50 protein-coding genes, 2 tRNA genes and 1 pseudogene (2 of these 53 cut by a window edge) are annotated in these 56,171 nt (G+C 61.3%); 28 read left to right on the forward strand and 25 right to left on the reverse strand.

All coding sequences use genetic code 11. The features are described from left to right. The 6 genes from CHEJ32_RS28005 to CHEJ32_RS28015 all read left to right on the forward strand — a co-directional run. Positions 1–247: the 3' portion of a DNA adenine methylase gene (locus CHEJ32_RS28005; protein ID WP_028033162.1), read on the forward strand. It extends 869 nt beyond the left edge of the window; 247 of the gene's 1,116 nt are visible here — the last part of the coding sequence; its start codon lies beyond the left edge, outside the window; it ends in the stop codon at positions 245–247. A 1,244-nt stretch (positions 248–1,491) separates the two neighbouring features. Further along, positions 1,492–1,585 (forward strand) — tRNA-OTHER (locus tag CHEJ32_RS0106680). A 14-nt stretch (positions 1,586–1,599) separates the two neighbouring features. Next, on the forward strand, positions 1,600–2,523 hold the full coding sequence (locus tag CHEJ32_RS0106685; RefSeq protein WP_028033164.1) for a hypothetical protein: 924 nt from the start codon (positions 1,600–1,602) through the stop codon (positions 2,521–2,523). A gap of 38 nt (positions 2,524–2,561) precedes the next feature. Next, the gene (locus CHEJ32_RS0106690) at positions 2,562–3,422 is read left to right on the forward strand and encodes a hypothetical protein (protein WP_028033165.1); all 861 of its coding nucleotides are present in this window, start codon (positions 2,562–2,564) and stop codon (positions 3,420–3,422) included. Positions 3,423–4,070: 648 nt separating this feature from the next. Next, positions 4,071–4,295, forward strand: a complete 225-nt coding sequence (locus CHEJ32_RS28010) for a ribbon-helix-helix protein, CopG family (RefSeq protein ID WP_156936634.1) — start codon at positions 4,071–4,073, stop codon at positions 4,293–4,295. Continuing rightward, positions 4,292–4,648, forward strand: coding sequence for a helix-turn-helix domain-containing protein (locus CHEJ32_RS28015; protein ID WP_084032709.1), 357 nt, complete (start codon positions 4,292–4,294; stop codon positions 4,646–4,648). The genes CHEJ32_RS28010 and CHEJ32_RS28015 overlap by 4 nt, the downstream gene beginning before the upstream one ends. On the opposite strand, the gene CHEJ32_RS27370 is transcribed toward CHEJ32_RS28015, so the two are convergent. Next, positions 4,546–4,965: a hypothetical protein gene (locus CHEJ32_RS27370; protein WP_028033166.1), complete on the reverse strand. Its 420-nt coding sequence runs from the start codon at positions 4,963–4,965 to the stop codon at positions 4,546–4,548. The two genes, CHEJ32_RS28015 and CHEJ32_RS27370, sit on opposite strands and share 103 nt — an antisense overlap. Before the next feature lie 12 nt (positions 4,966–4,977). Between CHEJ32_RS27370 and CHEJ32_RS28020 the strand changes: the two genes are divergently transcribed. Beyond that, complete coding sequence (locus tag CHEJ32_RS28020; RefSeq protein WP_371179790.1) at positions 4,978–5,694, forward strand: site-specific integrase; 717 nt, start codon at positions 4,978–4,980, stop codon at positions 5,692–5,694. Here CHEJ32_RS28020 and CHEJ32_RS0106705 read toward each other — a convergent pair. Together CHEJ32_RS0106705 and cpdR are read right to left on the reverse strand one after the other, a co-directional pair. Further along, positions 5,645–5,719, reverse strand: a tRNA-Val gene (locus CHEJ32_RS0106705). The genes CHEJ32_RS28020 and CHEJ32_RS0106705 overlap by 50 nt on opposite strands. Before the next feature lie 74 nt (positions 5,720–5,793). After that, positions 5,794–6,156, reverse strand: a complete 363-nt coding sequence (gene cpdR, locus CHEJ32_RS0106710; protein WP_028033167.1) for a cell cycle two-component system response regulator CpdR — start codon at positions 6,154–6,156, stop codon at positions 5,794–5,796. Between the two features lie 190 nt (positions 6,157–6,346). Here cpdR and CHEJ32_RS0106715 point away from each other — a divergent pair, with 190 nt between their 5' ends. Both CHEJ32_RS0106715 and hisN read left to right on the forward strand, forming a co-directional pair. Then, on the forward strand, positions 6,347–7,237 hold the full coding sequence (locus CHEJ32_RS0106715; protein WP_028033168.1) for an N-formylglutamate amidohydrolase: 891 nt from the start codon (positions 6,347–6,349) through the stop codon (positions 7,235–7,237). Positions 7,238–7,472: 235 nt separating this feature from the next. Continuing rightward, on the forward strand, positions 7,473–8,252 hold the full coding sequence (hisN, locus tag CHEJ32_RS0106720) for a histidinol-phosphatase (RefSeq protein ID WP_028033169.1): 780 nt from the start codon (positions 7,473–7,475) through the stop codon (positions 8,250–8,252). Between the two features lie 114 nt (positions 8,253–8,366). Here hisN and CHEJ32_RS0106725 read toward each other — a convergent pair whose 3' ends face one another. Beyond that, positions 8,367–9,338: an alpha/beta hydrolase gene (locus CHEJ32_RS0106725; protein WP_028033170.1), complete on the reverse strand. Its 972-nt coding sequence runs from the start codon at positions 9,336–9,338 to the stop codon at positions 8,367–8,369. A 381-nt stretch (positions 9,339–9,719) separates the two neighbouring features. Between CHEJ32_RS0106725 and CHEJ32_RS0106730 the strand changes: the two genes are divergently transcribed. Then, positions 9,720–10,184: an Hsp20 family protein gene (locus CHEJ32_RS0106730; protein ID WP_028033171.1), complete on the forward strand. Its 465-nt coding sequence runs from the start codon at positions 9,720–9,722 to the stop codon at positions 10,182–10,184. A gap of 243 nt (positions 10,185–10,427) precedes the next feature. On the opposite strand, the gene CHEJ32_RS0106735 is transcribed toward CHEJ32_RS0106730, so the two are convergent. Continuing rightward, positions 10,428–11,480, reverse strand: coding sequence for a low specificity L-threonine aldolase (locus CHEJ32_RS0106735; RefSeq protein ID WP_028033172.1), 1,053 nt, complete (start codon positions 11,478–11,480; stop codon positions 10,428–10,430). Positions 11,481–11,944: 464 nt separating this feature from the next. On the opposite strand from CHEJ32_RS0106735, the gene gltB reads away from it, so the two are divergent. The 3 genes and pseudogenes from gltB to CHEJ32_RS28025 form a co-directional block, all read left to right on the forward strand. Further along, positions 11,945–16,660, forward strand: a complete 4,716-nt coding sequence (gene gltB / locus CHEJ32_RS0106740; RefSeq protein WP_028033173.1) for a glutamate synthase large subunit — start codon at positions 11,945–11,947, stop codon at positions 16,658–16,660. Positions 16,661–16,909: 249 nt separating this feature from the next. Next, positions 16,910–18,364 carry a glutamate synthase subunit beta gene (locus CHEJ32_RS0106745; protein ID WP_028033174.1) on the forward strand — a complete coding sequence of 485 codons (1,455 nt, stop codon included), beginning with the start codon at positions 16,910–16,912 and terminating at the stop codon, positions 18,362–18,364. 94 nt (positions 18,365–18,458) lie between these two features. Continuing rightward, positions 18,459–18,797 (forward strand): annotated as a pseudogene (locus CHEJ32_RS28025) (IS630 family transposase); the annotation flags it as partial. Here the strand turns inward: CHEJ32_RS28025 and CHEJ32_RS0106750 are convergent. From CHEJ32_RS0106750 to CHEJ32_RS0106760, 3 genes are all read right to left on the reverse strand, one after another. Beyond that, entirely contained in the window at positions 18,740–19,717 is a 978-nt protein-coding gene (locus tag CHEJ32_RS0106750) for a hypothetical protein (protein ID WP_028033175.1), read from the reverse strand. The pseudogene CHEJ32_RS28025 and the gene CHEJ32_RS0106750 overlap by 58 nt on opposite strands. 83 nt (positions 19,718–19,800) lie before the next feature. After that, positions 19,801–21,051: a DUF459 domain-containing protein gene (locus CHEJ32_RS0106755; RefSeq protein ID WP_051469530.1), complete on the reverse strand. Its 1,251-nt coding sequence runs from the start codon at positions 21,049–21,051 to the stop codon at positions 19,801–19,803. Positions 21,052–21,061: 10 nt separating this feature from the next. Further along, positions 21,062–22,285, reverse strand: a complete 1,224-nt coding sequence (locus tag CHEJ32_RS0106760; protein ID WP_028033177.1) for a lytic murein transglycosylase — start codon at positions 22,283–22,285, stop codon at positions 21,062–21,064. A gap of 198 nt (positions 22,286–22,483) precedes the next feature. On the opposite strand from CHEJ32_RS0106760, the gene galU reads away from it, so the two are divergent. Continuing rightward, entirely contained in the window at positions 22,484–23,368 is an 885-nt protein-coding gene (gene galU / locus CHEJ32_RS0106765) for a UTP--glucose-1-phosphate uridylyltransferase GalU (RefSeq protein WP_028033178.1), read from the forward strand. 109 nt (positions 23,369–23,477) lie between these two features. Here galU and CHEJ32_RS0106770 read toward each other — a convergent pair whose 3' ends face one another. Continuing rightward, on the reverse strand, positions 23,478–24,995 hold the full coding sequence (locus CHEJ32_RS0106770; RefSeq protein ID WP_245261004.1) for an outer membrane beta-barrel protein: 1,518 nt from the start codon (positions 24,993–24,995) through the stop codon (positions 23,478–23,480). A gap of 185 nt (positions 24,996–25,180) precedes the next feature. Here CHEJ32_RS0106770 and CHEJ32_RS0106775 point away from each other — a divergent pair, with 185 nt between their 5' ends. Then, positions 25,181–26,176 (forward strand): SIS domain-containing protein, encoded by a 996-nt coding sequence (locus tag CHEJ32_RS0106775; RefSeq protein ID WP_034657985.1) that lies wholly within the window; start codon positions 25,181–25,183, stop codon positions 26,174–26,176. A gap of 1 nt (position 26,177) precedes the next feature. On the opposite strand, the gene CHEJ32_RS0106780 is transcribed toward CHEJ32_RS0106775, so the two are convergent. The 9 genes from CHEJ32_RS0106780 to CHEJ32_RS0106820 all read right to left on the reverse strand — a co-directional run bounded on the left by CHEJ32_RS0106780 (position 26,178) and on the right by CHEJ32_RS0106820 (position 36,845). After that, positions 26,178–26,639 carry an NfeD family protein gene (locus CHEJ32_RS0106780; RefSeq protein ID WP_028033181.1) on the reverse strand — a complete coding sequence of 154 codons (462 nt, stop codon included), beginning with the start codon at positions 26,637–26,639 and terminating at the stop codon, positions 26,178–26,180. A gap of 12 nt (positions 26,640–26,651) precedes the next feature. Further along, positions 26,652–27,614 carry an SPFH domain-containing protein gene (locus CHEJ32_RS0106785; protein WP_028033182.1) on the reverse strand — a complete coding sequence of 321 codons (963 nt, stop codon included), beginning with the start codon at positions 27,612–27,614 and terminating at the stop codon, positions 26,652–26,654. Positions 27,615–27,864: 250 nt separating this feature from the next. Beyond that, positions 27,865–28,857, reverse strand: a complete 993-nt coding sequence (hemH, locus tag CHEJ32_RS0106790) for a ferrochelatase (protein WP_371179791.1) — start codon at positions 28,855–28,857, stop codon at positions 27,865–27,867. 264 nt (positions 28,858–29,121) lie between these two features. Further along, complete coding sequence (locus CHEJ32_RS0106795; RefSeq protein WP_028033184.1) at positions 29,122–29,520, reverse strand: DUF2306 domain-containing protein; 399 nt, start codon at positions 29,518–29,520, stop codon at positions 29,122–29,124. Between the two features lie 77 nt (positions 29,521–29,597). Continuing rightward, on the reverse strand, positions 29,598–31,640 hold the full coding sequence (locus CHEJ32_RS0106800; protein ID WP_028033185.1) for a 5'-nucleotidase C-terminal domain-containing protein: 2,043 nt from the start codon (positions 31,638–31,640) through the stop codon (positions 29,598–29,600). A gap of 213 nt (positions 31,641–31,853) precedes the next feature. Continuing rightward, positions 31,854–32,210: a hypothetical protein gene (locus CHEJ32_RS0106805; protein WP_028033186.1), complete on the reverse strand. Its 357-nt coding sequence runs from the start codon at positions 32,208–32,210 to the stop codon at positions 31,854–31,856. A gap of 79 nt (positions 32,211–32,289) precedes the next feature. After that, complete coding sequence (locus tag CHEJ32_RS0106810; protein ID WP_028033187.1) at positions 32,290–33,735, reverse strand: homospermidine synthase; 1,446 nt, start codon at positions 33,733–33,735, stop codon at positions 32,290–32,292. A 104-nt stretch (positions 33,736–33,839) separates the two neighbouring features. Next, positions 33,840–34,979 carry an aminodeoxychorismate synthase component I gene (locus tag CHEJ32_RS0106815; protein ID WP_028033188.1) on the reverse strand — a complete coding sequence of 380 codons (1,140 nt, stop codon included), beginning with the start codon at positions 34,977–34,979 and terminating at the stop codon, positions 33,840–33,842. A gap of 15 nt (positions 34,980–34,994) precedes the next feature. Then, on the reverse strand, positions 34,995–36,845 hold the full coding sequence (locus tag CHEJ32_RS0106820; protein WP_028033189.1) for a M3 family oligoendopeptidase: 1,851 nt from the start codon (positions 36,843–36,845) through the stop codon (positions 34,995–34,997). Between the two features lie 145 nt (positions 36,846–36,990). Here CHEJ32_RS0106820 and CHEJ32_RS0106825 point away from each other — a divergent pair, with 145 nt between their 5' ends. Both CHEJ32_RS0106825 and CHEJ32_RS0106830 read left to right on the forward strand, forming a co-directional pair. Further along, positions 36,991–38,472, forward strand: a complete 1,482-nt coding sequence (locus tag CHEJ32_RS0106825) for a sigma-54 dependent transcriptional regulator (protein WP_028033190.1) — start codon at positions 36,991–36,993, stop codon at positions 38,470–38,472. A gap of 298 nt (positions 38,473–38,770) precedes the next feature. Further along, a complete protein-coding gene (locus CHEJ32_RS0106830) occupies positions 38,771–40,552 on the forward strand; it encodes a DUF882 domain-containing protein (RefSeq protein ID WP_034657988.1) in 1,782 nt (593 codons plus the stop codon). A 52-nt stretch (positions 40,553–40,604) separates the two neighbouring features. Here CHEJ32_RS0106830 and CHEJ32_RS0106835 read toward each other — a convergent pair whose 3' ends face one another. Then, positions 40,605–41,246, reverse strand: coding sequence for a 2-dehydro-3-deoxy-phosphogluconate aldolase (locus tag CHEJ32_RS0106835; protein WP_028033192.1), 642 nt, complete (start codon positions 41,244–41,246; stop codon positions 40,605–40,607). A 162-nt stretch (positions 41,247–41,408) separates the two neighbouring features. Between CHEJ32_RS0106835 and CHEJ32_RS0106840 the strand changes: the two genes are divergently transcribed. Beyond that, positions 41,409–42,299, forward strand: a complete 891-nt coding sequence (locus CHEJ32_RS0106840; protein WP_028033193.1) for a DMT family transporter — start codon at positions 41,409–41,411, stop codon at positions 42,297–42,299. A gap of 8 nt (positions 42,300–42,307) precedes the next feature. Here the strand turns inward: CHEJ32_RS0106840 and CHEJ32_RS0106845 are convergent, their stop codons facing one another. Further along, on the reverse strand, positions 42,308–43,201 hold the full coding sequence (locus CHEJ32_RS0106845) for an N-acetylmuramidase domain-containing protein (RefSeq protein ID WP_028033194.1): 894 nt from the start codon (positions 43,199–43,201) through the stop codon (positions 42,308–42,310). Positions 43,202–43,460: 259 nt separating this feature from the next. Here CHEJ32_RS0106845 and CHEJ32_RS0106850 point away from each other — a divergent pair, with 259 nt between their 5' ends. The 4 genes from CHEJ32_RS0106850 to modC all read left to right on the forward strand — a co-directional run bounded on the left by CHEJ32_RS0106850 (position 43,461) and on the right by modC (position 47,036). Continuing rightward, positions 43,461–44,159 carry a tellurite resistance TerB family protein gene (locus CHEJ32_RS0106850; RefSeq protein WP_028033195.1) on the forward strand — a complete coding sequence of 233 codons (699 nt, stop codon included), beginning with the start codon at positions 43,461–43,463 and terminating at the stop codon, positions 44,157–44,159. A gap of 194 nt (positions 44,160–44,353) precedes the next feature. Next, on the forward strand, positions 44,354–45,100 hold the full coding sequence (gene modA, locus CHEJ32_RS0106855; protein WP_028033196.1) for a molybdate ABC transporter substrate-binding protein: 747 nt from the start codon (positions 44,354–44,356) through the stop codon (positions 45,098–45,100). A 174-nt stretch (positions 45,101–45,274) separates the two neighbouring features. Continuing rightward, positions 45,275–45,967 carry a molybdate ABC transporter permease subunit gene (modB, locus tag CHEJ32_RS0106860; RefSeq protein WP_034657990.1) on the forward strand — a complete coding sequence of 231 codons (693 nt, stop codon included), beginning with the start codon at positions 45,275–45,277 and terminating at the stop codon, positions 45,965–45,967. Further along, positions 45,954–47,036: a molybdenum ABC transporter ATP-binding protein gene (gene modC, locus CHEJ32_RS0106865; RefSeq protein ID WP_028033198.1), complete on the forward strand. Its 1,083-nt coding sequence runs from the start codon at positions 45,954–45,956 to the stop codon at positions 47,034–47,036. The genes modB and modC overlap by 14 nt, the downstream gene beginning before the upstream one ends. A gap of 159 nt (positions 47,037–47,195) precedes the next feature. Here modC and CHEJ32_RS0106870 read toward each other — a convergent pair whose 3' ends face one another. Next, on the reverse strand, positions 47,196–48,374 hold the full coding sequence (locus CHEJ32_RS0106870) for a pyridoxal phosphate-dependent aminotransferase (RefSeq protein ID WP_028033199.1): 1,179 nt from the start codon (positions 48,372–48,374) through the stop codon (positions 47,196–47,198). A gap of 81 nt (positions 48,375–48,455) precedes the next feature. On the opposite strand from CHEJ32_RS0106870, the gene CHEJ32_RS0106875 reads away from it, so the two are divergent. Together CHEJ32_RS0106875 and CHEJ32_RS0106880 are read left to right on the forward strand one after the other, a co-directional pair. After that, positions 48,456–49,148, forward strand: coding sequence for a GNAT family N-acetyltransferase (locus tag CHEJ32_RS0106875; protein ID WP_028033200.1), 693 nt, complete (start codon positions 48,456–48,458; stop codon positions 49,146–49,148). Between the two features lie 54 nt (positions 49,149–49,202). Beyond that, positions 49,203–49,406, forward strand: a complete 204-nt coding sequence (locus tag CHEJ32_RS0106880; protein WP_028033201.1) for a hypothetical protein — start codon at positions 49,203–49,205, stop codon at positions 49,404–49,406. Positions 49,407–49,440: 34 nt separating this feature from the next. On the opposite strand, the gene CHEJ32_RS0106885 is transcribed toward CHEJ32_RS0106880, so the two are convergent. Next, on the reverse strand, positions 49,441–50,019 hold the full coding sequence (locus CHEJ32_RS0106885) for a GNAT family N-acetyltransferase (RefSeq protein ID WP_051469532.1): 579 nt from the start codon (positions 50,017–50,019) through the stop codon (positions 49,441–49,443). Between the two features lie 99 nt (positions 50,020–50,118). Further along, on the reverse strand, positions 50,119–51,252 hold the full coding sequence (gene odc2, locus CHEJ32_RS0106890; protein WP_028033203.1) for an ornithine/lysine decarboxylase: 1,134 nt from the start codon (positions 51,250–51,252) through the stop codon (positions 50,119–50,121). 535 nt (positions 51,253–51,787) lie between these two features. Here odc2 and CHEJ32_RS0106895 point away from each other — a divergent pair. From CHEJ32_RS0106895 to CHEJ32_RS0106910, 4 genes are all read left to right on the forward strand, one after another. Next, on the forward strand, positions 51,788–52,969 hold the full coding sequence (locus CHEJ32_RS0106895) for an amidase (RefSeq protein ID WP_028033204.1): 1,182 nt from the start codon (positions 51,788–51,790) through the stop codon (positions 52,967–52,969). Between the two features lie 2 nt (positions 52,970–52,971). After that, entirely contained in the window at positions 52,972–53,880 is a 909-nt protein-coding gene (locus CHEJ32_RS0106900) for a LysR family transcriptional regulator (RefSeq protein ID WP_028033205.1), read from the forward strand. Between the two features lie 65 nt (positions 53,881–53,945). After that, complete coding sequence (locus CHEJ32_RS0106905) at positions 53,946–54,602, forward strand: DUF1007 family protein (RefSeq protein ID WP_028033206.1); 657 nt, start codon at positions 53,946–53,948, stop codon at positions 54,600–54,602. Between the two features lie 2 nt (positions 54,603–54,604). Then, positions 54,605–55,663, forward strand: a complete 1,059-nt coding sequence (locus tag CHEJ32_RS0106910; protein ID WP_028033207.1) for a nickel/cobalt transporter — start codon at positions 54,605–54,607, stop codon at positions 55,661–55,663. A gap of 4 nt (positions 55,664–55,667) precedes the next feature. Here the strand turns inward: CHEJ32_RS0106910 and CHEJ32_RS0106915 are convergent, their stop codons facing one another. Continuing rightward, positions 55,668–55,949, reverse strand: a complete 282-nt coding sequence (locus tag CHEJ32_RS0106915; RefSeq protein ID WP_028033208.1) for an SCP2 sterol-binding domain-containing protein — start codon at positions 55,947–55,949, stop codon at positions 55,668–55,670. A gap of 122 nt (positions 55,950–56,071) precedes the next feature. Then, positions 56,072–56,171: the 3' end of an ABC transporter ATP-binding protein gene (locus CHEJ32_RS0106920; protein ID WP_028033209.1), read on the reverse strand. Its footprint extends 902 nt past the window's final position; the window shows 100 of its 1,002 coding nt (coding positions 903–1,002); its start codon lies off the right edge, out of view — the gene reads right to left on this strand; its stop codon occupies positions 56,072–56,074.

Here is a 56,171-nt window from a genome sequence, read left to right on the forward strand (position 1 = left end):
GGAACTACTACGATCCATATGGCATAGTGGTGCTACAGCGATACTTACGTTTCCCGATCATGATTGCTCAAATGGACTCTCAGGCGACCTTGTACGGAAAATAGCCTCTGAATTTTTCAAAGTCACAGAAATCGGTGTTGCTTCCAAATTCAGCACATTGGGTGGGTATAGTGAGGTGGACAAGCGGGAGAAGGGGCGGGCGGCGAGGAAGTCTGCAAAAGAGCTTATCCTGGTCTTACGTCACTAAACCAATGAGACGGAAACGAGTAATAACGCACAGGAGAGCTAAGTGGTTGCGCGGCTCTGGGCAGACACCACGACGCCGGCGGGTCGAATGGTGCTGACCTTTTCTGCGGTATGCGGAATTCGAGCGTAGTCTGATCGTGGAACGACCGGAAGAGGGCCCGTCGCGGCCAAGATGCGAGGTGTGCGGTTCGGCCCTCAGTCCTGCCTATCGCGCGCTCAGATTGAGCATGCACGGCATTTGATCGACTCCGAAGGCAGGACCGTGAACGAGGTAGCCGCGCTGTTGAATGTGCATCGCACGACACTCTACCGAGCCCTTGTGAAGGCTCAAGGCAAGCAGCGCCCGAATTGACGTCCGGCAACAAGAAGAGCTAAAGTTGTGATTACGAAGAAGAAACCCCAGAGGTTGCCGCCTCTGGGGTTTCGGATTCTCTCAACTGAGACAGCAGCGAGAGAACCGCGTCCTCATAGTGTACCGGTCTTCCCGACCACCTCGCAACATCTGTCCCACCGAGAGAATCCCTATGGCCGCCACCGTGTGGCGTGCAACGTGGCCGGAGGGGTTGGATTCGAGAGCTTGTTACCCTCCTGGCCGTGGCGGTCGGACCGAACGGGGAGTCCTCACATACGGTCCAGCGTGCGACGCGCGTCCAAGGCTTGCTAGAGTCGCGATCTGGCAGCACTGCATCGAGGGTAACGGGTAACCACCAACGGCCACCTCGTAAAAAAACGGCGCGGCGGCTCGGCTTTATGCGGGAGCCAAAGCAGTGCAGCAGCATGTGGCGTGTCTCTCCGGCGCGTGAGGGGGGCAAGATCGGGCCACCGGTCTACCGAGAGCGGAGAGCAAGGCGGACCATCCTGAAGCCATCGGCGGAAGGAGGGCGAGCCTGTCTTGGAGCGCAGCGGAAAGACAGGCTCGTCCCAGTACCTATCCGCCTGAACGAGTAGGCCGTGAACCCATAAAAGCGAATGGTCGAGATGGGGTGGATTCCTGCCTGACGGGTGTTGTGCGTCCAAGCTGGGAAAGCGGTCGTTCAGGTGCCACCCTACTTCGATGACAACCGCGTCCCAAATGCCGATCTTCCGGAAGGCCCAACGGCTCCTGCAAACCGAAAATGCACGTTTGGCTGCTGATAGACCGGATCATTGGACAGCAAACATTCATGACGCGACAGCACGTGCACTGCGGAATTCGCGCGCGGCAATGCGCTTGACAAAACGCAACCAAGACAAGAATTCTGGGCGGCGCTCGTAGCTCAAGAGGTAGAGCAGCCGCCTTCATGAAGCCTTGGCTTTCTAAGAGCGGCAGATGTGCGTTCAAATCGCACCGGGCACACCACAACTGAGAACGAAATGACGCTTTACCTTGAACAAAGCCGGCCACGAAAAGCTTTTAAAAACTTGCTTGGTAACGCCAATCACTTGATCATAACGGCCTTGGTCGGTCTTGACGGCATTGAGCGTGGTGTCGTGCGCGAAGTGCCGAGAGATTTGCGGACCGTTTGGTCTCCCAAAGATGCGGTGAGTTCTGCCAAACGCAGTCGGCGACTGATTCTGGATATGGCACTGATCAGGGCCATTGATGCGATCGATGTGTATCTCCGCCTTTCCGTGCGCAAACCTGCACTTGTCCAATCGGACGAGTTGCGGAAGGACTTGGACTCGGCGGGCTTGAGCGTCTTCCGGAAGCTACAGGCGGTTGAGCGCCATTGTCCGGACCTTGATATGATCGCGTTCGCGTTAGTGTTCCTTATGGTGACGTGGCGAAATCGGAGTGCCCACACCGAAGCGGACCGGGATGCGCCGGAGAGACATCTCGCCCTGCTCCGTTCCAATGCAGAGGAGGTGGCGGCTAGATTCAGTGGGCTCGACGCCGAAATGCTTCTCGGTGGGTACGAGGCTATGCGGCCCGTCACGTTCAAGGAAGTTGCATCGCTGATCAACGCTGCGCATCACCTTGTCGCGGACTTAGACGCGCTGCTCCTAAAGTCCTTGGACATCGAGCAGTTTCTGAAAGACGTCGTTTGGGCATCGCTGAGCGATAGCCAAAAAGACTTTGAGTTGATTGAACAGACAAGAAAGCGCCGCGCCGTTAGTGTCTGGGGCAAGGATCCAAGCGACCGAGGTGACGCAGTCTTGCGACTTCTCAGCCAGCAAGGGTTCTCTACAGTTCCGGGCAAGCAGCCAACCGGGGCGGTGATCCCGGCAGACCTTATCGCTGCGCTGCAGCGACAAACGCCAAAATCGGTTCTCACTTGGGCGGGTCCAGCGAATTAGCCGGTGCGTCCTTGCGCCGGGGTGACTAGAGGTAAGACATGGCTGATAACGACCTTGAGTCCGACCCGGTAACGGCGATGATCCAGGCTGCTGTGGCCGAGCGGCAGCGGCGTTCCGACGAGCATGCAGCATTGCGCGCAAGCGATGCTTATAAAGCGTCTATTCGCCAGATTGACCGCTACATTTTCGACTACGGACTCGGCATCAACATGATCGAGATGATGGCGAGCCGCAATCCGCCCTTCTTCGAGCAGCTGATCTCGCTCCGGATCAAGCCCCACTTCGTCCAGTCGATGATCGCGGCCGCCCACATGATCAAGGAAGGGCTGCACGATCCTGCAAGGCGAGAAATGCGCTTCTTGGTCGAAGCGTCTGTCAAGGCGCTGTGGCTCGACCAAGGCTCGCCCCCGCTCAGGCAGGACGCCGATGTCGGTGAAGCTGTGCCCCCGCGGAACGTGGCTGAGAAAGTTACCGCGCTCGACGGGCTGGGGCGCGAGCGTTTCAACGAGGTAGTCGACAGCCTTCGGTTTGGAATGCTCGACGAGACAGCTGGCAAACAGTATCGGCAAGCGGCGAAGAGTCTCTATGGCACGCTTTCGACGACCACCCATGTTTCGTCACGTAACGTTCAGCGGGACCTAGCAAATTTTGAAAGGGGTAAACATTTCGCGTTCGAGACCATCGCAGACATTAATGCGATCGCGGGGCTCCTGCGCCAGGTCCTCGATGTTGCGCTCGCCAGCCATTTCGAGGCGTTCGATCACGGGCTCGTCGGTGACCTGTTCGAGCCACATTTTCAGCCGGCCTGGTCTTATCTCAAGATGCCACTCGTCGGGGCGATTGACCGGCATTTCGACCACAAGCATGAGCGCCGCGTACGCCGTGGCGAGGTGGGCTGAACTTAGCTAGAGAGCTCGTGGTCCCCATCCTGGAATAGTGATGGCTGAAGGGTGCCTTCATGCTGTGGCGCATTAGGATAAGGAGCTGGTAGTCAGGTTTGGGCACTCGAACCTGCCAGTTTGCTAACGGCTCCGTGTTTTGCCTTCGTGCGGGCTCTGAACGAACGGCAGGTTTGCGGCGACGACGGAAGTACTCCAAACGGCGGCAGTGGGGCGATTGCGACCTCTCCAACATTGAGGATCAATGTCTCGAACGGCTCGCGCCGACTTACGGCGATGTGTCCGCTCACCTCAATGCGGCTTTGGCTTCGTGCTTAGCAGTCACCGACCCTAGTCAAGCACCTGTTGGCAGATCCATTGCTAGAGGTTCCATTCCCGTGAGGAAAGCCCGTCTTTCGGATCGTCCGGCTGAGTGATTCGCCCAATGCCGAGAGCAGCCGTCATTGAGCGAGGCGGAAGGGCTTGGGATGATGCAGAGTTGATGCAAACATGATGCAAATATGATGCAAATATGATGCAAATATTTGAAAATGTTTGATTTTATCGCTTTTTTCGGTTTGTTCATGTGGCACAGAGTAATCCCAATTGCACTACGCGAAGGCGATCTGCCGCAATGTGGGGCTCGGTTGTTCATATGCGAGATGAGGTGTGCCCTTGAACGAAAGGACAGATGCGGTTCATGCGAGAGTTGAGCCGGAGCTAAAGCAGGCATTCAATCGAGCTGCAGTAGCGCTTGATCGGAGTTTGAGCCAACTGCTCCGAGACCTGATTAGAGAATACGTCCATCGATACCAGCGCGGAGAGCTGTGGGACCCTGGACTCGAAGCCAAGCGACGGCTGCTAGACGAGCGTGCAGCGGGAGGTGAGCGATGACAGCGTCTCCTACGCGATTACCTCTCCTGCTCACCGAGTGTGAAGCAGCGGAAAAGCTTCGCATTTCCGTTGACACCTTGCGGCGCATTAGGAAGCGCGGTGAGATCGCCGCGCGGCGAATCGGCGGTCGCTGGCGATACACGGACGAGGACATACTGGAATATCAGGAAGGCCAGAAGGTTGCAGCATGGCGCGGAAGGGTAGTCGAGTTGGAGAGATCGGCGGTTACTGGTTATCGCAGCGGCCCAACTCAGCCAATTACTACGCCACGTGGTACGACCACGACGGCGGCCGCAATCGACAGACACGCCGCAAGTCGCTTGGCACAGACGATCTTCGCGAGGCCGAGGTAAGGCTCGCTGAGTTCGTCGCGCAGAATGCGCGCTTCCGAGACCAACAGCCTGCCGAAATGCCCTTGGCGACGGTGCTTGTCCGATACTGGCAAGGGCATGCCAGCCAGATCGCCAGCCATGAGCAAGCCAGGATTGCCCTTGCCCTTTGGACGGAACACTGGGGTGACGCTCTTGTTTCGGATCTCACCATCGAGCGGCAAGAGGCCTTCATTCGATGGCTGAAGGAGCGCGGATACAAGAACGCGTATGTCTCCCGTGTTCTCTCGGTTGGCCGCGCCGCACTCAACCGAGCAGTCAAGCGGCAGGAGATCACGCATGCCCCGTTCGTCATCGACGAGCCCGATCGCAGCGATCAGGAAGAGAAGCTCCGGTTATCGCAAACGGAGATGATCCGCCTGCTTCGGGCCGCTGAGGCACGACCGCATGTGCTGATGTTCTGCATGATCGGCCTCAATACCTTGGCTCGACCTGACGCGATCCTTGAGCTGTCGCCTTTTCAGGTCGATCTCGATGCCCGGCTGATCTCTCTCAATCCGAGGGGGCGCCGTCAGACCAAGAAATATCGCCCCACGGTACCGATCACCGACACGCTTTTGCCCTTCGTACAGGCGCGCGATGTCGAACGGTTCGTCAATTGGTATGGACGGCCGGTGAAGAGCATCAAAAGGGCGTTCGCCGCGACGGTGAAGGACGCCGGTCTATCTGAGGACATCACCCCGTATTGCCTTCGGCACACCATGGCGACCGAGTTGCGGCGGCGAGGGGTGCCACTTTGGGAGGTGCAGGGTTTTCTCGGTCACAGGGTGGGAAGCCGCGTGACCGAAACCTACGCAAAATTTGGCCCAGATCACCTGATGGCAGGTGTCCGGGCCATAGATGCATATTTCGCGGACCTTGGGGCCAAGCTTGGCGGCGAATCCCCTTGGTCCAAGTTGCAACTGCGTGCCACTTGCGTGCCAGTTATCCGTGACGTCAGCTTACAAGTCTTTGAAAGGATGGTGGGCGTGACAGGGATTGAACCTGTGACCCCTACGATGTCAACGTAGTGCTCTCCCGCTGAGCTACACGCCCATCCGACGCGCCGCATAGACCATAATGACCGGTGCGCGTCAATAGGAAGCTTGCGTGCAAAACGCACTGTCAACTTAAGCTGCGTGAAGCAGCTTCTCAACCTCTGTGACGAGTTCGCGCAGATGGAACGGCTTCGAAAGCACCTTCGCATCGCGGGGTGCATTGGAATCCGGGTTGAGCGCCACTGCGGCAAAACCTGTGATGAACATGACCTTTAGGTCCGGGTCGATTTCCGTAGCGCGCCGGGCGAGCTCGATCCCGTCCATCTCCGGCATCACAATATCGGTCAGGAGCAGCGAGAACGGCTCCTCGCGCAACCGTTCATAGGCGCCCGCCCCATTGTCGAAATCGACGACCTCGTAGCCGGCGCGCTCCAGCGCCTTGACGAGGAACCGCCGCATGTCTTCGTCGTCTTCTGCAAGGAGAATTCGTGCCATCTTTGCCTACCGCACCTGTCCACCCCCGCCTGAGGGCGCTCCAGCTATATGTTTTCGGCAGGGTAAAGATCAAGTGAACGATGACCGGGGCAAAGGGCCCCACCCGTGATCCTCTGGACAGGGATCGATCACGATGGCAGGCTCGTTGGTATAGGTGGGAAGCCTTTCCAGCACGTGAGGCAATGGGACAATGGGCGTAGAAGCGGACTTTTCGAAAATCCCGGCGTTCCAGGTCGTGCAGCCGAGCGAGCAGCGGAGCCCCTTCATTTTCAACTCACCCCATAGCGGCCGTTTTTATCCGCCGCGCTTCCTCGCCATGAGCAGGCTGGACGCTGCCACGATAAGGCGCTCCGAAGATTGCTACGTCGATGAGCTTTTTGCGGCAGCAGCAAGCCTCGGCGCGCCGCTTCTGGTTGCCAATTTCCCGCGCGCCTATCTCGATGTGAATCGGGAGCCTTGGGAGCTCGATCCGAGCATGTTCCGTGAGCCGGTGCCGCCCTATTCCAACATCCGTTCGCCCAGAGTGGCCGGTGGGCTCGGAACCGTACCGAAACTTGTCGGCGAAGGCCTGAATATCTATCCTTCGCGACTTCCGCTTGCCGAAGCGCTTGAACGCATCCAGCAGATCTACCTTCCTTATCATGCGTGCCTTGCCGATCTCCTCGCCCGCACGCGAGCAAGGTTCGGCTACGCAATCCTCATCGATTGCCACTCGATGCCCACCAATATCCGCGTGGCGGACGGCACCTTCAGGCCGGATTTCATTCTGGGGGACCGCTTCGGTTCTTCAGCCGCTCCGGGGCTGATACAGCACGCCGTCGCACTTCTTACGACGAAGGGCTATACGGTGGCTCACAACCGCCCCTATGCGGGCGGCTTCATCACCGAACATTATGGAAGGCCGGCCGAGCGGCTGCATGCTCTCCAAATCGAGATCAGCCGCGGCCTGTATATGAATGAACGGACGCTGGAACGGACGGTTGGCTTCCAGAGGCTCGCAAGAGACCTCGTGGACTTCGTGCGGGATCTCATCGATATCCCGGAGCAATATTTCCTTGCCCCGCCGCTCGCTGCGGAATAGCTGCGGGCACGTCCTGCCGTTAAAAAGAGACCGCATCGTTTGCACGACACGGCCATAAGTCTAGGGAGGAAACGCCCAAGATGGGCATGAACAGTAATGACTGTTCGAATCACAATTTATGCTGCATTGCACAATTGTCAAGCCCTGCTGCAAAACTGTGCACAAGAGGCTGGAGAATTTGACGATAATCAACTTTGCCCAAGCGACTCGCTTGTAGCGCACCCTGAGGAGCAAGATGTCCGACAGTCCTTCGCCTGAGTTCATGCGCCAGGTCGCCGCTGCCGCCGCGGCGGAAACGCTGCCGCGCTTCCGCCAGAACGGCGCCGTCACCAACAAGCTTTCAGGCGGCTTCGATCCGGTGACGGAAGCGGACCGCTCGGCCGAGCAGGCAATTCGCCGGCTCATTCGGGAACATTTTCCGGATCATGGCATCGTGGGGGAAGAATTCGGCACCGAAAAGGGGGACAGCAGGCATCTCTGGATCATCGATCCTATCGACGGCACCCGCGCCTTCATTTCCGGTCTGCCGCTCTGGGGAACTTTGGTCGGTCTCACGATCGACGGCGATGCCGTAGCGGGGTTGATGTCGCAGCCCTTCACGGGCGAGCTTTACTATGCCGACAAGAACGGCGCCTATTACGAGGGGCCGGGCCAACCACGCAGGCTCGCCACACGCCACACGACCTCCCTTGGCGATGCAACGCTTTGCACCACGACGCCATCACTGTTCGATGGCAAAAGGCGCGCCCTTTATGACCGCGTGGAGCAGGCGGTGCGCCTACCGCGCTACGGCACGGATTGCTATGGCTACGCCATGGTCGCCGCTGGCCATGTGGACCTGGTGATCGAAAGCGGGCTGCAGGCCTATGACATCGTGGCATTGATCCCAATAATCGAGCAAGCCGGCGGCGTCGTGACGACCTGGGCAGGAGAACCGGCCGAGGCCGGCGGAGATATTGTTGCAGCGGCAACGCCGGAGCTTCATGCGCAGGCGCTCGAATTCCTGCGCGGCTAGCGCATCGTTGCGGGAGCCGGCATGGGTCTTTGCACGTGCGATGTGTAGCCCGGTGCCAGCACCGTCCTTGGGGGACTGAAGGCGCCAACGACGTTGGCGTCCTCCGTTTCGGAGTTACATTCCCACGGGTTCGCTGGCCCGGGTCTTTTCCTGGTGGCCTTTTGCGAATGCCTCGAAGCCGGCGAGCGCCTGCTCGCGGAAAATATCCGATTCCTGAAGAATCTCGTGCTGTGCGCCGTCGATGGTGAGAACTTTGGCGGAACGCAGGCCCCGTGCGTAGCGCTCGATGGCCGGGGTCGAAACGATCCGGTCCATGCCGGCAGCGAGAAAAAGAATGGGGACCCGGATCGAGGCTCTGAAATCGGGATCGGAAACGCGCGCGGCGGCCGACCAGGCAGCGTTCACCCATGCGGCCGTCGGTCCTCCCACGAACAGTTCCGGGAATGCCTGGACGAGCGCCTGATTGCGATTGTAGCGCTTTTCGTCGCTCGTCAACGCGTTGGGTTGAAACGGCACTTCCTTTCCGCGCTTGCTTCGTCCAGCCACATATATTCGGCCCAATCCCAACGTGCAGAGCAGTTTTGTCAGGGCCCGAGCGGGGCCGAGAGGCAGGGACGTCTGAATTTCGAGGAGTGGCGCGACGAGCACCATGCGTCGGACCCGGGTGGCCAAATGCGGCGCGGCGAGCAAAGCGACTAGCGAACCGGTGGAGTGGCCAAGCACGGTGAAAGGCGGCCGGCAGTCCGGGAGCACCACTTCGCGAAAAAACTGGTCGAGGTCGGTCACATATTGATTGAAGGACCGGACATGGCCGCGCCGCGGATCCCTCAGCAGACGGTCCGATCCGCCCTGGCCGCGCCAATCCAGCGCTACCGCGGAAAAACCGCGCTTCGCGAGATCGCGCACTGTCTCGAAATATTTTTCGATACACTCATTGCGTCCCGGCAGGATGACGACCGTTCCGTAGTCGCTCGCTGAAGGGAAATGCGCATAGCGGATTTGCCGGCCATCGCGGGCCGTCATCATGCCGGCGCGCGCGCCGATCGGCACAGGGTTTTCCGGGGTTCTTCGGAGCAAGTCGGCCATGACGCTGAAACGGGCTCTTTCTCTACTGTGATAGAGAGCCATGGGGCCAAAAGCAAAATCTTTTATGACCATAACAGAAAAAGCATGCCGGAGGCGGTCTTGAAGCCGCCCCCGGCAAGGCCCGGACGGATGGAAGGGACGATGCATCCAGCCGGGAAAGTTCGCAGTCACCTTAGGCCGGGTTACCTGAACAGGGGGCGAAGAGCGCGTTCAGCTGGCGTTCATGTTCGTAGACCCAGACCCACGGTCTTGAACCGAGGGCCTCAAAATCCCAAATTACGGATGCGGCCGCCAATGAAGGGGCCGCTGGCCAATGGAAACGCCCCGGCGGGTTTCCGGCAATGGCCAAACGCAAACTTGTTGCTCACAGGAGGACAGACCATGCGTCATGTCGATTTTTCTCCCCTCTACCGATCGACCGTAGGGTTCGACCGGCTTTTCACCATGCTTGACTCTCTCGGTCAGCTCGATGGCGGCCAGACGTATCCGCCCTATAATATCGAGCGCACCGGCGAGGATGCCTATCGCATTTCGATGGCGGTTGCGGGCTTCTCCGAGGAAGACATCTCGGTCGAAGCACATCGTAACGTATTGACGATCAAGGGCGAAAGGAGCGAGGAGAGCAAGGATACAAGCGAGTTTCTCTATCGCGGCATTGCCTCTCGCAGCTTCGAGCGGCGCTTCCAGTTGGCCGACCACGTGGAGGTTGCTGGCGCCGTGCTCAAGGATGGTCTCCTTCATGTGGATCTCGTCCGCAACATTCCCGAGGAGATGAAGCCTCGCCGCATCCCCATTGCGCGGGCATCCAAGGAAGCAAAGCAGATCGAGGCAAAGAACGCCGCATAAGGCGACTTGTCTCTCGGTTATGGCGGCGCCTTCGGGCGCCGCTTTTTTTAGTGCTAGCGGCATTACAGCATCGGCCCGAAAACCGGAATCGGTTCTCGGAAAGCACGATGCGTCGATCAATGATTTACAGCGTCCTTTATGCGTTCGAAAGGACGCACGGTGCTGTGGCGCGTGCGCCCCTTTGAGGGAGCACCAGGGTGAGTTCTAACCAGCCCCGAAAACTCGCCCATTCTCGGGACGGAATCACGCTCGCAGGATTCTGCCAAACGTTTCGATCTCATCTGCTGTGGTCGCAAAGGAGGTGACGAAGCGGTAAAACCCTTCGTCGGGGTTCAGGGCCTCCTTCGCATCGTGAGGCACTTTCCATGGATAGAAGAAGAAGCCTTCTTTCTCCAGCTTCCCTGCAGTCTCGTTTCTCAGGAAACCGAAAACCTCGTTTGCCTGCGGACGCCACGCAAGGCGGGAAGACGGAGCTTCTGCCAGGTGATCGGCAAGCCGCGCCGCCATTCGGTTGGAATGAGCTGCGTTTTTGAGCCAAAGGTCGTCGGCGAAATAGGCGGCGAACTGGGCGGCGATGAAACGGGATTTGGAGAAAAGCTGGGCTGCACGCTTGCGGAGGAACGGCAAGTCCCGAGCTTTGGCCGGGTCCATCACGACGATTGCCTCTGCACACCAGCAGCCATTCTTGGTCGCACCGAAAGAGAGCACATCCACGCCCCGTTTCCAGGTCATTTCCGCCGGTGTGGTATTCAGCGCCACCATCGCGTTCGCGAAGCGCGCTCCGTCCATATGCAGCGGCAGGCCATGGGCCCGGCTGGTCTCGGCGATCGCCGCGATCTCGTCAAGCGAATAGACGGTGCCGATCTCGGTGCTCTGCGTGATCGAGACGGCCATGGGTTGGCCCGAGTGGATGAATTCGGCGGGAAACAGCCGGATGGCCTCGTCCAGCGCCTCGGGCGTCATGCGCCCCAGCGAACCAGGCACGCCGTAAAGCCGGGCACCTCCTGTCAGATATTCCGGTGCCCCGCCCTCATCCTCTCGCATATGTGCTTCAGCATGGGCGAAGGCGACGCCGCCCGGGCGGTTGAAAAGTGCCATCGAAAGCGAATTCGCCGCCGTTCCGGTGGCGACGAAGAAGACTGCAACCTCCTGCTCGAAAATCTCGCAAAAGCGCTTTTCCACCTCCCGGTCGAGATCGCTTGTCCCGTAGGCGGAGGCGCTTCCGCGCGAATGTTCCATCAGCGCTTCGTTGATTGCCGGGTGAGCGCCCGCCCAATTGTCCGATGCGAAATTGATCGCCATCCTTCACCTCGTTTGTTGCGAAGGCACCCTTGCGCGTTCGGCGCCCGGTTTTCAAGGGCGGCGATCCTCTGCTCTGATGCGAGTTTCGAACTTGCTTGGACACGCTGATCGCCGCAACTTTATTACCCGCCGAATGGATTTTTTTGCTGTTTCGTATTGTGTCGCGCAAGATTTTCTGGCAATGAAAGAATAGGACAGCAGTGCTGTCTTATTTATCCGGGCAGCTTCAAACCGTTTGCGCTATAGTGGGGCGGCGGTTTGCAACGATGCCTGGACGGCGGTGCCAAGAACCAAAGGTTCGCGCGCTGCCCACCAGAAGGAGCGCACCCCGGGAGAGGGCAAGCGTTCTTACGGCTTTTCGAAAGATGATGCCGATCCATACACCGGGATGACCGCCGCGAGAAGGCTGCCCGAAAACCCACTGGTGCCCTGAAGGGCCACGACTGGAGGACGAAGCGATGACGGAATCGACGCCATCTGTATCGACCGGGCGGACGCCCGCCGTGCAGGCTGGGGCGAAGGCTGTCAAACGCATCGGCTTGCCTGATGCGCACGGTCTCTACGACCCCCGCAATGAGCACGATGCCTGCGGCGTCGGCTTCGTGGCCCATATGAAAGGCGTGAAGTCTCACGGCATTGTCAAAGACGGGCTGGCGATGCTCGAAAATCTCACCCATCGCGGCGCCGTGGGTGCGGACCCGCTGGTCGGTGACGGTGCCGGCATCCTGGTGCAAATCCCGGACCGGTTTTTCCGCGACGAGATGGCGGGTGAGGGCGTGGAGCTTCCTGCTCCAGGGCACTACGGCGTGGGCTATCTGTTCATGCCGCAAGACCCGGCTTTGCGCGCCCATATCGAGGAGGTGATTGCTGACGTCACCCGCTCGGAAGGCCAGAAGCTTCTGGGCTTCCGCGATGTGCCCATCGACAATTCCTGCCTTTCCAAGGCGCCCGATATCGTCGCCTCCGAGCCGGTGCACCGCCAGGTCTTCATCGGTCGGGGCGACATGGTGCGCGATGAAGAGGATTTCGAGCGCCGTCTCTACATCCTCCGCAAGGTGGTTTCGGGCCGCATTTATGAGGAAACGGGTGGCCGCGACAACGGCTTCTACATCGTCTCCATGTCTGCGCGCACGGTTGTCTACAAGGGCATGTTCCTCGCTTATCAGCTGGGGGCCTACTACAAGGATCTGAAGGATCCGCGCTTCGAATCTGCGCTTGCGCTCGTTCATCAGCGTTTTTCGACCAACACATTCCCGTCTTGGAAGCTCGCCCACCCCTACCGCATGGTCGCGCATAACGGCGAGATCAACACGCTGCGGGGCAATGTGAACTGGATGGCGGCGCGACAGGCCTCTGTGGACTCGGAGCTCTTCGGAAACGACATTTCCAAGCTCTGGCCCATATCCTATGAGGGCCAGTCGGACACGGCCTGCTTCGACAACGCGCTCGAGTTCCTCTTCCAGGGCGGCTACAGCCTGGCACATGCGATGATGATGCTCATCCCCGAGGCTTGGGCGGGCAACAAGCTCATGGGACCGGAACGCAAGGCCTTCTATGAGTATCACGCCGCGCTCATGGAACCATGGGATGGGCCGGCGGCAGTGGCTTTCACCGATGGCCGGCAGATCGGCGCCACCCTCGACCGCAATGGCCTGCGTCCCGCACGTTACGTCGTCACGGACGACGATCGCGTCATCATGGCTTCGGAAGCCGGCGCGCTTGCTGTTGCGGAGGAAAAGATCGTCACGAAGTGGCGGCTGCAGCCCGGACGCATGTTGCTCATCGACCTGGAACTGGGGCGCATCGTCTCCGATGACGAGCTGAAGGCGGAGATCTCCGCCAAGCATCCTTACCGCGAGTGGCTCGATAACACCCAGCTCATTCTGGAGGAGCTGAAGCCGGTGGCGCCGCGCGCGCTGCGCCAGGACGTCTCCATGCTGGACCGCCAGCAGGCCTTCGGCTACACGCAGGAAGACGTGAAGATGCTTCTGCCGCCCATGGCCACCACCGGCCAGGAGGCAATCGGCTCCATGGGCACCGACACGCCGATTTCGGCCATGTCGAACAAGCCGAAGCTGCTCTACACCTATTTCAAGCAGAACTTCGCTCAGGTCACCAACCCGCCGATCGATCCGATCCGCGAGGAACTGGTGATGAGCCTCGTGTCCTTCATCGGTCCGCGGCCCAATATCTTCGATCTCGTCGGCAGTTCGCGCCGCAAACGGCTCGAAGTGCGCCAGCCGATCCTGACCAATGGCGATCTCGAAAAGATCCGCTCCATCGGCCACACCGAGGACCGGTTCGACACCAAGACGCTCGACGTCACCTATTCGGCGCTCGAAGGCGCGGCCGGAATGACCGGTGCTGTCGATCGGCTCTGCGAACGCGCGGAGGCGGCGGTTGCCGGCGGTTACAACATCATCATCCTTTCGGATCGGCAGATCGGGCCGGATCGCATCGCGATCCCGATGCTTCTTGCGACGGCGGCGGTGCATCATCACCTGATCCGCAAGGGTCTGCGGACGGCGGTCGGGCTGGTCGTCGAATCCGGCGAGCCCCGCGAGGTGCACCATTTCTGCTGCCTTGCCGGCTACGGTGCCGAGGCGATCAACCCCTATCTCGCCTTCGACACGCTGCTCGATATGCATGCCAAGGGCGAGTTCCCGCCCGAGGTCGAGGCCGACGAGCTGGTGAAGCGCTATATCAAGTCTATCGGCAAAGGCATCCTCAAGGTGATGTCCAAAATGGGCATCTCCACCTATCAGTCCTATTGCGGGGCGCAGATTTTCGACGCGGTCGGCCTCCGGTCCGAGTTTGTTCAGCGCTACTTCACCGGCACCGCCACCACGATCGAGGGGGTCGGGCTTGAGGAGATAGCCGAGGAGACGGTGGCCCGCCACAGTGCTGCTTTCAGCGACGATCCCGTGCTCCGCATCGGGCTCGAAGTGGGCGGTGAGTACAATTATCGCATGCGCGGCGAGGACCATGTCTGGAGCCCCGACGCTGTCGCTACCTTGCAGCATGCGGTTCGCCGCGGGTCTTGGGACACATATCAGGAGTTCTCGAACCTCATCAATGGCGAGGCTGCCCGGGCGAAGACCATCCGCGGGCTCTTCGTGATCAAAACCGCAGGCGACACCGGCCGCACACCGGTGCCGCTGGACGAGGTCGAGCCGGCAGCCGAAATCGTCAAGCGCTTCTCGACGGGTGCCATGTCCTTCGGCTCCATCAGCCGCGAGGCGCACACGACGCTGGCCCGCGCCATGAACGCCATCGGCGGAAAGTCGAATACGGGCGAGGGCGGCGAGGAACCGGACCGTTACATGCCGTTGCCGGACGGCAGTCCCAACCCTGAACGCTCGGCAATCAAGCAGGTCGCGAGCGGGCGTTTCGGCGTCACCACCGAATATCTCGTCAACTCCGACATGATGCAGATCAAGGTGGCGCAGGGGGCCAAGCCCGGGGAGGGTGGCCAGCTTCCGGGCCATAAGGTGGACGCGACGATCGCCAAGACGCGTCATTCGACGCCGGGCGTCGGCCTCATCTCGCCGCCGCCGCACCACGACATCTATTCGATCGAAGATCTGGCACAGCTCATCTACGATCTTAAGAACGTGAATCCTGCGGCGGACGTGTCCGTCAAGCTCGTCTCCGAGGTGGGCGTGGGTACGGTTGCCGCTGGCGTCGCCAAGGCGCGCGCGGACCATATCACGATCGCCGGCTATGATGGTGGCACGGGGGCTTCTCCGCTCACCTCCATCAAGCACGCCGGCTCTCCTTGGGAGATGGGCCTTGCCGAGACGCACCAGACACTGGTGCTCAACGGGCTTCGCAGCCGTATCGCGCTGCAGGTCGATGGCGGCTTGCGCACGGGCCGTGACGTCATCATCGGTGCTTTGCTCGGTGCGGACGAATTCGGCTTCTCCACCGCGCCGCTGATCGCGGCGGGTTGCATAATGATGCGCAAGTGCCATCTCAACACTTGCCCGGTGGGCGTGGCCACCCAGGATCCTGTGCTCAGGAAGCGCTTCAAGGGTGCGCCGGAACATGTCATCAACTACTTCTTCTATGTCGCGGAAGAAGTGCGGCAGATTCTCGCCGAGATGGGCTTCCGCAAGCTTGACGAAATCATCGGCCAGTCAGACCTGCTCGAAAAGCGGTCGCTGATCGAGCATTGGAAGGCGAGGGGGCTGGATTTCTCCCGCGTCTTCTTCAAGCCGGAAGCGCCGCGTGAGGCGATCCGCTGGACCGAACGGCAGAAGCATCCGATCGACGATATTCTCGACCGAAAGCTCATTGCGGCCGCGATGCCCGCGCTCGAACGCAAGGAGCCTGTCTCGCTCGAATCGGAGATCTGCAACACCGACCGCACCACGGGGGCAATGCTCTCGGGCGAGGTGGCGAAGCGCCATGGCCACAAGGGGCTGAAGGACGACACCATTACGGTGAAATTCACCGGTACGGCGGGGCAGTCCTTTGGCGCTTTCCTTGCGCGCGGCGTTTCGTTCGAGCTTGCAGGCGATGCGAACGACTATGTCGGCAAGGGCCTTTCGGGCGGCCGCATCGTCATCAAGCCGTCCGGCAAGGCCAAGATCGAGCCGGAAAAGTCGATCATCGTCGGCAACACTGTGCTTTACGGCGCGATCGAGGGTGAGTGTTACTTCCGCGGTATCGCCGGCGAGCGCTTTGCCGTGCGCAATTCGGGCGCCGTGGCGGTAGTCGAGGGCGTGGGCGATCACGGCTGCGAATATATGACGGGCGGCCTGGTGGTCGTCCTCGGGCCGACCGGCCGCAATTTCGCGGCAGGGATGTCCGGCGGCGTCGCCTATGTGCTCGATGAGGAAGGCGATTTCGCCGACCGCTGCAACATGGCGATGGTGGAACTGGAGCCGGTGCCGGAAGAGGATGAAATCCTCGAAAAGCTGCACCATCACGGAGGCGACCTCGCCCATATGGGCCGGGTGGACGTTTCCGGAGACATGACGCGGCATGACGAGGAGCGCTTGGCGCATCTGATCTCGAACCACTACCGCTTCACCGGCTCCGAGCGCGCACGCACCATCCTCGACAACTGGGCGGAATACCGGCCGAAATTCCGCAAGGTGATGCCGGTCGAGTATCGGCGGGCGCTTGAAGAAATGGAACGCATGCGCATGGGAATCGCGGCTGAGTGAGCACGCCACGGCTCCTGCACGCCCTGATCTCGCTCGCGATAACTGCCGTCATCCTGCAGCGGTCTATCTTTCGAGCGACAGGGTTGGGGCGGAAATAGTGGTTCTGGGTGTGGCCGTCGGGTCGCTTATTGGCATTGGGCGCCTTCCTGGCCACCGATCTGAGAAGCACCCGTAGCGGTGAGAGAAATTCCCGACTGCCGGGATTGAAATTGGCTGCGGGCTTTAAGCCTTCAGGAACAAGGAATGAGCATGGGCAAGGTTACAGGCTTTCTCGAGATCGACCGGCAGGAGAACAAGTACCAGCCGGCATCGGACCGCATTAGGCATTTTCGTGAATTCACGATTCCCATGTCCGAGCAGGAGGTCTCGAAACAGGCCGCGCGATGCATGGATTGCGGCATCCCGTATTGCCACGGGCCGACGGGATGCCCCGTCCACAACCAGATCCCGGACTGGAACGATCTCGTCTATCAGGGCGATTGGGAAGCGGCGATCCGCAACCTCCACTCCACCAACAATTTCCCGGAATGGACGGGGCGCATCTGTCCCGCACCCTGCGAGGAGGCTTGCACGCTTAACCTTGAAGACGTGCCGGTGGCCATCAAGACGATCGAGCAGGCGATCGGCGACAAGGCCTATGAGCTTGGCTATGTCCGTCCCCAGCCGGCGGAGAAGAAGACTGGAAAGCGCGTCGCCATCATCGGCTCGGGTCCTGCCGGCATGGCAGCGGCCCAGCAGCTCGGCCGCGCCGGGCATGACGTGCACGTTTATGAGCGCGAGAGCAGGCCGGGTGGCCTGATGCGCTACGGCATCCCGGATTTCAAGATCGAGAAGCGCTATGTCGACCGGCGCGTCGAGCAGATGCAGGGGGAGGGCGTGACCTTCTTCTGCGGCGTCAATGTCGGCGTCGACAAGCCGGTGGCGGAGCTCCTCGCCGAATACGATGCCGTGCTCTATTGCGGCGGCTCGGAGAAGCCAAGGCCAGCGGGCATCCCCGGTGTCGAGCTCAATGGCGTCTATGACGCAATGCCCTATCTGGTGCAGCAGAACCGGCGTATTGGCGGCGAAAACACCCAGTCCGTCGCATGGGCTTCGGAACCCATTCTGGCGAGTGGCAAGCATGTGGTCGTGGTGGGCGGCGGCGACACGGCTTCCGACTGTGTCGGCACGGCCTTTCGGCAGGGCGCGGTGCGCGTCACGCAGCTCGACATCCGCCCCAGGCCGCCGGAGAAGGAAGACAAGCTCACGGTCTGGCCCTACTGGGCGACGAAGATGCGCACGTCCTCCAGCCAGGCGGAGGGTGCGGAGCGGGAGTTCCAGGTGGCAACGCTGGAATTCATTGGCGAGGACGGCCAGCTCACGGGTGTGAAGTGCTGCCAGGTGGACGAGAGGCGCAAGCCGATCGCCGGCACGGAGTTCGTCATCAAGGCCGATCTCGCCTTCATCGCGATCGGCTTTTCGGGACCGCTTGAGGCAGGTCTGCTGGGCGAGCTCGGCGAAAAGCTTGCGACCAGCACCGACCGGCGGAACTCCACCAATGTGGTGGCAAATGACCGCGATTATCGCACAAGCGTGGACAAGCTTTTTGCCGCCGGAGACGTGCGGCGCGGGCAATCGCTGGTGGTCTGGGCAATTCGCGAAGGCAGGCAGGCAGCCCGGTCGATCGACGAATTCCTCATGGGAAGCTCGGTCCTGCCGCGATAGCGAGAGCGGTTCAGGTTTTGTTTGTATCGGAGGGGATTCCGCTTTTCCCGGATGTGTGATTCAAGATGCTGGCGGGAGAGGAGGCCAGCATCGGATGGCGCGATCCCTTTCAATTGATCTGCGTGAGCATATTGTGGCAGCGATCGCGGCCGGTGAGAGCTGCCGAAGGGTAGCGGCGCGGTTCGGCGTGCGGTATCCTTGGCGGTGAAGCGGTCTCAGCGTTACCATTCGAGCGGATCTGTTGCGCCCGGCAAGATGGGGGCCGTGGCAAGCACGTGTTGAAACCGAACCGTGCCTTCATCGCGGAGTGGATCAACCAGACGCCGCACCTGCATAGGCTAAGGAAGAGCTGGCAGCGCATGGGGTGGAGGCGCGTCAGGCCGCTCCCAGGCCTTGGCGCTCCCACCAGCTCAGCACCCGCATGGCGCGAAGGGTGATCCACCGCGAGGGTTTTCCCGACCCTTCATTGATGTCGAACCACACCCGACCCGGGAGGCTCCAGTCGAGTGGCCAGGTGCCGTTCTCAAGCCGCCTGGAGCGAACATGATCGATGGCTTCACCGAGCCGTGGATCGGGATCGGCGCCGGTGAACATTGCCGAGGAGCGGAAATAGTCGAGGGCGCGGAGGATATCGTAGCGCCAGCGGTTCGGATGCAGGAATAGGAGAAATCGCTCATCGGCCGGCTCCCCGTTGCTCAAACGGCGGAAGAGGCTCCGCTCGAGTAGATACTTCTCGCCCGATTTGCGCGCCTCCCTGGATTCCGGCGTGCCTCCGGTGGCTTTCTCAAACTCCAAAAGCCCTTCCAGCACGTTGATCGTGCTGTGGAATGACGAGTGGATCGAGCCGTTCGCCCGCTCGCAATTCCAGCCGCCATCGCCCTGACGCTCGCCCACCAGCCTTGCGACGATGGGCGCGACATCGACCCCGAAATAGGCGCCGTCGGCAACGGTCCGGCCGTTGATACACTCTTCGACCTCGCCTTCCCAATAGGGTTGGCCGCCTTCATCCCAGCGCGAATTGGCGCCGATCAACGCAATCGTTCTTTTGGCGCGGTCCGACGCGGGATCGAGACCAAACTCCCGAAGCTGTGTCAGCGAAAAACATGTAGCGGTCCAAGGCTGTCCGCGTTCCCGCCACTCGCGCGGATCGAAATCGGCGGGAACAAAGGAGCCGCCTGCCCACTGCCCGTCCGCGTCCTGACAGGAGAGAAGTCTGGCTCCCCAGCCCTGCGTTTCAACCTTGGCCCGCTCTGCGCGCCATTCGGACGCTGGCGCTTTGAGCAAGTCGCGCATCACTTGCCATCGGATCGATGGGTCAGAATGAAGAAGCCAGTCGATCACCGGGCCAGTCATGGCGGACCTATCGCAGGTCGGGACGATAGATTTCATAATTGTTTCGACCCGACTGCGCTAGCGTCATGTGCGTGGGAGCCGGACTACGGCTCGATGGCCGTCGTCGTTTCGGGCGTGGCAGTCCTTGCGGTTGCGGGCCTGCGCAACAAAAAATTGTCCGCACGGCCCGCTTGCGTGGAAGGTTCCGATCTTGTTGTCCTGGAGGGGCGGCTGGTGGCGCCGAGGAGCTCCGTGCCGCCGTCGAGATCAGGACCTGAAAGGGAGATGGGCTGGGTGCGCCTGAGATCGACCGGCTCACCGATTGCGAGGGCTGGCTGAGCAGCATTGTTCCCTTCCGGGCTCGTGCCGGGGGTGACCGCGGTGCCGAGGACTTTGGCCAAGGGCTTCTCGACATAAAAGGCGATCTTGCGCTTGCCCGCGCCGGTCAGATTAATGCCGTCGCTCCCGCGCAGCCGGACCGGCTGGCCGTTGATGTCGGGGCCAACGGAAGCAAAGGCCCCGTTTTCGTCGACGAAGCCTTCCCATATATCGACGAAGCTGCCGCCGACCGACTCGGCTGTCTTATTATAGATGTCGTTGAAGGCCAGCATGTCGGACGACATCGACTGGGACTTGAAGGGTGGCACACCGGTCCAGACCAGCGGGACGCCGGCGCTCTTGATCTTTTCCGCAAAGGCTTGAACCCGTGCAGTATATTCCTTGCGCCAGGCTTCCGTCTGCGGCCGTTCCGACCGGCCGCCGATGGTCAGCTGCTGCCGGTCGTTGGCCCCTACCATCATGACGACAGCAGCAGGCTTCACCTCATCAAGGATCCCGCCGATCTGGGCGTTCCAGTCGTAATAATCATCGCGTACGAAACCCGAAGACCCGTTGCTGCGATCGACGACACGCACTCCCGGAACCGTGGAATAGGCCGCGTCCAGCCCTTCAGCCAACCCGCTTGCAAGGAAGTCGCCGACGACGAGCACAATGCGCGCATTTTCTTGTTTCTCGATTACTTCCGGAGGAGGGGCAGCCCTTGTTGGTGCACTGCGCGCCACATTGGACCGCTGCCGCGGGGAGCTGCGCGCCGGCGCGGCCTCGCGTTCGCGCGGGGGTGCGACGCGGGGCTCCCGATTGAGAATGCCGATGCCCCGCCGGGGCCGCTGGCCCTGTGGAGGTAGGGCCTGGCGCGGCGGAGGCCCTCCGAAAAGACGCTCGAAAAAACCCTGGCGGCGAATGAGTTCCTGCGCCGAGGCGGGCTCGCCTGGCAGCGTCAGGAGACCCGCGGCCACCAGGCCCAACGCGATGGCCGACCGGAGGAAACGATTGATATGATTTCCGCCTGCGGCCACTGTCTTTTCCTCAGCCACCTCTGAGCACGTTCAGCACTTCCTTGCTGGGGTGCCCGTCCTGCGTCAAGCCCATGCGCGACTGGAAAGCTCTGATCGCCTCACGCGAGGCCTGGCCGATTTTCCCATCGATCTCGCCCTCGTAGTAGCCGAGCGTCCCGAGCCTTTTCTGCAATTCTCTCGCCTCGTCGAAGGAGAGACGCTGGAAGGGACGGTTCCAATCGCGAACAAGACCACCATAACCCGCTATCTGGTCCGCAAGAAGCCCTACGGCAAGGGCATAGGTGTCCGCGTTGTTGTAGCGCTTGAGCACAAAGAAGTTCTTGGTCATCAAGAACGCAGGGCCGGCACGGCCGTCCGGCACCTTGAGCTCGGCATTTCGTGACGCAGCGGGGAAGGCTTTCCCGTTCGCACGCACGACTCCGATCTCGGCCCAGCGGCTAAGTGACATCGAGCCACCGGGGAATTTGCGCCCTTCGGGCAGGACCACTTCGTAACCCCATGTTTCTCCGGAGCGCCACCCGTTTTTGCGTAATAGATTGGCCGCCGAAGCAAGCGCGTCGGGAACGGAGTTCCACACGTCCCGCCGCCCATCGCCATCCATATCGACCGCATAAGCCTGGTAACTTGTAGGGATGAACTGGGTGTGGCCCATGGCGCCCGCCCATGAGCCGGAGAGATGGCGCTCGGTAATGTCGCCGTTCTGGAGGATTTTCAGGGCGGCGATCAATTGCGTGCGGGCGAACTTGGCGCGGCGGTTGTCCGCATAGGCCAGGGTGGCGAGTGCACGGGGGAGATTGTGCAGCATGCGTTCATTCGCCAGTGCCGATCCATAGCTGGTTTCCATGGACCAGATGGCCAGAAGTACATACCGGCTGACGCCGAAATGGCTTTCGATCCTATCGAGCCACGGCTTCCACTGACGCGCCATCTGCCGGCCGGTCGCGATCGTGTGCTCGTTCACCCGATTGTCGAAATATTCCCAGGGCTCGTTGCGAAACTCAGGCTGGAAATTGGCCTTCCGCAGCACCTCCGGGTCAGGCTCCGTCACGCCCCTGAATGCGCGATCATAGATGCTGGCTGATATACCGTTCTCAATGGCTACCCCCCGGAATTGTGCGATCCAGCGCTGAAAGCCTGCGTCAGCAGAGGAAGCTTGGACCCCGGCAAAAAGGAAGGCGGCGGCGATCAAGAACTTCGCACCGGCGAGACTAAATACGGCTCGGTTTGCAAACATTTTTCCAACCTCCATCCGACAATTTAGCGCAAATTATCGCCAGTTGCGGTAAGGAAAGAGTTTACCATATAAGCCGAACGGGGGCCTTGCGGCCGGGAGGCGTTCTTTTTTCCTTATCTTCGCCCCAGGAACCGTTAAAGCGCGGGAAGCATTGTCCGTGGTTTTCGCAACGTCAAGAGATCCTCAAGGAAGCTCCACATGAAGAAGATCCGTAAAGCCGTTTTCCCGGTTGCAGGTCTGGGCACACGGTTCCTGCCGGCCACCAAGGCCCTGCCCAAGGAAATGCTGACGGTCGTAGACAAGCCGGTCATCCAATATGTCGTCGATGAGGCGCGGGAAGCCGGCATCGAGCATTTCATCTTCGTGACCGGGCGCAACAAGACCGCGATCGAGGATCATTTCGACGTGGCGGTCGAGCTTTACGAGACCTTGTCCAGGCGCGGGAAGACCGAGATCCTCGAACGCCTGAAAGCCATGCAGCCCGAACCGGGCCAAACAGGCTATACCCGTCAGCAGGTTCCCCTGGGACTGGGACATGCTGTCTGGTGCGCGCGCGAACTGGTGGGCGACGAGCCGTTCGCACTCCTCCTGCCCGACATGATCATGCGGTCCGAACCGGGCTGCATGAAGCAGATGGTGGAGCTCTATGAAGAAGCGGGTGGAAATATCCTCGCGGTGGAGGAATGCAATCCCGCCGAGACGCATAAATACGGGATCGTAGGGCGTGGCAAGGACCTGCATGGCGGCTTCGAGATAACGTCCATGGTGGAAAAGCCCAAGGCAGACGAGGCCCCATCTAATTTCTATATCAATGGCCGCTATATCCTGCAGCCCGAGATCTTCGCGCTGCTCGAAGATCAGGAGACGGGCGCCGGCGGCGAGATCCAGATTACCGATGCCATGCTTCGGCTGCACGCCGAGCAGCCTTTCTACGCTCATATCTATCGCGGTCGGACCTTCGATTGCGGATCGCCGGAGGGCTTCATCAAGGCGAATATCGCTCTTGCCCTGCAGCAGGAGCAGCTGAAGCCGCAGGTGCTCGGCTTTCTGAAGGATTTTCTAGACGAAGAGGGCTTGGCCTGACGTGAGGACGCCGTGCGTTCTACGGGATGGACGAGGGGCGCTGTAGATCGATCGAGTGATGCATCGTGCTTCCCGAATACCGACTCCGGTTTTCGGGCCGATGCTGGACTCATCGCTGGATGGTCATGCCCATGAAGACGCTGTTCGTTTCGTAGTCGCGGCCGGGCAGGTTACTTGTCTGTCGTTCGTGGCGGGCCCGGCCGGTCAGGCCCACGTAACGGTTTAGCCACCAGGTAAGTGCTGCCTCGCCACTCAGGACAAGGTCGTGCCCGCCGCCTTCATAGTCGCGATAGCTTGCTCCGAAGGCGAGGCTTCCCGTCAGATTGGAGCGCATCTGCCGCTCCAATCTCAGCGCCCCCGTGTGGAGCAGCGATCCGCTCGATCCGGGAGAGGTGCTGCCTTCCACATAGGTTGCCGCATTGAGCGCGACGATCGTGCCGCGCATGGGTGACCACTCCAGGCTCGCGGCCAATGACGGGCCGGATATGCTTTGCAGCCGGTCATCCTCGAAATCCTCGCTGATCCAGCCAGCCGAGATTTCGCCCGAGAGTTTTTCCGTGAGGTCGATCGCCACGCCGGCACGGGCTCCCAGCCTGTTGGCTGAGCGCGCATAGCCAGCGCTGTCGCGTTCCTCGTCATAGAAGCGTCTGCCGGCCTCGACCTCGATGAAGGGCATCAAGGCCGGGGAAATCTCGTAACCGCCGCGCAACCGCACAAGCGCAAGTGTCGAGTTCCTGTCGGATTGGGAGAGCGTTCCGCCGCCGACCAGCTCCGCATCGCCATACTGATTGCGCGAGACCTCGCCGGTGGCACGAAGGCGCAGCGGCCCGACGCCCTTTTCGATGCCGAGCGTGCCGACGATCGTGTGTCTTAGCGGTTGTTCCTCCACCCCGGGAATGCTGACAGGCGAGGATGCGCTTTCGCGCCCAAAGGAATAACCAAGCGATGCGCGGCCCGTCAGGCGATTTGCGAGGTCGAGTTCCAGGTTGGCATTGATATCGCCTTCGGCCTCCTTGACGTCCTCTCCGGAAAGCGAGCGACGAATGGTGGTGGAAGCATCGAGATTGGCGCGATGCAGCGACCAGTCCGAAGCGGCGCGGAGCCGCAAAGTGGTTTCGGACAGAAGCGCTTCGCCGCCCTCGGGACTGTCATTGGCATTCGACGTCCAGGTGAGGCCCTGTTCCACGCTCGGCCTCAGCACGAAAGTGCCGACGCGCAGGCCCAGGGGGGCATAAGGGTTCTCTTCCCGCCTGAAGTCCTGCCCCTCTATGGCAGGCACGCGGGTGTTCTGGCGTCGCGAAAGTTCCGCCTCTTCGACCGTACCAGCCCTTAATGCTCGCGTCGGGAACTCATCCTGGATTTCCTGCTCGCGACGACGCTGGACCGGCGGTTCGATTGGTTGCGTTTCTTCTCCAAACAGCTGCGAGTCGTCATATTCGATGACCAACGCGTCGTCCGGCAGGGCACCGGGACTTATCGGTGTGTAATCAGGCGAGGGAATGCCGGGGTCCTCTGCTTGGGCAACGGTGCGGTTGTCCAGCGTGCCGAGGGTGCCGCGCAGGCTTTCCTGGGCGATCGCCGGCACAACACAAAGCAATGCCCCGGCCGCGCAGCCCAGGTACAGCATCGCCCTTTTTACGCTGAAGCAAACCCCCGACATGGACACCAGAACATTTTGCGGCGCATTCGGGCGCCAAGGTAACCAAAGGGTAAAAGGTTGCGGTTAACACAAGGTTGAAGAGGAGCGCTCTTCAGTAACCTCAGGCCAAACAGCGTTGGACATAGGCGCCTGAAAGGGGTAAGCGGCATCGCATGCTGAGCAGACAGATCAAGAAATTCGACAGTGCGAGCGCCATAGCATCGGCGGCGCGCACGTTGAGCACGGAGCAGGCGGGCCTCACGGCTCTTGCGGAGGCGCTCGACAACGGCCTTTCGGAACCCTTTGCCGAAGCCGTCGAGATGATCGCACGTATATCCGGCCGGGTTATCGTCACCGGCGTCGGCAAGAGCGGGCATATCGGCTCGAAAATCGCCGCCACGCTTGCATCGACCGGCACGCCTGCGTTCTTTGTCCATCCTGTGGAAGCCAATCACGGCGATCTCGGCATGATCGCGCGGGACGATGCGATCATCGCGCTTTCCTGGTCCGGCGAAAGCGCAGAGCTCAAGGGCATTGTCGCCTATGCGCGCAGGTTCTCCATTCCTCTCGTCGCGGTGACTTCCGGCGCCCGTTCGGCGCTTGCGCGGGAATCGAGCGTTGTGCTCTGCCTGCCCAAGGTGCAGGAAGCCTGCCCGCACGGGCTGGCACCGACGACATCAACGCTGCTGCAGCTTGCGATAGGCGACGCGCTGGCGATCGCTCTTCTGGAGGCGCGTGGCTTTACGCCCGATCATTTTCGCACTTTCCATCCGGGAGGCCAGCTCGGCGCCAACCTCACACGCGTCGAGGATATCATGCACACGGGCGAGCGCATGCCGCTGGTCCCCAGCGGCACCGGAATGCGTCAGGCGATCCTGGAGATCTCGCGAAAAGGCTTCGGCTGCGTGGGGATCACGGACGGCGAGGGTGCGCTGATCGGCATCGTCACGGATGGCGACCTGCGCCGTCACATGGACAGTGACATCCTTTCCATGAGCGTGGACGAGGTTATGACGCGCGGGCCCAAGACCATCAAGCCCGATACGCTCGCGGCGGCTGCGCTGCAGATGATCAATTCTTCCGCAATCACGACGCTGATGGTGGTGGAGGCAGGCAAGCCGATCGGCATCATCCATCTGCACGATCTTCTGCGGATCGGGGCAGCGTAGCCTACGCTGCCTCGACCTGCAGTTCTCCGCCCTTGGCTGAGATCACGCGAACGCGCGTACCGGCCGGCAGGTCGGGTCCTGCGACGCGCCAGGTCGTGTCACCTAGCCGAATACGGCCATAACCATCCAGGATCGGTTCCTCGAGAACCGCGGTGCGGCCGACAAGCTGATCCGCCCGCCGGTTGAGAAGAGGTTCGTCCGTCTCCTCGTCGCGGCGCGCGTCCGTTACGCGCTTGCCCACATAGGCGGAAATGAGCGACAGGGCGAGGAAAACGAGCACCTGCACCTGCCAGGTCCAGAGGCTCACGTCCCAAAGCTGCAGCGAAAGCGCTCCCGTGAGAATTGCGGCGATGCCGATCCAGAGCAGGAAGACGCCCGGCAGAACGATCTCCAGGACGAGAAGGACGAAACCGAGGAGCATCCAGTTCCACGGTCCTAGGTCGGAGAGAATGCCCATCAGCATGGAACCGTCAGCCTAGCCGCGCTCGGGGCCGGTTGCCGGCGGACGCGCGGTAGAGGCGCGGGGAGCGGCCGGTCTGGCGGCTTGCGTCCCTTCGCCTGCACCAAACACATCCCGGGCGATGGCGCCGATGCCACCCAGCGTGCCGATCAGCGAGGAAGCTTCAAAGGGCATCAGGACGACCTTGTTGTTGTTGGCGGAGCCGATCTTGGCGAGGGCTTCCGTGTATTTCTGGGCAATGAAGTAGTTCACGGCCTGCACGTCACCCTGCGCGATCGCCTCGGAAACGACCTGCGTGGCGCGCGCTTCGGCTTCTGCCGCGCGTTCGCGGGCTTCCGCGTCGCGGAAAGCGGCTTCACGGCGGCCCTCGGCTTCCAGGATCTGCGCCTGTTTCAGGCCTTCTGCCTCGAGGATCTGGGCGCGCTTGTTGCGCTCGGCCATCATCTGCCTGGCCATCGATTCAACGAGGTTGGCGGGAGGGTTGATGTCCTTGATCTCAACGCGGGTGATCTTGATGCCCCAGGGATGGGCCGCTTCGTCGACGATGCGCAGGAGCCGTTCATTGATCGCGTCGCGGTTCGAAAGTAGCTCGTCGAGATCCATCGAGCCCATCACCGAGCGGATATTGGTCATGGTGAGATTGAGGATGGCATTCTGCAGGCCGGCGACCTGGTAGGCGGCCTGCGGTGCGCTGAGAACCTGATAGAATGCGACGCCATCTACCGCGACGATCGCATTGTCGCGCGTGATGATCTCCTGCGTAGGCACATCCAGGACCTGCTCCATCATGTTCATCTTCGCGCCAATGCGATCGATGAAGGGGACGATGATGTTGAGCCCGGGGGTGAGGGTACGTGTATAACGGCCGAACCGCTCGACGGTGTAGTTATAGCCCTGCGGCACCGTCTTGATGCCGGCGAAGAGAAGAAGAAGAACAAGAACGACAAGAACGGGAATGAGAATATCAAAACCAGACATTGAAAAGGTCTCCAATTCGAAAAGCGCCGCAGGAATGTAGCTTAGCGTTTTAGCCGCCGCGAGGTGGAAAATGTGTGAAGCGGCGTCGGCGGTCGGTTGCCGCGTCGGGCCGAAGCGCGCTGGTCATCACATAGTCAGTCGGCAACGGCCTCAAGTTATCCTTCGAGGTTTGAGTGCACGTTTGGGAGCGCGTTCCGGCCTCGACAGGGCATGATCAAGGCCGACCAGGATGCCCGGGTGCTTGCAGACGTCACGCCCAGCCGGAAAGCTCGCGGCGGACCAGTGCCTCGATTACCGACATTCCCTCGGCGCTGTCGTTTAGGCAGGGAATATGGGTGAAATTCCGGCCGCCGGCCTCGCGGAACGTCTTGTCCGCCTCAACTGCGATCTCCTCGAGTGTCTCGAGGCAGTCGGAGACGAAGCCGGGATTGAGGACGGCGATCGACTTCACTCCCTCGCGCGCAAGCCGCTCCACGGTTTGATCTGTATAGGGCTGCAGCCATTCCTCCGGACCGAAGCGGGACTGGAAAGTGCTTATGAGCTTCTTCTCGTCCCAACCGAGACGTTGCCGTACCAATTCGGTCGTCTGCAGACACTGTTCGTAATACGGGTCGCCGCGTTTGGAGTAACTTTGCGGGATGCCGTGATAGGAAGCGATCACCACTTCCGGCTCGAAATCGATGCTTGCCAGGTGCCGCTCTATGGAATGGGCGAGGGCGTCGATATAGACGGGCTCCTGCGGGTAGGCCGGGACGGTGCGGATCGCCGGCTGAAACCGCATCTTCATCAGCGCTTCGAAGAATTTGTCGTTCACCGTGGCCGTCGTGGTGGCAGAATATTGGGGATATAGCGGGAACATCACGATGCGGTCACACCCGCGTTCGATGAGGTTTTTCGTGACCTCTTGGATCGAAGGATTGCCGTAGCGCATCGCCCAATCGACGATGACGTTCTCCTTATCCGCCAAGGCTGCTGCAAGCTTCTGCCCCTGCAGGCGCGTGAAGGTGCGCAGGGGCGACTCGTTTTGCTCCCGGTTCCAGATCTTTGCGTAGAGAGCACCGGATTTCGAAGGGCGCCGGGAAAGCACGATCCCATAGAGCACCGGGTACCATATGGCGCGCGGCCATTCGATCACCCGCCGGTCGGAAAGGAACTCGCCGAGATAGCGCCGCATCGGCCAGTAGTCCGTACCGTCCGGCGTGCCAAGGTTGACCAGGAGCACTCCAACCCTGCCGGCCCGAATTGAAGAGCTTCCCGCGGTCGAGTGCCCTGAGCCTCGCTTTTCGTGGCGGTCGGTCTTTTCAAGCGTCATCGCGCACTCCTTCGGATCAACCACCGGGAGGTAGATGATTTCGCCATTAAAACAATGCCACTTCTGGCCGCAGCAAGCAAAATGCTGTCGAGGGGTCCTTTCGCCGACAGCTTTGACGCTAGCGTGGGTTTTGTTGGAAGCGCAACCTTACAAAGAGCGAAAAAGGCAGTCTCGGTACAGGATTTACCGAGCGCGTTAACTTCCAAAAACGACTTCGTGCATGATCCTACCCGGCAGGAGGGTGAACAAGCCGGTTAGGATCAGGGCGAGGCCGTAAAGCCTGATCATTCCCGTACGGTGCTCGCGGACGCGATGCTGATGCGCACTCCAGACACCGATGGGGACTGCAACAAGCACGAGGACCGAGAGGAGGTGAATTGGACTCCACTCGCCAAACAAACGCAGCTCGTGAATCCAAAAACTGCTAGCGGCGACAGTCAGCATCAGAAGGCCCCATATATAGCCGGTCAGCCGATGAGATGCCGTGCCCTTCTTCCGAGCCAGTTGAAGTGCGCCGATAAGAATAGCGGCCATCGCGGAAAATGCGTGTATTCTAATCGGCAGAGATGCCTCCAGCAGAGGTTCTAGCGACATCTGCTCCTCCTCTCGCTTCTATTTCCGTTCTTTGTCCTCCGGGAAAAGGCTATGAGATAGATGGGTAGTGTCCGAAGCTATTCAGCCGACGGAACGTTGAGGGTGGCCCCTATGACGAGCCGCCTAGGCCGCAATTGCGGATTGGCTTCGGCGAGCTTCCGCCATTGCATCGGGTCACCATAGAATTCCTGCGCGAGGTCCCAGAGCGTATCGCCCGCGGCGATGACATGTGTGGTGGCAGCCTCTCGGGCTTCAGCCGCGCCGGCATCCGGAGTTGCGGCCGCTGTTTGCGTGCCGGTAGGCGGATTGGCCGGGGCTTCAGCGGCAGGCGGAGTGGCGCCCGCAGCTTCGCCCGAAGCTTCTGCGCCGGCGCTGGGTGCCGTTGGCTCGGCGTTCGCACCGCTCTCGCCCGATGTAGGCGGCTGCTGAGCCGGTTCACTGGGTGCCACGGCTTCGCCCGGCGGCTGTGCCGCGGGCGCTTCGGCCGCCGGTGCTTGTGCCGCAGCTGCGGCGGAAGCCTCGGTTATGCGGCCATCTGTATAGGGCTTGTAGGGGTTGTTGGCCGCCAGATAATCGGCAAGCACCTGTTCGAGCCCGGGGCCGTAATCATAAGCGTTCTGGCCCTTTTCCTTGAAAAGGCTGTAGCCGTCGCCGCCATTGCGCATGAAATTGTTGGTGGCGATTGTATACGTGGCGTTGGCATCGATCGGCGTCCATCCGCCATCCGCCGTCTGCACTTGAACGTCGCTGATCCGGCCTTGACCGGCAGGTGCAGACTTGTCGAGTGTGTATCGCAGGCCGGAAACTTGCGGGAAGCGGCCAGCGCCTTCCTCGATCTGGCTGACGCCGCCTTCGAGCGCTGCGACAACATCCGACCCCTTGAGCTGGAACGTCGCAAGCGTGTTCTGGAAGGGGAGCACTTCCAGCACTTCGCCCATCGTGACCTCGCCGGCATCTATCGAGGCGCGCAGGCCCCCGCCATTGGTGATGGCGAACTGGACGCCCTGGTCCTTGGTGCGGGCGAGCATCGCATCGGCCACCAGATTGCCCATCTGGCACTCACCGGCGCGGCAGGTATCGCGGCTTCCGTCAATCGCGGCAGAGGTTTCCGACACCACCTTGGCTTTCAATTCCTCGATGGGGCCGCCAAGTTCCTTCACCCGTGCCAGGACGGCTTCGTCCGGCTTGACCTTCGCATCGAGCAGCTTCGGCTCGCCGGAAGCCTCCTTGACCACGCCGGAATCGTCGAAGACGACCTTCAGGTCGCCAAGATATTTCGAATAGGAGGCGGCCTGAACCACAGGCACCTTGTAGCCTTCGGGATTGTCCACCATCGTGGGGTAGGGTCCCTCGGCACCTTCGGCGCTGTTGGAGAGCAGGGTGTGGCTATGGCCGCCCACCACCACGTCCACGCCGGGAATCTTGGCGATGGCCTCCAGGTCGCGCGGGTAGCCGACATGGGTGAGGGCGATGATCTTGTTCACGCCCTGGTCCTGCACGGCTTTCACCGCGGCGGTGATGCCTTCGACATCCTCGATGATGGAGACGCTCTCGCCGGGGGAGGAGAGTTCGGCCGTGTCGTTCGCCACGGCGCCGACGATTCCGACCTTCTCACCACCCACGTCGAGGATCACATATTCCTTGACGCGGTCGCCAAGCTTGGATGCTTCCGTGGCCTTCACATTGGAGCCGAGCACGGGGAACTCGACCTTTTCGAGGAAGGCGGCCAGGCCATCCTCGCCATCGTCGAACTCGTGATTGCCGACCACCATGGCGTCGGTCTTCATCAGATTCAGGAACTCGGCTTCCACCGTGCCCTTGTAGGTGGTGTAGAAGAGAGAGCCTTGGAAATTGTCCCCGGCATTGAGCAGGATCACATTCTGCCCCTGGAGCGCATCGCGTGCATCATTGACGGCGGTCACGAGGCGAGCCGCGCCGCCAAAGCACTTCCCCGCCGTCTCATCCTCGTCCGAACAGGTGGATTCGAATGCGTTGATGGACTGGATGCGGCTGTGCCAGTCGTTGAAGTGCAGGATATTCAGGGTGTAGTCGGCGAAAGAAGGCGCGGCGGAAAGCGCCAGGGTCGATGCACCCAGCGCAAGGACAGCAAAGCTCTTCATGTTGGATCTCCCCGGACTGCCATATGGCCGCTTTACCGGTTTATGATGTCGGTTTGGCAACAGTCATCTTGCCGGCATGTTGGCACCGGGTTCGGGGATCGCGCAAGCGAAACTTGCAGACAGGCGCTCATGGACGCACAGGTTGTTAGCCGGCGCATATGACCCTGTGCAGGCCCGGCGGGTGCGCCGGGCGCTGGTGATAGATCCTAGCGATCAGGCGCGGCGGGTGAGAGCGAAGCTCTGGCCCTGAGCGTTGGTGCAGCTGAGCTGGTTCGGAGTTGTCAGCGAGCAGGTCACGTTGGTCTGCGTTTGGCGGATGAGCGAGACCATCGAAATCTCAACTGTCTGCCCGTCGCGGAAACGATAGGTGCCTTGCGACAGCCTGTTGCCAGTGTCGCTTGCTACCGTAGCGAATTGGCCGCCGGAGAAGGTGGAGATGCCGACGCCCTGCGCGTCGACCCACTGCCCTTCAAGGGCCGACTCCGCCGAGCGGGGCATGCCGGCGCAGCCGGAAATGATGAGCGCGGAAGCCAAACCCGTGAGGGTTGCTGCTGAACGAAGTGAAATCATACCCGCCTCCTGTGAAATACGCTTTTCCATTCGCCGTATTTTTGCCGGGAATGCAACCCGTCGCGTACACTGGAGAAGATTACCTCACCATGATGTTGCGGAATTGCCATGGGTCGGTCTCGTCTATGTCCTCGGGGAAGAGACCGGGACGGCCTTCAAGCGGGGTCCAGTCGGTGTAGTATCCCTTGACAGGTCCGAGATAGGGAAGCTGCACTTCGAGACAGCGGCGGTAGTCGACTTCATCGGCCTCGACGATGCCTGCTTGCGGGTTTTCCAGCGCCCAGACCATGCCGGCGAGCACCGCGGAAGTCACCTGCAGGCCCGTCGCGTTCTGGTAAGGCGCAAGTTTCCGTGCCTCTTCAAGGGAAAGCTGCGAGCCGTACCAGTAGGCGTTCTTCGCGTGACCATAGAGGAGCACGCCCAGTTCATCGATTCCGTCGACCAGCTCTTTCTCATCCAGTACGTGCTGAACCGGCTGCGCCTTGCCGCCGGCGCCGAACATTTCGTGCAGCGAGAGAACGGCGTCGTTGCAGGGGTGATAGGCGTAGTTGCAGGTCGGGCGATAGATCACGTCGCCGCTCTCGTCCCGCACCGTGAAGAAGTCCGCGATCGAGATCGCCTCGTTGTGCGTGACGAGAAAGCCATATTGGGGGCCGGGTGTAGGACACCAGGAGCGTACGCGGGTGTTCGCGCCCGGTTGTTCCAGATAGATCCCAGCCTCGCACCCCGTATCGTGTCCGCGGGCATTTTCCGGTATCCATTTTTCATTGGTGCCCCAGCCAAGTTCGGCGGGCTGCAATCCCTCGGCGATGAAGCCTTCAACCGACCAGGTGTTCCAGAAGACGTTGAGCGGCTTTGGTTTCTTCGCACGCTGCGTATCCCGCTCAGCGATATGGATGCCCTTCACGCCAACCTTCTGCATGAGCCCCGCCCAGCCTTCACGGTCGTAGGGGCCGGGCTCTTCGAAATCGAGCATCAGGTCCTGGGCCAGGTGGACGAGAGCCTGCTTGACGAACCAGGAGACCATGCCGGGATTGGCACCACAGGTGGAAACGGCGGTCGTGCCTCCCGGATTCCTGCGCTTCTCCTCCCGGACCGTCTCTCGCAGTGCATAATTGGTGCGGGCTTCATTGCCCACGGAATTGTCGAAATAGAAGCCGAGCCACGGCTCGACCACCGTATCGATATAGAGGACGCCGAGCTCGCGGCAGAGCTTCATCAGGTCAAGCGAGGAGGTGTCGACCGAGAGATTGACGCAGAAGCCCTGGCCTGTGCCTTCGGTGAGCAGCGGGGTGAGGAGCTCGCGATAATTCTCCTTCGTGACATGCTTCTGGATGAAGCGGATGCCGCGTTCATCCAGAAGTTTGCGGTCGGTGTCGACCGGGTCGATCACCACCATGCGGGATTTGTCGAACCGGAAATGGCGTTCAATGAGAGGCAGAGTGCCGCGGCCGATCGAGCCAAAGCCGATCATCACAATGGGACCAGTGATCGTTCCGTGGACGGGCCACTCGCTGTCTGCCATTCGGTAGAACTCCTTGTTCAAGACTTGAAATCTGCTCAAAACACAGATCCGCGTCACAATAAAGAGGGCAGTGGGGGCAATAAGGGAGCAGGAAGAATTCGGCCTTACTGCCCTAAACCTGCAAACCGGGCCTTCAGCAGGCATTCGTCATATTCGTCGTGGGCGTTGGAGTCGAAAACCACCCCGCCGCCGACATTGAACACGGCCTCGCCGCCGGGATAAAGCGATATCGTCCGGATCGCCACATTGAAGCGCATCCGCCCATCCGGCGCCACCCAGCCGACCGCGCCGCAATAGACGTCTCGAGAACCCGCCTCCAATTCGTGTAGGATTTTCATGGCGCTGATCTTTGGTGCGCCGGTAACCGAGCCGCAGGGAAAGAGAGCGGCAAGGATGTCTGACAGTGTCAGGCCTTCCACCAGTTTTGCCCGCACGCGGCTGATCATCTGGTGAACGGTCGGGTAGCTCTCGACATGGAAAAGCTCCGGCACGTCGAGCGTTCCTACCTCCGATATGCGCGAGATGTCGTTGCGCAGGAGGTCCACGATCATGCGGTTTTCTGCCTGGTTTTTTGGATCGTTGCACAGCAGCTCCTTGAGAGCTTCGTCTTCGCGCGGCGTCTTTCCCCGGGGCATCGTGCCTTTCATGGGCAGGGTATCGATCCAGCCATCGGCCGAAACCTCGAAAAAGAGCTCGGGTGAACGCGAAAGCACAACGGGGCCGCCCAGATCGATGAAGGCGGCATAGCGAACCGGCTGGCGCGCCGTCAGCGATTGGAAAAGGGCGAGCGGATCGCCTTGCCAACGCGCATATACCGGAAAGGTGAGGTTGCCCTGGTAGCAATCGCCCAGGCGAAGATGGCGATGGAGCTTCTCGAAGCGTGGCCGGTAGTCATCGAAGGTCCAAAGGGGTTTGGGGTCGAACAGGCGCGGCGTGTCGCCGGGCGAGGGGGTACCCTGCCAAGCCCCTGATGGGACCTTGAACGCGCCGAGGCATAAAAGGGGCGCGCGGCGATTTTCCGGCAGGTGGGGGAGAAGGGAGGGATCCAGGAGATAGCCGGCTTCATACGAAATATAGCCCGCGAGCCATTTGCCTGCGCGGCGGAGCGTTTCCGCCCGCTCCAACATCGGGAAGAGCTCCGCAGGCTCACGAGCCAGCAGAATCTCGTCCGGCTCCGAGAAGCACATGACCTCGTCGGTGAGGTCGTTGCGGAAGAATGCAACGGGGCGCGGCGGCTGATGCATCTCCTCCGAAACCAATCAGCCTTCCTCCAGTGCTTCCAATTCGTCGATCAGACCTTCAATGACCGAGAGACCCTTGGTCCAGAAGGACGGGTCGGAGGCATCCAGGCCGAAGGGAGCCAGAAGCTCCGAATGGTGCTTCGTACCGCCCGCTTTCAGCATCTCGAAGTACTTCTTCTGAAAACCTTGCTCCGCCTGCTGATAGACCGCAAAAAGGGAGTTCACGAGGCAGTCGCCGAAAGCATAGGCGTAGACGTAGAACGGCGAATGGATGAAATGCGGGATATAGGCCCAGAAGGTTTCGTAACCTTCGCGTAACGCGATTGCCGGCCCCAGGCTTTCAGACTGCACCTCGAGCCAGATCTCGCCAAGCCGCTCTGCCGTAAGCTCGCCTTGGCGACGCTCCGTATGGACCCTGCGTTCGAACTCGTAAAAGGCGATCTGGCGCACGACCGTGTTGATCATGTCCTCCGCCTTCTGGGCGAGCATGGCCTTGCGCTCGCGCTTGTCCGTCGTTCGGTCAAGCAGCGAGCGGAAGGTGAGCATCTCGCCGAACACGGAGGCCGTTTCGGCCAAGGTGAGAGGGGTCGCCGCCATAAGGGAGCCCTGGCCGGCGGCGAGCACCTGATGAACGCCGTGGCCGAGTTCATGGGCAAGGGTCATGACATCGCGCGGCTTGCCCATGTAGTTGAGCATCACATAGGGATGGACGGAAGGAACCGTCGGATGCGCGAAAGCGCCCGGCGATTTTCCTGGGCGCACCGGCGCGTCGATCCAGTTGCGTTCGAAGAAGCGTCCGGCGATTTCGGCCATTTCCGGAGCAAAACCACCGTAGGCGGAAAGAACCGTCTCCTTCGCCTCCTGCCATCCGATGACCGATTGCGGCGTTTCGGGAAGGGGAGCATTACGGTCCCAATGGTTGAGCTTGTCCATGCCCAGCCACTTCGCCTTCATCGCGTAATAGCGATGCGAGATACGTGGGAACGCCTCGTGAACGGATGTGGCTAGGGCCTCCACCACTTCGCGCTCGACACGGTTGGATAGATGGCGGGAATCCGCGACGTCGACGAAATTGCGCCAACGGTCGGAAATCTCCTTGTCTTTGGCGAGCGTGTTCGTGATGAGCGTGAACAGGCGCATATTGGCCTTGAGCGTTTCGGCAAGCGCCTCCGCCGCCTTGCGGCGCTTCTCGCCGTCAGGATCCTGCATCAGATTGAGCGTCGGCTCGAGCGTCAGTTCCTCGCCGTCCACATTGAAGCGGAGGCTGGTCATCGTCTCGTCGAAGAGGCGGTTCCAGGCACCGCGCGCGGTGACGGATGTCTCATGGAAAAGCTGCTCGATCCGGTCTTCGAGCTGGTGCGGCTTGTCCTTGCGAAGATCGAGCACCCAAGGGCGATAGTGGCCGAAGGATGGATCTGCATTTAGCGCCGACTCGATCGCCGCATCATCGATCTTGTTGAGTTCCAGCGTGAAAAAGAGGAGGTGCGTGCTGGCATCGGTCAGCTTTTCCTGCACATCGCCGTAAAATTTCGCGCGCTTCGGATCTGAGGTATCGCCCGTGTAAAGGAGGCCCGCATAGGATCCGAGACGGCCGAAAAGCTCGTCGAGCGCCTCATATTCACGCACCGCCTCGCCGAGGCGGCCGGCAGCGCCTTTGGCGGCCTCGTCCGCCAGGCGTCCCTTCCATTTGGTCTCGAAGGCGACGGCCTCTCGCGCAGCTCGCGCAAGATCTTCGGAAAGCTCGGGGCTGTTCATTCCAGGATAGAGATCGGCCAGGTTCCACTCGGGCAGATCGCCGAGATCGACCTTCCTCGCTCCGGCTTCGGCCGTCTGGGCAACGCTTGCAGGCCCCTTCAGAGATCGAGCCATAGAATCACCTCCTCGTCGGTTTCCGGCAGGCCGGGTCAAGAATTCGTTCACCGGGTTTCTTGAGCGCCTGTTTAGAAGCCAATGTCATATAGTTCTAGCCTGACGTCAGTCACGCATAAGAGAATTTGGTCCGGCTGTTGCATTGATGCCCGATACCGTCCTGATCGTTGATGACGACCCGGTGCAGCGCCGCCTCCTTGAGGCGGCCGTTCGAAGACTGGGTTATGCGCCTCATCTGGCCGAAGGCGGTGAGATGGGGTTGCAGGCAATCAAGGAAATACGTCCCGAGGCGCTGCGGGCGATCATCCTCGATCTCATGATGCCCGGCATGAATGGAATCGAGGTGATGGAAGCGATGCGCCGCCGCGGCATCGGCGTGCCGGTCATCGTGCAAACCGCAAAGGGCAGCGTGGAGACGGCGGTCGCGGCGATGCGCGCCGGCGCTTTCGATTTCGTGGTGAAGCCGGTCGCTCCGGAGCGGCTGGCGGTAGCTCTCAAGAACGCGCTCAAGGTTGAAGCGCTGCAAGGCCAGCAGCGCCGGGGGCACGAGAAAGCCCCCGAGAAGTTCTCCTTTCACGACATCGTCACGCGCAGCCCCGTCATGGAGAAGGTGATCCGTCTCGCCCAGAGAGCGGCGGCGTCGGACATCCCCATCCTGATCGAAGGCGAATCCGGAGTCGGCAAGGAACTCATCGCCCGCGCCATACGCAATGAGAGCGCGAGGCGAGGAAAGCCTTTCGTGACCGTCAATTGCGGCGCCATTCCGGACAACCTCGTGGAAAGCATTCTGTTCGGCCATGAAAAGGGTGCGTTCACCGGCGCGACGGAGAAGCATGCCGGCAAGTTTGTCGAAGCGAACACCGGAACGCTGTTTCTCGACGAGATCGGAGAACTGCCTCTCGACGTCCAGGTGAAGCTGTTACGTGCCGTGCAGGAGGGGGAGGTCGACCCAGTCGGCGGCCGCGGAACGATGAAGGTGGATATCCGCCTGATTTCCGCCACCAACCGTGACCTGTTGCAGCGGGTTCAGGAGGGGGCGTTCCGGGAAGATCTCTATTACCGGCTCGGCGTGTTCCCGATAACGGTGCCTCCCTTGCGCGAGCGCCGGGACGATATCCCCCTGCTCGTGCAGCATTTCATTGCCCGTTTCGGCGCGATCGAAGGCAGCCGGAATATCTCGGGAATTTCGGCGGAGGCGCTCGACCTCCTCAAGGCATATGATTGGCCGGGCAATATACGCCAGCTCGAGAATGCCATTTTCCGAGCGGTCATCCTTTGCGATGGCGAGGTGCTCACCACGGCGGAATTCCCGCAGATTCGCGCACAGGTCGATGGAATAGACGAAGGCCTATTGAGCGAGGAAGCGGAGCCGGAAGAAACGCCACCTGCCCGGCAGGAAAGCGAGACGCGGCGAAAGGTGCAGCCGCTCCATCCTGCTCTTCTGCCGATCATCGGCGATGATGGGCATGTCCGCCGGCTGGACGAGATGGAACAGGCGGCGATCCGGTACGCGATTGACCACTATGGCGGCAGGATGAGCGAAGTCGCCCGCCGGCTCGGGATTGGCCGGTCGACCCTCTACCGCAAGCTGAAGGAAATGGGCATCGAGCCTCCGGAGAAGGAATAGATCCTCCGCAGCTGGGGAATCCGCTTCAAATCGTCGGAAAGTTTACATTAACCTAGTCTTTTAAAATGCGCGGGAGACACCTTCCTGCCATTCTCCGCGCGCAATTCTGCTTCAATAAGATGTGATTAACCATTATGGTGAACACTCCGGGTGCTTCGGAGAGCCCGGAGCTTGTGGGGACAGTTCCAGCCGACAGGCCATAGTTTTGAAAAACCACGACGTTCAAGACCCTGGATGCCGCAGCGTCAAACTTGGGCCTAAAAGGCTTTTAGCCGGCCTTCTGCTTGCGGCGGGTTTCATGCTCGCGACAGGGCAAGCTCATGCGGAAACGCGGACGCTGAAGCTCTATTTCATCCACACCAAAGAACGCGCCGAGATCACTTACAAGCGCAACGGTCGCTACATCAAAAGCGGGTTGGATCAGATCAACCGTTTCCTCCGCGATTGGCGCCGCAATGAGCCGACCAATATGGATCCGCGCCTGCTCGATCTCGTGTGGGAGGTTTACCGGGCATCGGGCTCGCGCGATTACATCCATGTGGTTTCGGCCTACCGGTCGCCGAAGACAAATGCGATGCTTCGCAGCCGCTCCAGCGGCGTGGCCGAAAAGAGCCAGCATATGCTCGGCAAGGCCATGGACTTCTATATCCCCGACGTGAAGCTTTCCACGCTGAGGGCGCTCGCCCTCCAGAAGGAGGTGGGCGGCGTTGGCTATTATCCCCGGTCAGGATCTCCTTTCGTGCATCTGGATGTCGGAAGTGTGCGCCATTGGCCGCGCATGAGCCGGAAGGAGCTTGCTTCTCTCTTCCCCGACGGGAAGACGATCCACATCCCCTCCGACGGCAAGCCGCTGCCGGGCTACAAGCAGGCGCTCGCTTCCTACGAGGCGCGCAAGCGTAGCGGCGGCTCCATTCAGGTGGCGGAAGAATCAGGTAATCGCGGTCGCGGCATATTGGCAGCCCTTTTCGGCGGCGGCGCCGACGAGGAGGAGGATAACGCCGACATCCAGATGGCTGCGGCTCCGCGCCAGCAGCGCGCGGCCACTCCGCCTGCACCGCAAAGGCAGGTCGCGCAGCCTCCGCAGCCGCAGCAGGTACAGCCCGCACCGGTCGCGCCGGAGACCCCCGGCACGCTGATTGCAGCTCTGCCGGCGCGAGAGGTGCCGGTGCCACGCGCCGCTCCGCGCCCGGATGCGAATGTCGGCACCAACCTTCTCGTCGCCTCCGCTCCCGAAAGCCAGGGCCAGGCTCCACTGGCGGCGCTCGCCGCTCCGATTGCCCAGCAGGAGACGCCGCCGGCATCCGCAATGCTGGCCGCCATCAACAATGTGCCGCTGCCCTCGCGCAGGCCGGATCACACGCCGCTGGAGGCTGAAACCCAGGTCGCCGATGCGGCGACGGCTCTGCCCGCCTCCGCTTATGTGATGCCGACGCGCCGTCCGGAGCCGCCGGCGACGGCGGATGCGATTGCCGCCTTGATCGCGAAAGAGAAGCAGGTGCTCAATCCGGAACAGCCGGTTGTTGCTGCAGCCTATCTTCCGGTGCCGGGCGAACGGGCCAAGGTTGGAAGTAGTGAGGCCGTCGCTGCGGCCGCTGGGGCAGAAGGCCAACAGGCTTCAGCCGCTGCTGCTCGCAACGTGCTCGCCAAAGCCGAGACACTGGATGCCGCCAGCCTTTCCGCATCGCCTGCGCCTTCCGCTCTCGATGCTCTGAAAGAAAGCAGGGGGAAACCGGTGCAGGCCTCGCCCCGCGTGGCAATGCTGGAGCAGAAGGGCGCGAGCGCGAGGGATTTCGGTGTGAGGACCACGCCCAAAGCGCCGCGGGTCGATCCAAGTCAGATAAACGAAGCGCCCGAGCCGCACGTCATGCCCGTCAAGGCGGTCTCGGCCGACCTGGCCCTGAGCAAAGAATCCGTGCTCGACAAGACGGCGGTGGCCCGTGTCCCGGCCTTCAGCAAGGAGATGGCGGAAGCGCCGACGGCGGTTTACACCGACGGTTTCAAGCAGGGCGCGCCGGTGCCGGATGCCCGCCGCTTCACCGGCAAGGCGGTGACCTTCCTGTCGCTGGCCAAATTCGAATGAGCGCCGGAGCCGTTCCCAATGGGGACGGCTCCAGTTCGCTGCAAAGCGAGTGCTACGCCTGACGTAGGCCTGTCGCCTGACGCGAGAGTTCCTCTATGGCGGCCCAATTGCCGGCCTTCAGTTCCGCATCCGGCGCGATCCATGATCCGCCTACGCAAACGATGTTGGGCAGGGAGAGATAATCGCCGGCGTTTTGGGGCGAGATCCCGCCTGTAGGACAGAAGCGCATGTCGGCCAAGGGCGAGGCGAGGGATTTAAGGAATGCCGCGCCGCCCGCCTGCTCAGCCGGAAAGAATTTCAGAACGCGGTAGCCTTCTTCCCTCAGCGCCATGATTTCGCTCGGCGTCACTGCGCCCGGCAGGAAGGGGACATGGGAATCTTCGGCTGCGTCGAGCAAATCCTCCGTCGTGCCCGGGGAAACGATAAAACTCGCGCCCGCTTCTTCCGCCTTTGTAAAATCCTTCTTGGTGAGGATGGTGCCTGCTCCGACGATCGCCTCCGGCACCTCGTCCACGACCAGGCGGATCGCGTCGATCGCGTCTGGTGTGCGCAGGGTGATCTCGATCGCCGGCAGGCCCCCTTTGGCAAGAGCCCGAGCAAGCGGCACTGCATCCGAGAGCCGGTCGATCTTCAGCACCGGAATGACCGGCTGTGCCGTGAGAATTTCCAAAAGCTTTTCGGTCTTCTTCTTCATCGCCGGCTCCTGTGAACGCTGCTGTTCTCTTAGCTCATTTCAAGTGGATACTTCAAACCTGGGCGCTCGCCTGTAGATAGAGCGCCTTTGCCGCCGGCCACGGCTGAGGCTATATGCAGGCGCTTTGTGCTGCGGCTGGCCGCTGCTCATCTGGATGATCGTATGAAATCTCTCTGGCACTCCGCCCTTGCCCTGCTGATCGTGAACGGCGCCCTTCTCGGGCTTACGCCGCCGCTCGGCAAGCTCGCGACGGAGGCGGGGGTGCCGGCGGCGATATGGTCCTTCGTCATCTCCTTCGGGGCGGGGGCTGTCCTTCTCTGCGCGGCCTTCCTGTCGGAGCGACGGTTCAAGCTGACCGCGCGAAGATTGCGCTATTTCGCCGTCGTCGGCGCGGTGTCCTTCGCCTTCCCCAATGTTCTCCTGTTCCTCGCCGTGCCGCATCTGGGGGCTGGCTACACCGGAATCATGTTCACGCTGACCCCGGTAATGACGCTGATCCTCTCGCTCCTCCTGGGCGTGCGCAGGCCGAATCGGCTGGGAATGCTTGGCATCGCCATCGGCTTCGTCGGCGCGCTGACGGTCGCCACCACGCGCGGCGAGGTGGGGCGGCCCGCGGAAATCCTCTGGGTGCTCGTCGGTCTTTCCATGCCGGTCTGTCTTGCCATCGGAAATGTCTATCGCACTCTCGACTGGCCGGAGGGCGCGGGGCCGATCGAGCTTGCGGCGGGCAGTCATCTGGCGGCCGCCGCCATGTTGCTGGTCGCCGCCCTTCTTCAAGGACAGGCGGGATCTTTTGCCTTGCTTGCGGACGTGCCTCTCCTTGCCCTGGGCCAAGCCGTTGCTGCTTCAGTGATGTACACGTTCTTCTTCCGTCTGCAGGCGGTCGGCGGACCCGTCTATCTCAGCCAGATCGGCTATGTGGCGGCGGCCGTTGGGCTTGCCATCGGCGTGATCTTCCTCGGCGAGCGCTATTCAGCGCTCACCTGGATTGGCGCAGCGATCCTAGCGGTAGGAGTCCTGACGACCACGAAGGCGCAGAGCAGGCCCGGCTGATTGGCGGGTCAGCCGCTGAACGCCTTGGCGAAACGGCGGGCCAAGCCGACAACCCGTGCCCACAAGGATGGAGATGAGCCGAAAGGTAAAGCGTGTTCGAGCGCGGAAATCGTCGCAGGGCCGGCAATGCCATCCGCGTCGAGCCCATGATGACGCTGGAAGGCGAGCACAACTTTCAGGGTCTCTGGCCCAAAAACGCCATCGATCTCGATCGGATAGCCAGCGGCGGCAAGCAGGCTCTGCAGATGTGCGACGGCACTCCCTCGACTGCCTCTGCGCAACAGAGGCTCCGTGTCGCCGGAAATGGCAGGACCGGGGGTGCGCGCATGACGCCGGTAGGCCAAAGACAGCCGTAGATGGTAACTGTTGCGGGTATAGGCCGGCCCGTTATAGCCGCGGGCAAAAGCTGCCCAATCGTGCCGGCGCAACGGATCCAACAAACCAGCCTTCTCGATATAGCGCAGCATCAGCCGAGCCTGCCCCTCAACACCGCCGCGTGCTTCTTCCACCAATGCTTCCACGCTGGCATAGCCGAGCCAGGCCCAATGGGCGCCCATGACCTGACCGATACCCCAGGACGTGGCCTCATAGGCGGCTTTGCGATCAATGGCGGCGGCCCGCTCCAGCATGCGCCAGCGTGCCGCTTGGGAGGGCGGGTTCTTCACTGCGCCGGCCGTTGGAGAAGCAAGCCCTTCGCGGCGGGCAATCTCCTGCTTCTCGGCCGGCAGGCGGCGGTCGAAATAATGACCCTCGAACCGGATCAAAGGCTCCTGACGTCCGTTGATCATGGTACCGGCGCGGCCTTCCGATTCGACCTCGATCACCGCCATGAGCGCGGCCGGGTCCAAGGCGACCTCTTTTGCGAGCCTGGCGACGAGATCGAGCGTTTGGGCAGTAGACATAAAGCTGGCCTCCGATTTGTTGTCCGCATTGTTGCCGTGCCGAAACAAGAGGGGATAAATCCCTCTCTCTTTTTTGGCCTTCTCCGCCGGCCGCCCCGCTAAGCTGTGGCGGGAACAGGAGAATCACGGTCGCTCTTCAGCCAGCGGTCGTCCCCCGCAGATCAATTTATCCTCTTCCGCGAATTCTCTTTAGCTGCAGCACTTCTCATTGAACGTAGCGCTGCCTAACTGTTTAGGGACATTCATATGGAGAGCGCCGATGATCGATCCGAAGAAGCTGCTGGAAGGTTTCCTGGGTTCCCGCTCCTCGGGAACAGGTTCGACGCTTGGAGGCCATGCGGAGCGCGTGACCCAATTCGCCAAGGACAACCCGATCGCCACCGGAGCGATCGTCGCCGCGCTCCTTGGAACGGGTACCGGACGCAAGCTTGCAAAGAATGCCCTGAAGCTGGGCGGGATGGGTGCCATCGCAGGCCTGGCCTATAAGGCCTATCAGGACTACCAGGCCGGCAACAAACCAGGCGAGGGGGTGAAGGGGGGCAATCTCCTGCCGCCGCCGCAGGATACCGGCTTTCATCCCGCACTTGCGCCGCAGGGAGAGGACCAGTTCGCCTTGGCGCTGGTGCGCGCCATGATCGCAGCCGCACGTGCGGATGGGCATATTGATGAGGCGGAGCGGCGCAAGATCTCGGAGCGTCTCAAGGCGAGCGGGATCGACGGGGAAGTCGAAACATTCCTGATCGAGGAACTGGAGCGGCCGGTGGATGTCGATGCGCTCATCGCTGCTGCCCAGACGGAGGAGCAGAAGGTCGAGCTCTACACCGCATCCCGCCTTGCCATAGAGCCTCAGACCCGGGCCGAGCGCGGCTATCTCGACATGCTTGCCGGCCGCCTGAACCTGCCCGACCCGCTCATCGATCATATCGAGGCTACTGTGGCCGAGACCGTCTCGGTCTGATCGGGTTCTTGCCAACAACGGCCGGTCAGGCATAAGGTGCAGGCCTCATCGCCATCGGCGGTGCGGGTGGCAGTGATCGGCCGCCTCTGTGTCAAGGAGTTGGCGGCATCCGGGGCGCGGATGCCGATATCCCCTCCACCATCACGTCCTGTCTCGAAACCCGCGCATTCGCGCGGCCGTCTTTGGAGGATGTGTTGCTTAAGATCTTCTTCGCATTTGCTCTCGCGCTTACGGCGTTTCTGCCTCGAAATGCCGTCGCACAAGAGAACATCACCGTCTTTGCCGCCGCCAGCCTGAAGGAGGCAATGGATCGCGCCAGTGCCGCTTTCAAGGAAAAAAGCGGGGCCGATATTGCCGTTTCGCTCGCATCGAGTTCGGTGCTTGCGCGGCAGATCGAGGCCGGCGCGCCGGCCGATATCTTCATCTCCGCCGACCAGGAATGGATGGACTGGGTGGCTGCCCGCGATTTGATCCGCAATGAAAGCCGCCGGCTTGTCGCCGGTAATGAGCTTGTCATCGTCGCCGCAAAGCCGGTCGCCGACGGCACAGGGCCGGACCAAATCCTTTCGCAAGGGCGCTTTGCCATGGGAGACCCGACCCATGTGCCTGCCGGCCTATATGCGAAAGCGGCGCTGACGTCCCTCGGGTTGTGGGATGAGGTAGAGGATAATGCGGTTTTCGGCGAGAATGTGCGCGTGGCGCTGGAACTCGCCCGACGCGGCGAGGTGAATGCCGCAATCGTCTACGGTTCGGACCAACTTGCGGCAAGGGAGCTTTTGCGCATCTACACCTTCCCCGCCGAAAGCCATCCGCCTGTGGTCTATCCGGCTGCAGCCACAACCAACGCAAAACCCGAGGCTGAGGCCTTCCTCGATTTCCTTTCGGGGGACGAGGGGCAGAAGATCTTCCGGGATCTCGGTTTCGCACAGCCGCCGCTTTAGCCGTTTCGCTTTATCATCCGAGATGCAGAGTTCTTCGACAATGGCTGGCAGGACCAGACGGGGCGCAAAAAAGGGTAGCGCGGAAGCAGCCGCGCTGTACCTTGCTGGCTCCCTATTCCGGCGTTGGACGTCAAATCCTCCTCATCTTGCGGCAGGTGCAAGGAAGGTGGTGTGATGAGCGAGGCGGAAGTCGAAATACTCCTGCTTTCGGCCAAGGTGGCGCTGGCTGCCATGGCCTTCTCCATCGTTCCTGCCTTCGTCGTCGCCTGGCTGCTCGCGCGAGGGCGGTTTTCCGGCAAATCCCTTCTGCAGGCTGTGGTGACGCTGCCCCTCGTGCTGCCTCCGGTCGTCACCGGCTATGGACTGCTTGTCCTTTTCGGTTCGCGCGGGCCGCTGGGCCGCCTGCTGGAGGAGATGTTCGGCGTCAGTTTCGCTTTCCGCTGGTCGGGCGCGGCGCTTGCTGCGGGGGTGATGGCCTTTCCGCTGCTTGTGCGGCCCATCCGGCTTTCGCTTGAATCCGTCGACCGGGGGCTCGAAGAAGCGGCCTCGACGCTTGGCGCCTGGTCGCCCGTCGTCTTCCTCACGGTCACCTTGCCGCTCGCCCTGCCGGGGTTGCTTGCCGGCCTCGTGCTCGGCTTTGCCAAGGCACTTGGCGAATTCGGCGCCACCATCACCTTCGTGTCGAACATCCCTGGACAGACACAGACGCTGTCGCTTGCGATTTATGCGCTGATGCAGAGCCCGGAAGGCGATGCTGCGGCGCTGAGGCTGATCGGGCTTTCCATCATCCTTGCCATTGGGGCCGTGATCCTTTCGGAATGGATCGCCAAGCGTTTGCAAAAGAGGGGCGGGAATGGAAGAGCTTGAGGTGGATATCACGGGAAAGGCCGGCACCTTCCGGATCTCCGTCCGGTTCACCGCCGAACCGGGTGTAACGGCCCTCTTCGGGCGCTCCGGCGCCGGAAAGAGCACGGTCCTCAAAATGATCGCCGGCACTGCCAGGCCCAAAGAGGGGCGGATCACCGCGGGCGGGCGCGTGTTCTACGATGGCGCAGCAGGTATCGACCTGCCGCCGCGGGCGCGCGGGATCGGCTTCGTGTTTCAGGAGGGTAGGCTGTTCCCGCATCTCTCCGTACGCCGAAATCTGACCTATGCGCGTTGGGCCGGGCGACGCGCAGGACGACGAAGTCTCGACGAGGTGGTGGCGCTCCTCGGCCTCGAAGCTCATCTCGAACGGCATCCGGGAACGCTTTCGGGGGGCGAGCGCCAGCGTGTAGCGATCGGCCGAGCCTTGCTGGCGGACCCACAGATCCTCCTCATGGATGAGCCGCTCTCTTCACTCGATCGGGAAAGGCGGGCGGAAATTCTTCCCTATCTTGAGGCGGTCGCGAACGAAACGCACATCCCGGTGCTCTATGTCAGTCATGATACAGACGAGGTTGCTCGGCTCGCCGATCGGGTGGTGGCGATCGAGGAAGGGCGGGTGCGAGCGATCGGCACGGCGGCGGAAATTCTTGGGCATTCCTCGGAGACGGGCCAGGAGGTCGTCTCCATCCTGGAGGGAAAGGTCATCGACGTCGATGCCGATTACGGGACAGCAACGGTCCGGGTGGGTGACGAGAAGATCGAGCTTTCCGCGGGCAATCTGATGCAAGGAAGCAAGGTGCGGTTGCGGGTGAGGGCGGCGGACATTGCCATTGCCACGGTCCAGCATGAGGGTCTTTCGATCCGCAACCAGCTCTGGTGCGAGGTCAAGTCGGTGGAGCGGCGCGGCAATTCCGCCGATGTGATGCTCGCCTTCAGCAGCGAGAACCTCTTCGCGCGAATCACCGCCAAATCCGCCGACCTGCTGCGGCTCAGGGCTGGGACGCAAGTGGTCGCCCTCATCAAGGCCGTGTCGGTGGAAAGGGCGAGAATACTACCTGTGATTGCTTAGGGAGGAAACGGCTTCGCCTGCTTCCCTCGAAAGTTGTTCCTGTTAACCTTTCATTAATAAAATCGCGGCATTCTGCCTCATGTCGAATCGGCTTTCCTCCTCCCAAGCAGGTTCGCATCGGGGCGGCCCAAGTGCCGCCCCAACCGTTTCTGGAGGTGTTCAGCGAGGATTCTTCGCCAGGAAATCTCCGACGCGATCGATGGCGCGCAGGATGTTCTCTTCCGAATTGGCGTAGGAGAGGCGGATATAGCCTTCGCCGAGGACGCCGAAATCCGGGCCGCCAATCAGCGCGACGCCAGCTTCTTCCAGAAGAGCGGAGGCAAGCTCCTTCGCCTTCCAGCCTGTCTTCCGGATGTTCGGGAAGGCGTAGAAGGCGCCCTTGGGCGTAAGGCAGGAGATACCAGGCAGCCCGTTCAACCCTTCAACGACCAGTCTCCGCCTCGAGTCGAAGGCGCGCATCATCTTCTCGACATCGTCCTGCGGGCCATCGATGGCGGCGATGCCGGCGTATTGGGCGGGCGCGTTGACGCAGGACCAGCAGTTGACCGCGAGCTTGCGCACGAGGCCATAAAGGCGATCGGGCCAGATGGACCAGCCGAGGCGCCACCCGGTCATGGCCCAGGTCTTCGACCAGCCGTTGAGCACGATCAGACGGTCACGGATCTCGGGGAAGGTGAGGAGCGAGGTAGCCTTCTCGCCATCATAGGTCATGACGTCGTAGATCTCGTCGGAGAGGATCGCGACCTGCGGGTGCGCCTCCAGCCCCTTCACCAGTTTCGCGATCTCCTCGCTCGGCGCGACGCCGCCGGTCGGATTCGCAGGCGAGTTCAGGATCAGGAGGCGTGTCTTCGGCGTGATAAGGGACAGGGTTTCCTCTGCCGAAAAGGCAAACCCGTTCTCTTCGCGGATTGGCACCGGCACGGGCTTCGCGCCGGTGAACTCGATCATGGAGCGATAGATGGGGAAACCCGGATCGGGATAGAGGATCTCGGCGCCCGGCTCGCCGAACATCAAAATCGCGGCGAACATGGTCGGCTTGCCCCCCGGGAGAATCATGATGTTGTCCGGAGAAACCTCCACGCCCGTGGTAGCCAGCGTCCGACGCGCTACGGCCTCGCGGGCCGGCAATATACCTGTTGCCGGCGTATAGCCGTGTTGGCCGTCGCGCAGCGCCTTCACCGCAGCTTCCGCGATATGCTCGGGCGTGTGGAAATCAGGTTGGCCGATGCCGAGATTGATGATGTCACGGCCTTGATGGGCAAGGTCTGTCGCCCGCGCCAATACGGCGAAGGCGTTTTCCTCGCCTATTCGATCGAAGGCGGCTACGGTCTGGAGCATTGGGCGTTTCCGTCTGGTCCTGTTGTTTTACGGGCGCTTTTGTGAGGCTTTATGCCGGAAACGTCAATCAAGAGGCCGATCTTGAAGGATTTGCAGAATTGGACCGCCCGGCCGATGCCAGTCCGGGCGGCATTGGAGGGAAATTATGTGCGGCTGGAGCCGCTCGATCCGGCCGCGCATGGCGAAGGACTTTTCGCGGTGTCAAGCGTTCCGGATGCGGCGGAGCGCTTTCGCTGGCTGGGCGACTACGCTCCCCAGAGCCGCGAGGCTTTCGAGGCATGGCTTGGGAAGGCTTCGGAGAGCATCGATCCCCTCTTTTTTGTCGTGATCGATGCGGCGTCAGGCAAGATCGGCGGCCGACAGGCACTCATGCGCATGGATAGGGCCAACGGCGTGGCCGAGATCGGCAACATCTATTGGGGCCCCGCGGTGGCGAGAACGCGGCTGGCGACAGAAGCCCTCTTTCTTTTCGCCCGGCATATCTTCGATGATCTCGGCTACCGCCGCTTCGAGTGGAAGTGCAACGACAGCAACGAACCCTCGAAACGTGCCGCGCTCCGCTTCGGGTTCCAGTTCGAAGGCATTTTCCGTCAGCATATGGTGGTCAAGGGCGAGAACCGCGACACGGCATGGTTCGCGATGCTCGATCACGAATGGCCGGCGATACGCCGCAGCATGGAACTCTGGCTTGCGCCGGAAAATTTCGATAGCAACGGACAGCAGATGGAGCGGCTCGAGATTTTCAGGGAAAGAGCGCGTGGCGAGCAATCTTAGGCAGAGCAGGGTGATCGGGCGAAACGGCGAGAGCCCGTCCATGGGCAGGCGTATATGAAAGAGAACAGCGGGCCGATCATTGCGGCCGCCGTGATCCTGATCGGGTTCGGCATTATCGGCTTTCTGATGCCGCGGATCATGGTCTGGGTGGGGGACTACTCGACGGTCGCCGCCGGCCTGGTAGCAGCGCTGTTCGTGGCGGCGTTCTTTCTCGTTTTCTGGTTCAGAGCGCGCAGCCAGAGGCGAAAGGAAAAATAACGCCGCCGGGTGTTTCCACCCGGCTGACCGATGCTTAAGCGGCGATCGACACTTTTCGCCCCGCGGGCTGGATCACTCCCTTCGCTCCGTCGAGCGCCCCTTCCACGAGTTCCAGGGCGAGGAAGCGATCTTTCTCGTAGGGTCCCGGCATCGCGAGCCGATCGGTTTTGGCCGCCGAGAAGCCGAAACGCGCGTAATAGGGAGCATCGCCAACGAGCAGGATCGCCCGGTGACCCATCTTGGCGGCCTCCGAGACCGCATGCTGCATAAGGGCCGATCCGATGCCTGCGCCCTTCAGGTCAGGGGCGACGGCAAGCGGTCCGAGCAGCAGCGCGGGTGCACCGCCATGGCCCAAGCGTATGTCCCAAAGACGGACGGTCCCGGCGAGTGCCCCGTCGGCTGTACGGGCGATGAAGGCCAGGCCCTCCGCCGGCACCCGCCCGCGCCGCAGTTTCTCGGAGGACTTTCGCCTCCTCTTCGGGCCCATTGCATGGTCGAGAAGCGCCTCGCGGGCCGGAATGTCCGCAGCCGTTTCCTGTGTGATCGAGAAGACAGGATCGAACGCCTTTCCGAACCCGGAGAAGACGCTATCCTGGGATTGGGCGGCCTTCATGGCGTGCTGGGACATGTCCCCGTTCCTTCGAAAAGGGTGTTCTACGAAAGATGGACGCGGGCGAAACGCCCGCGCAGGCTGGATCCGAGAGCGGCGCTCTCAGATCACATAGGCTCGAAGAGGCTCGAAGCCGTTGAAGGCGACCGACGCGTAGGTCGTCGTGTAGGCCCCCGTGCCCTCGATCAGGATCTCGTCGCCGATCGTAAGCGAGACCGGCAGAGGATAGGGGGTCTTCTCATAGAGCACGTCCGCCGAATCGCAGGTCGGGCCGGCGAGCACGCAAGGCGCGGTCTCGCTGCCATCGTGTCGGGTCACCAGCGGGTAGCGGATCGCCTCGTCCATCGTTTCGGCGAGGCCGCCGAACTTGCCGATGTCGAGATAGACCCAACGCACATTGTCGTTGTCGGCCTTCTTCGAGATGAGCACGACTTCCGACTTGATGACTCCTGCATTGCCGACCATGCCGCGGCCAGGCTCGATGATCGTCTCGGGAATGCGGTTGCCGAAATGCTTCCGCAATGCCGAGAAGATGGCTTGGCCATAGGCCTGGGCTTCCGGCACGTCACGCAGGTAACGCGTCGGAAAACCGCCGCCCATATTGACCATCCTGAGCACGATCCCTTCGTCGGCCAAGGCCTTGAAGACCATCCGTGCATCGCCCAGCGCGCGGTCCCAGGCGGCAAGATCCGTCTGCTGGGAACCCACGTGGAACGAAACCCCGTAGGCATCCAGGCCGATTTGCTTGGCGCGGCGCAGAACGTCCACAGCCATGGCCGGGACGCAGCCGAATTTGCGCGAGAGTGGCCATTCGGCTCCGGCGCCGTCCGTCAGAACGCGGCAGAAGACCTTGCTGCCGGGCGCCGCGCGCGAGACCTTCTCGACTTCTTCGATGCTGTCCACAGCGAAGAGGCGGATGCCGAGCGCGTATGCGCGCGCAATATCGCGCTCCTTCTTGATCGTGTTGCCATAGGAGATGCGGTCGGCCGAGGCGCCGGCATCGAGCGCCATTTCGATTTCGGCGACGGAAGCCGTGTCGAAGGATGAGCCCAACGAGGCAAGCAGCCGAAGGATCTCTGGCGCGGGATTGGCCTTCACCGCGTAGTAGATCTTGGAATCGGGCAGGGCCCGCTCGAAGGCGAGATAGTTTTCGCGCACGACGTCGAGATCGACCACGAGGCAGGGGCCATCGGGTCGTCGGGTGGCGAGAAAATCGAGGATGCGCTGGGTGGCCATCATTTCCCTCCGTCGGCGGCTGAAGCCGCCAGAAAGCTCAAGGTCTGCAAGCCTTGCGGCCCGCGGTGGACAAAGGATGCGCCTTTGCGTTACCGCGACCGGAGGGTGGAGATCACCGGCCGTTGACGCATCTGCGCATTGCGATGAGCTTCCGCCGCAAGGCGAAGGCTCGCTTTGTCTGCCTCAGCTTTGGATGGGAAAACCCTCCGCACTGCCGGCAATGAAGGTGTGCCTCTTCAGTAACCCCGGTTTTTGGACAACCGGCAGACACCAGAAAGGCCCGCACCGTCGTTGCTTCAAGATGTCCTCGATCCTCGGTTGGCCGTAAGATCGACTGGAGCGGTTAGGTCCAGGTACCGTACCGGTTTCCTCGCCATTTCGAGGCCCGGCGGACACCCACAGGCACGTGCGACTTTGGGCAAGGCGCGATATAGGTAAGTTCGCTGTCACAATCAATGCAAAATTGGACTGCGCTTGAAAAATCCCCGGCACGCGCCGATTGTCTGCCGGCCTGCCATAAAAGGAGCTTCCAAAAATGACCGGGACGCGGGACAGCTTGAACGCCTTCGTGGACTATCCGGATGTCGGGGTGCCATCGTCACCCACGGGGCGATTGCGCGCACTCACCTTCGGGGTGAAGGACATCTTTGACGTTGCCGGTTATCCGACAGGCTGTGGAAATCCGCAGAAGGAGGACGCACGGGCAGCCGCAACCGCTCCTACGATCCAGGCTCTCCTCGACGCCGGCGCCGTGTTCGCGGGCAAGACCCAGACGGACGAACTTGCGTTTTCCATGATGGGGATGAACGCGCATTTCGCTTCGCCGATAAATTCCAGAGCGCTGGAGCGCGTGACCGGCGGTTCCTCTTCCGGGTCGGCGGCTGCCGTGGCGGGGGGGATCGTCGATTTCGCCATCGGCTCGGACACGAACGGGTCGGTGCGGATCCCGGCATCCTTCTGCGGCCTCATCGGTCTGCGGACCACCCACGGCCGAATCACCATGCAAGGCGCCATGCCGCTTGCTCCCTCCTTCGATACGCTTGGCTGGTTTGCACGCGATGCCGGCATTTATGAAGCTGTCGGCGAGGTCCTTCTGGGCGAGGATTCCCATCGCGATACTCTGCGCACGCCCGTTCGGATCTCCGAATTCGAGGCGCGGTTCTTCGGCGGGGCCGAGGAGGATGCCTATGGCGAGATGCTTGGCCGGGTGCTGGATCATTTCGGCAGATCCGCCGGCTTCATGGCACTTCCGGGGGAAATCGAGGAACTCTACGAGGTCTTCCGGCAGATACAGGCCTACGAAGCCTGGGCTTCCCACGCAGATTTTCTTTCCGGGCGTGACCGGGAACTCGGGCCAGGCGTCAAGGAGCGCTTCGCCTATGGCCGCTCGATCAGCGAATCAGCCGTTGAGCAGGCGAGGCGGAAACGGCGGGATTTCCAGGCCGATTTCGCAGCGCTGATGCGTCCGGACATGGTTGTGGTGATGCCGACGCAGCCCTCGGCCGCGCCGCTGAAAATCTCCACGTTGGAGGAACAGGAAAGCTACAGGCACAAGGGTCTGGCCTTGACCTCGATGGCAGGTCTCCTCGGTTGGCCACAAATCTCGATACCTTTGGGTGAGGTTCATGGCGCGCCTTTCGGCATCTCCCTTCTCGGGCCGGCCGGCAGCGACCGCCAGCTCATCCGGCTCGCCACAGAAATTCTCGCTGGCGTGTAAATATGGATACGCTCACGCGCATGCGCGCTTTCATCCAAGTCGCGGAAGCGGAAGGATTTTCAGCCGCTGCGCGGAGGTCCGGCCGGTCGAAGGCGCTGCTTTCCAAATATGTGCGGGAACTCGAAGACGAATTGGGCGCGCTGCTGCTCAATCGCACGACGCGGAAGTTTTCGCTCACCGAGGCGGGCCAGCTCTATTACCAGCGTGCGCTGGAACTCGTGCGTGAGATCGACACGCTTTCGGAAACGGTTCGGGAATCGGCGAGCGGGGTCAGTGGTCGCATAAAATTGTCTGCGCCGCGCACCTTCGCGGACGCGCCGATCGGGCAGTCGCTGATCGATTTCGCCATCGCCCATCCTGAGATCACTCTCGATATTGATCTGAACGACCGTATTGTGGACCTGGTCGAAGAGGGGTTCGACCTTGCCATACGAATCACGAAGCTGAATGATTCTTCGCTCATTGCGCGGCGGCTCGCGCCGTTCCGTATGCCTGTCTGCGCCTCGCCGGCGCTGATCGAAAGATATGGACTGCCGACGCATCCGCGCGATCTGCAGAAGCTGCCCTGCATCATCGATACGAACGGCCGCTTTCGCCATAACTGGCCGTTTCAGGCGGACGGTGTGCCAATTACCGTGCCCGTTTCCGGCCGCATCGAGGCCAACAGCCCCTTGGCAGTTCGTGCGGCAGCAGTGGCGGGCATCGGCTTTGCCTTCGTACCGGATTTCATTGCCCTGCCGGAGCTTAGGGCTGGCAGGCTTGTTACCGTTCTGGATGATTTCATCACCGATGGGGCGGGCATTTTCGCTGTCTATCCGCACCGGCGCTATCTGCCGGCCAAAGTGCGAGCGCTGGTCGATTTTCTCGCGCAATGGCTCAAGGAGAATTGCGGTCCCGAGACGGAGCTTTAATAAGTCCCAATTTCGCCGGGATCATTTGCACAAATCTGGATACAAAGAAGCGAGGGATGTCCAGCATGCGGGGTAGGACGAGGAAAGCGGCGCTGGCCGGGGCCGCCGGACTGTTTATTTGCGCCTCACAAGCATCGGCTCATCCGCATGTTTTCGCGGAGGCGCGGCTGGACGTGGCCATCGGGCCGGATCGCAAGGTGGAAGCCTTGCGCCATGTTTGGCGTTTCGACGATCTCTTTTCCAGCACAGTTCTCGTCGAGTTCGACAAGAACAAGGATCTGCAGCTCGATGAAGAGGAGCTGAAAGACGTGGCGAGCGTGGTTCATGACTCGCTCGCCGATTACAATTACTTTCAGGTCGTCAGCGCCAATGGCCGCGATGTGGCCATGGAGGCTCCGGCCGAGATGATAGCGGATTTCACCGACAACCAGCTGATCCTTCTCTTCGAATCGAAGCCCAAGGACCCGCTGGAACTCAAAGGGAAGGTAGATTTTGGCGTCTACGATCCGACCTTCTACACCGCGATCGACTTCACCGAGGACGAATATCTTGCGGTCGAGAACCTGCCGCAGGACTGCAAGAGCACCGTTGTCCGGCCTGATCCGGATGACGCTATCGCGCAGAACCAGGCGACGCTGACGGAAGCCTTTTTCAACGACCCGACCGGCAACGATCTCAGCAAGATCTTCGCGACCAAGCTCGAGCTCACGTGCAACGGTTAGCCATGACGAAGCACTTGGATATCACCGCAAAAATTTTCTTCATCATAACCGCATTCGCTATCCTCCTTGCGCCCGCTTATGCGCAAAGTTCGCTCGGCATCGGTACGGCAGAACCTTCGATCGCGCCCGTCGGGCCCTTTGCGGGCCTTCTGCAGTGGGTAAATGCCGAGCAGCAGAGTTTCTACCGCTCGCTGACGGGCGCCTTGAAGGCGATGAGAGACGACGGCTCGCAGCTTTGGGTCCTCGTCGGCCTGTCCTTCGCCTATGGCGTCTTCCACGCGGCGGGCCCGGGCCATGGCAAGGCGGTGATCTCTTCCTACATGCTGGCCAACGAAGTGGCGCTGAGACGCGGGGTGGTCCTTTCTTTTGCCTCTGCCATTCTCCAGGCCGTTACCGCGATTGTCCTGATGGCCGCCGTGTTCCTGCTTCTCAGAGGCACGTCAATCTCCATGACGGATGCCACATGGTTTCTGGAGACGGTCAGCTTTGCCCTGATCGCCGCCTTCGGCGCCTGGCTCCTGTGGCGCAAGCTTAGTCCGCTCGTCCAGCGCAGGAGGGGTCGGCCCATGCACAGCCTTTCCGCCGCGCATGCGGGCGAGCATCACCATCATGACCATGACCATGGGCATCACCATTGCCATGGTCACGATCACGGGCATCATCATCACCACGCCGCAGGCGAGGTCTGCTCTTCCTGCGGCCATTCGCACGCGCCCGATCCTTCCCGCCTTGCGGGCGACCGGCTTGACTGGCGCAGCGCCTGGTCGGCGGTGGCGGCTGTGGGCATGCGGCCCTGTTCGGGAGCACTGATCGTGCTCACCTTTTCCTTCCTCAACGCGCTCTGGCTGGGTGGGATTGTTTCCGTCTTCGCGATGGCACTCGGCACCGCGATCACCGTGTCGCTACTGGCGACGCTGGCGGTCTCCGCGAAAAATTGGGCCGTGGCTCTCTCCGGCGGTGGTGCTTGGAGCACCCGCATTCACAACGGGATCGAAATCGCCGGTGCGCTGATGGTGCTTGTCCTCGGCCTGGTGCTGTTGGCGGCAAGCCTCTCGGCCTGAGCGTTCAGATCACCTGGCTCAATTGCATGGCAACCATCATGTCGCCATCGACCTTGAGCTTTCCCTGCATGAAGGCGGACGTCGGGTCGAGCTCGCCGGCAATCATCGCTGCCAGGTCATCCTTGCTGACGCTGATCACACAGTCGGCCGGGCCATCGCTTGTGGAGACGGTGCTGTCCTGGATCAGGACCACCCCGTCCGCCCCGCAGTCGAACTTGACCGAACTGTCAAAGCCAGATCCAGAGAAGCGTTCGCGGATTTTACCGGCGATTTCATCCATCGTCATGAACTGCTCCTTGGCAATGGCTGGCTGTCGTGACGGCGACAATCCTATGCGTCAACTGTTACGGATGAATTACGTTTACGTCAACGTTGCTAGGTGGCAAGCCGGTACACACCCAAATAATTTCAGGCCACCACTTTCCCCTCCGAATCGAAGCGATAGATGCGCTGGCGCTGGGGTGTGGCAAAGAGGATGTCGTCCGGTGCGAACTGATGCTCGCCGAAA

It is taken from the genome of Chelativorans sp. J32, assembly GCF_000518985.1.
Classification (GTDB): Bacteria; Pseudomonadota; Alphaproteobacteria; order Rhizobiales; family Rhizobiaceae; genus Chelativorans.

Excerpts from the sequence above, each read along its gene's own strand:
- CHEJ32_RS0106685 (WP_028033164.1), top strand. The coding sequence starts at position 1,600 with ATGACGCTTTACCTTGAACAAAGCCGGCCACGAAAAGCTTTTAAAAAC.
- CHEJ32_RS0106690 (WP_028033165.1), top strand. The coding sequence starts at position 2,562 with ATGGCTGATAACGACCTTGAGTCCGACCCGGTAACGGCGATGATCCAG.
- CHEJ32_RS28015 (WP_084032709.1), top strand. The coding sequence starts at position 4,292 with ATGACAGCGTCTCCTACGCGATTACCTCTCCTGCTCACCGAGTGTGAA.
- CHEJ32_RS27370 (WP_028033166.1), bottom strand. The coding sequence starts at position 4,965 with ATGCGTGATCTCCTGCCGCTTGACTGCTCGGTTGAGTGCGGCGCGGCC.
- cpdR (WP_028033167.1), bottom strand. The coding sequence starts at position 6,156 with ATGGCACGAATTCTCCTTGCAGAAGACGACGAAGACATGCGGCGGTTC.
- CHEJ32_RS0106715 (WP_028033168.1), top strand. The coding sequence starts at position 6,347 with ATGGGCGTAGAAGCGGACTTTTCGAAAATCCCGGCGTTCCAGGTCGTG.
- hisN (WP_028033169.1), top strand. The coding sequence starts at position 7,473 with ATGTCCGACAGTCCTTCGCCTGAGTTCATGCGCCAGGTCGCCGCTGCC.
- CHEJ32_RS0106725 (WP_028033170.1), bottom strand. The coding sequence starts at position 9,338 with ATGGCCGACTTGCTCCGAAGAACCCCGGAAAACCCTGTGCCGATCGGC.
- CHEJ32_RS0106730 (WP_028033171.1), top strand. The coding sequence starts at position 9,720 with ATGCGTCATGTCGATTTTTCTCCCCTCTACCGATCGACCGTAGGGTTC.
- gltB (WP_028033173.1), top strand. The coding sequence starts at position 11,945 with ATGACGGAATCGACGCCATCTGTATCGACCGGGCGGACGCCCGCCGTG.
- CHEJ32_RS0106745 (WP_028033174.1), top strand. The coding sequence starts at position 16,910 with ATGGGCAAGGTTACAGGCTTTCTCGAGATCGACCGGCAGGAGAACAAG.
- CHEJ32_RS0106750 (WP_028033175.1), bottom strand. The coding sequence starts at position 19,717 with ATGACTGGCCCGGTGATCGACTGGCTTCTTCATTCTGACCCATCGATC.
- CHEJ32_RS0106760 (WP_028033177.1), bottom strand. The coding sequence starts at position 22,285 with ATGTTTGCAAACCGAGCCGTATTTAGTCTCGCCGGTGCGAAGTTCTTG.
- galU (WP_028033178.1), top strand. The coding sequence starts at position 22,484 with ATGAAGAAGATCCGTAAAGCCGTTTTCCCGGTTGCAGGTCTGGGCACA.
- CHEJ32_RS0106770 (WP_245261004.1), bottom strand. The coding sequence starts at position 24,995 with ATGCTGTACCTGGGCTGCGCGGCCGGGGCATTGCTTTGTGTTGTGCCG.
- CHEJ32_RS0106775 (WP_034657985.1), top strand. The coding sequence starts at position 25,181 with ATGCTGAGCAGACAGATCAAGAAATTCGACAGTGCGAGCGCCATAGCA.
- CHEJ32_RS0106780 (WP_028033181.1), bottom strand. The coding sequence starts at position 26,639 with ATGCTGATGGGCATTCTCTCCGACCTAGGACCGTGGAACTGGATGCTC.
- CHEJ32_RS0106785 (WP_028033182.1), bottom strand. The coding sequence starts at position 27,614 with ATGTCTGGTTTTGATATTCTCATTCCCGTTCTTGTCGTTCTTGTTCTT.
- CHEJ32_RS0106795 (WP_028033184.1), bottom strand. The coding sequence starts at position 29,520 with ATGTCGCTAGAACCTCTGCTGGAGGCATCTCTGCCGATTAGAATACAC.
- CHEJ32_RS0106800 (WP_028033185.1), bottom strand. The coding sequence starts at position 31,640 with ATGAAGAGCTTTGCTGTCCTTGCGCTGGGTGCATCGACCCTGGCGCTT.
- CHEJ32_RS0106805 (WP_028033186.1), bottom strand. The coding sequence starts at position 32,210 with ATGATTTCACTTCGTTCAGCAGCAACCCTCACGGGTTTGGCTTCCGCG.
- CHEJ32_RS0106810 (WP_028033187.1), bottom strand. The coding sequence starts at position 33,735 with ATGGCAGACAGCGAGTGGCCCGTCCACGGAACGATCACTGGTCCCATT.
- CHEJ32_RS0106815 (WP_028033188.1), bottom strand. The coding sequence starts at position 34,979 with ATGCATCAGCCGCCGCGCCCCGTTGCATTCTTCCGCAACGACCTCACC.
- CHEJ32_RS0106820 (WP_028033189.1), bottom strand. The coding sequence starts at position 36,845 with ATGGCTCGATCTCTGAAGGGGCCTGCAAGCGTTGCCCAGACGGCCGAA.
- CHEJ32_RS0106825 (WP_028033190.1), top strand. The coding sequence starts at position 36,991 with ATGCCCGATACCGTCCTGATCGTTGATGACGACCCGGTGCAGCGCCGC.
- CHEJ32_RS0106830 (WP_034657988.1), top strand. The coding sequence starts at position 38,771 with ATGCTCGCGACAGGGCAAGCTCATGCGGAAACGCGGACGCTGAAGCTC.
- CHEJ32_RS0106835 (WP_028033192.1), bottom strand. The coding sequence starts at position 41,246 with ATGAAGAAGAAGACCGAAAAGCTTTTGGAAATTCTCACGGCACAGCCG.
- CHEJ32_RS0106840 (WP_028033193.1), top strand. The coding sequence starts at position 41,409 with ATGAAATCTCTCTGGCACTCCGCCCTTGCCCTGCTGATCGTGAACGGC.
- CHEJ32_RS0106845 (WP_028033194.1), bottom strand. The coding sequence starts at position 43,201 with ATGTCTACTGCCCAAACGCTCGATCTCGTCGCCAGGCTCGCAAAAGAG.
- CHEJ32_RS0106850 (WP_028033195.1), top strand. The coding sequence starts at position 43,461 with ATGATCGATCCGAAGAAGCTGCTGGAAGGTTTCCTGGGTTCCCGCTCC.
- modB (WP_034657990.1), top strand. The coding sequence starts at position 45,275 with ATGAGCGAGGCGGAAGTCGAAATACTCCTGCTTTCGGCCAAGGTGGCG.
- modC (WP_028033198.1), top strand. The coding sequence starts at position 45,954 with ATGGAAGAGCTTGAGGTGGATATCACGGGAAAGGCCGGCACCTTCCGG.
- CHEJ32_RS0106870 (WP_028033199.1), bottom strand. The coding sequence starts at position 48,374 with ATGCTCCAGACCGTAGCCGCCTTCGATCGAATAGGCGAGGAAAACGCC.
- CHEJ32_RS0106880 (WP_028033201.1), top strand. The coding sequence starts at position 49,203 with ATGAAAGAGAACAGCGGGCCGATCATTGCGGCCGCCGTGATCCTGATC.
- CHEJ32_RS0106885 (WP_051469532.1), bottom strand. The coding sequence starts at position 50,019 with ATGAAGGCCGCCCAATCCCAGGATAGCGTCTTCTCCGGGTTCGGAAAG.
- odc2 (WP_028033203.1), bottom strand. The coding sequence starts at position 51,252 with ATGGCCACCCAGCGCATCCTCGATTTTCTCGCCACCCGACGACCCGAT.
- CHEJ32_RS0106895 (WP_028033204.1), top strand. The coding sequence starts at position 51,788 with ATGACCGGGACGCGGGACAGCTTGAACGCCTTCGTGGACTATCCGGAT.
- CHEJ32_RS0106900 (WP_028033205.1), top strand. The coding sequence starts at position 52,972 with ATGGATACGCTCACGCGCATGCGCGCTTTCATCCAAGTCGCGGAAGCG.
- CHEJ32_RS0106905 (WP_028033206.1), top strand. The coding sequence starts at position 53,946 with ATGCGGGGTAGGACGAGGAAAGCGGCGCTGGCCGGGGCCGCCGGACTG.
- CHEJ32_RS0106910 (WP_028033207.1), top strand. The coding sequence starts at position 54,605 with ATGACGAAGCACTTGGATATCACCGCAAAAATTTTCTTCATCATAACC.
- CHEJ32_RS0106915 (WP_028033208.1), bottom strand. The coding sequence starts at position 55,949 with ATGACGATGGATGAAATCGCCGGTAAAATCCGCGAACGCTTCTCTGGA.